The 56802-nt window shown below is 70.5% G+C and carries 50 protein-coding genes and 1 pseudogene (1 of these 51 only partly in view); 29 read left to right on the top strand and 22 right to left on the bottom strand.

The annotated features are described in order from the left end of the window. From ACIQ7D_RS05570 to ACIQ7D_RS05555, 4 genes are all read left to right on the top strand, one after another. Window positions 1-954: the 3' portion of an aspartate kinase gene (locus ACIQ7D_RS05570; RefSeq protein WP_403933917.1), read on the top strand. It extends 318 nt beyond the left edge of the window; only the last 954 of its 1272 coding nucleotides appear in the window; its start codon lies beyond the left edge, outside the window; it ends in the stop codon at window positions 952-954. Window positions 955-1042: 88 nt separating this feature from the next. After that, a complete protein-coding gene (locus ACIQ7D_RS05565; RefSeq protein ID WP_403933915.1) occupies window positions 1043-2113 on the top strand; it encodes an aspartate-semialdehyde dehydrogenase in 1071 nt (356 codons plus the stop codon). A gap of 449 nt (window positions 2114-2562) precedes the next feature. After that, window positions 2563-3138, top strand: a complete 576-nt coding sequence (locus ACIQ7D_RS05560; protein WP_399297154.1) for a SigE family RNA polymerase sigma factor — start codon at window positions 2563-2565, stop codon at window positions 3136-3138. Further along, complete coding sequence (locus tag ACIQ7D_RS05555) at window positions 3135-4487, top strand: hypothetical protein (protein WP_403933914.1); 1353 nt, start codon at window positions 3135-3137, stop codon at window positions 4485-4487. The genes ACIQ7D_RS05560 and ACIQ7D_RS05555 overlap by 4 nt, the downstream gene beginning before the upstream one ends. A gap of 78 nt (window positions 4488-4565) precedes the next feature. On the opposite strand, the gene ACIQ7D_RS05550 is transcribed toward ACIQ7D_RS05555, so the two are convergent. After that, the gene (locus ACIQ7D_RS05550; RefSeq protein WP_403933912.1) at window positions 4566-5315 is read right to left on the bottom strand and encodes an SURF1 family protein; all 750 of its coding nucleotides are present in this window, start codon (window positions 5313-5315) and stop codon (window positions 4566-4568) included. 116 nt (window positions 5316-5431) lie between these two features. Further along, a complete protein-coding gene (locus ACIQ7D_RS05545) occupies window positions 5432-7306 on the bottom strand; it encodes a S9 family peptidase (protein ID WP_403933911.1) in 1875 nt (624 codons plus the stop codon). 268 nt (window positions 7307-7574) lie between these two features. Between ACIQ7D_RS05545 and ACIQ7D_RS05540 the strand changes: the two genes are divergently transcribed. The 4 genes from ACIQ7D_RS05540 to mgtA all read left to right on the top strand — a co-directional run bounded on the left by ACIQ7D_RS05540 (window position 7575) and on the right by mgtA (window position 12066). Beyond that, a complete protein-coding gene (locus ACIQ7D_RS05540; RefSeq protein WP_403933909.1) occupies window positions 7575-8276 on the top strand; it encodes a hemerythrin domain-containing protein in 702 nt (233 codons plus the stop codon). Window positions 8277-8442: 166 nt separating this feature from the next. Next, window positions 8443-8721: a twin-arginine translocase TatA/TatE family subunit gene (locus tag ACIQ7D_RS05535; protein WP_403933907.1), complete on the top strand. Its 279-nt coding sequence runs from the start codon at window positions 8443-8445 to the stop codon at window positions 8719-8721. Between the two features lie 167 nt (window positions 8722-8888). Beyond that, window positions 8889-9248, top strand: coding sequence for an ArsR/SmtB family transcription factor (locus ACIQ7D_RS05530; RefSeq protein ID WP_403933905.1), 360 nt, complete (start codon window positions 8889-8891; stop codon window positions 9246-9248). A gap of 7 nt (window positions 9249-9255) precedes the next feature. After that, window positions 9256-12066 (top strand): magnesium-translocating P-type ATPase, encoded by a 2811-nt coding sequence (gene mgtA / locus ACIQ7D_RS05525; protein WP_403933904.1) that lies wholly within the window; start codon window positions 9256-9258, stop codon window positions 12064-12066. On the opposite strand, the gene ACIQ7D_RS05520 is transcribed toward mgtA, so the two are convergent. Continuing rightward, complete coding sequence (locus ACIQ7D_RS05520; RefSeq protein WP_403933903.1) at window positions 12057-13643, bottom strand: LCP family protein; 1587 nt, start codon at window positions 13641-13643, stop codon at window positions 12057-12059. The genes mgtA and ACIQ7D_RS05520 overlap by 10 nt on opposite strands. Window positions 13644-13819: 176 nt before the next feature. Here ACIQ7D_RS05520 and tatA point away from each other — a divergent pair, with 176 nt between their 5' ends. Then, the gene (tatA, locus tag ACIQ7D_RS05515) at window positions 13820-14131 is read left to right on the top strand and encodes a Sec-independent protein translocase subunit TatA (protein ID WP_403933901.1); all 312 of its coding nucleotides are present in this window, start codon (window positions 13820-13822) and stop codon (window positions 14129-14131) included. Window positions 14132-14156: 25 nt separating this feature from the next. Here the strand turns inward: tatA and ACIQ7D_RS05510 are convergent, their stop codons facing one another. Next, entirely contained in the window at window positions 14157-14387 is a 231-nt protein-coding gene (locus ACIQ7D_RS05510; RefSeq protein WP_385005743.1) for a hypothetical protein, read from the bottom strand. 199 nt (window positions 14388-14586) lie between these two features. Beyond that, window positions 14587-16629: a molecular chaperone HtpG gene (htpG, locus tag ACIQ7D_RS05505; protein ID WP_403933899.1), complete on the bottom strand. Its 2043-nt coding sequence runs from the start codon at window positions 16627-16629 to the stop codon at window positions 14587-14589. Window positions 16630-17015: 386 nt separating this feature from the next. On the opposite strand from htpG, the gene kdpF reads away from it, so the two are divergent. Genes kdpF through ACIQ7D_RS05475 form a run of 6 tightly spaced genes read left to right on the top strand, consistent with a single transcriptional unit; the run spans window position 17016 to window position 22306 of the window. Continuing rightward, entirely contained in the window at window positions 17016-17105 is a 90-nt protein-coding gene (gene kdpF, locus ACIQ7D_RS05500) for a K(+)-transporting ATPase subunit F (protein ID WP_037727062.1), read from the top strand. Between the two features lie 7 nt (window positions 17106-17112). Continuing rightward, window positions 17113-18831: a potassium-transporting ATPase subunit KdpA gene (gene kdpA / locus ACIQ7D_RS05495; protein WP_403933897.1), complete on the top strand. Its 1719-nt coding sequence runs from the start codon at window positions 17113-17115 to the stop codon at window positions 18829-18831. Window positions 18832-18866: 35 nt separating this feature from the next. Then, window positions 18867-21032 (top strand): potassium-transporting ATPase subunit KdpB, encoded by a 2166-nt coding sequence (gene kdpB, locus ACIQ7D_RS05490; protein ID WP_403933896.1) that lies wholly within the window; start codon window positions 18867-18869, stop codon window positions 21030-21032. A gap of 5 nt (window positions 21033-21037) precedes the next feature. Further along, window positions 21038-21718 (top strand): potassium-transporting ATPase subunit C, encoded by a 681-nt coding sequence (locus ACIQ7D_RS05485; protein WP_403933894.1) that lies wholly within the window; start codon window positions 21038-21040, stop codon window positions 21716-21718. A 60-nt stretch (window positions 21719-21778) separates the two neighbouring features. Then, the gene (locus ACIQ7D_RS05480; protein ID WP_403933892.1) at window positions 21779-22018 is read left to right on the top strand and encodes a type II toxin-antitoxin system Phd/YefM family antitoxin; all 240 of its coding nucleotides are present in this window, start codon (window positions 21779-21781) and stop codon (window positions 22016-22018) included. A 27-nt stretch (window positions 22019-22045) separates the two neighbouring features. Next, the gene (locus ACIQ7D_RS05475; RefSeq protein ID WP_403933890.1) at window positions 22046-22306 is read left to right on the top strand and encodes a Txe/YoeB family addiction module toxin; all 261 of its coding nucleotides are present in this window, start codon (window positions 22046-22048) and stop codon (window positions 22304-22306) included. Window positions 22307-22363: 57 nt separating this feature from the next. On the opposite strand, the gene ACIQ7D_RS05470 is transcribed toward ACIQ7D_RS05475, so the two are convergent. Both ACIQ7D_RS05470 and ACIQ7D_RS05465 read right to left on the bottom strand, forming a co-directional pair. Beyond that, window positions 22364-22555, bottom strand: a complete 192-nt coding sequence (locus ACIQ7D_RS05470) for a hypothetical protein (RefSeq protein WP_403933888.1) — start codon at window positions 22553-22555, stop codon at window positions 22364-22366. A gap of 10 nt (window positions 22556-22565) precedes the next feature. Continuing rightward, complete coding sequence (locus ACIQ7D_RS05465; protein ID WP_403933886.1) at window positions 22566-23417, bottom strand: helix-turn-helix domain-containing protein; 852 nt, start codon at window positions 23415-23417, stop codon at window positions 22566-22568. A 213-nt stretch (window positions 23418-23630) separates the two neighbouring features. On the opposite strand from ACIQ7D_RS05465, the gene ACIQ7D_RS05460 reads away from it, so the two are divergent. From ACIQ7D_RS05460 to ACIQ7D_RS05450, 3 genes are all read left to right on the top strand, one after another. Beyond that, window positions 23631-24140: an ATP-binding protein gene (locus ACIQ7D_RS05460; protein WP_403933884.1), complete on the top strand. Its 510-nt coding sequence runs from the start codon at window positions 23631-23633 to the stop codon at window positions 24138-24140. A gap of 77 nt (window positions 24141-24217) precedes the next feature. Beyond that, a complete protein-coding gene (locus ACIQ7D_RS05455) occupies window positions 24218-24463 on the top strand; it encodes an ATP-binding protein (protein ID WP_403933883.1) in 246 nt (81 codons plus the stop codon). After that, window positions 24460-25527 (top strand): ParA family protein, encoded by a 1068-nt coding sequence (locus tag ACIQ7D_RS05450; protein WP_403933881.1) that lies wholly within the window; start codon window positions 24460-24462, stop codon window positions 25525-25527. Before ACIQ7D_RS05455 ends, ACIQ7D_RS05450 begins: the two co-directional genes overlap by 4 nt. Window positions 25528-25579: 52 nt before the next feature. Here ACIQ7D_RS05450 and ACIQ7D_RS05445 read toward each other — a convergent pair whose 3' ends face one another. Next, on the bottom strand, window positions 25580-27040 hold the full coding sequence (locus tag ACIQ7D_RS05445; protein WP_403933879.1) for a hypothetical protein: 1461 nt from the start codon (window positions 27038-27040) through the stop codon (window positions 25580-25582). Between the two features lie 229 nt (window positions 27041-27269). On the opposite strand from ACIQ7D_RS05445, the gene ACIQ7D_RS05440 reads away from it, so the two are divergent. Next, window positions 27270-28016 carry an SDR family NAD(P)-dependent oxidoreductase gene (locus ACIQ7D_RS05440; protein WP_403935002.1) on the top strand — a complete coding sequence of 249 codons (747 nt, stop codon included), beginning with the start codon at window positions 27270-27272 and terminating at the stop codon, window positions 28014-28016. A gap of 125 nt (window positions 28017-28141) precedes the next feature. Further along, window positions 28142-30178 carry an ABC transporter ATP-binding protein gene (locus tag ACIQ7D_RS05435; RefSeq protein WP_403933875.1) on the top strand — a complete coding sequence of 679 codons (2037 nt, stop codon included), beginning with the start codon at window positions 28142-28144 and terminating at the stop codon, window positions 30176-30178. Between the two features lie 131 nt (window positions 30179-30309). Here the strand turns inward: ACIQ7D_RS05435 and ACIQ7D_RS05430 are convergent, their stop codons facing one another. Continuing rightward, window positions 30310-31908 carry a CocE/NonD family hydrolase gene (locus ACIQ7D_RS05430; RefSeq protein ID WP_403933873.1) on the bottom strand — a complete coding sequence of 533 codons (1599 nt, stop codon included), beginning with the start codon at window positions 31906-31908 and terminating at the stop codon, window positions 30310-30312. Window positions 31909-31965: 57 nt separating this feature from the next. Continuing rightward, window positions 31966-33339 carry a CitMHS family transporter gene (locus ACIQ7D_RS05425; protein ID WP_403933871.1) on the bottom strand — a complete coding sequence of 458 codons (1374 nt, stop codon included), beginning with the start codon at window positions 33337-33339 and terminating at the stop codon, window positions 31966-31968. A 464-nt stretch (window positions 33340-33803) separates the two neighbouring features. On the opposite strand from ACIQ7D_RS05425, the gene ACIQ7D_RS05420 reads away from it, so the two are divergent. The 3 genes from ACIQ7D_RS05420 to ACIQ7D_RS05410 all read left to right on the top strand — a co-directional run bounded on the left by ACIQ7D_RS05420 (window position 33804) and on the right by ACIQ7D_RS05410 (window position 37443). Beyond that, window positions 33804-35021, top strand: coding sequence for a CaiB/BaiF CoA transferase family protein (locus ACIQ7D_RS05420; protein WP_403933869.1), 1218 nt, complete (start codon window positions 33804-33806; stop codon window positions 35019-35021). After that, the gene (locus ACIQ7D_RS05415) at window positions 35011-35985 is read left to right on the top strand and encodes an HpcH/HpaI aldolase/citrate lyase family protein (RefSeq protein ID WP_403933867.1); all 975 of its coding nucleotides are present in this window, start codon (window positions 35011-35013) and stop codon (window positions 35983-35985) included. The genes ACIQ7D_RS05420 and ACIQ7D_RS05415 overlap by 11 nt, the downstream gene beginning before the upstream one ends. Window positions 35986-36087: 102 nt before the next feature. Continuing rightward, window positions 36088-37443 carry a methyltransferase domain-containing protein gene (locus ACIQ7D_RS05410; protein ID WP_403933865.1) on the top strand — a complete coding sequence of 452 codons (1356 nt, stop codon included), beginning with the start codon at window positions 36088-36090 and terminating at the stop codon, window positions 37441-37443. A 63-nt stretch (window positions 37444-37506) separates the two neighbouring features. Here ACIQ7D_RS05410 and eno read toward each other — a convergent pair whose 3' ends face one another. Beyond that, window positions 37507-38790 carry a phosphopyruvate hydratase gene (gene eno, locus ACIQ7D_RS05405; RefSeq protein ID WP_403933863.1) on the bottom strand — a complete coding sequence of 428 codons (1284 nt, stop codon included), beginning with the start codon at window positions 38788-38790 and terminating at the stop codon, window positions 37507-37509. Between the two features lie 102 nt (window positions 38791-38892). On the opposite strand from eno, the gene ACIQ7D_RS05400 reads away from it, so the two are divergent. Beyond that, on the top strand, window positions 38893-39717 hold the full coding sequence (locus ACIQ7D_RS05400) for a winged helix-turn-helix transcriptional regulator (RefSeq protein ID WP_403933862.1): 825 nt from the start codon (window positions 38893-38895) through the stop codon (window positions 39715-39717). Between the two features lie 743 nt (window positions 39718-40460). Here the strand turns inward: ACIQ7D_RS05400 and ACIQ7D_RS05395 are convergent. The 8 genes and pseudogenes from ACIQ7D_RS05395 to ACIQ7D_RS05360 form a co-directional block, all read right to left on the bottom strand. Continuing rightward, window positions 40461-41732 (bottom strand): TIGR02679 family protein, encoded by a 1272-nt coding sequence (locus ACIQ7D_RS05395; protein ID WP_403933860.1) that lies wholly within the window; start codon window positions 41730-41732, stop codon window positions 40461-40463. After that, window positions 41729-45976, bottom strand: coding sequence for a TIGR02680 family protein (locus ACIQ7D_RS05390; RefSeq protein WP_403933858.1), 4248 nt, complete (start codon window positions 45974-45976; stop codon window positions 41729-41731). Before ACIQ7D_RS05390 ends, ACIQ7D_RS05395 begins: the two co-directional genes overlap by 4 nt. Next, the gene (locus ACIQ7D_RS05385) at window positions 45973-47301 is read right to left on the bottom strand and encodes a TIGR02678 family protein (protein WP_403933857.1); all 1329 of its coding nucleotides are present in this window, start codon (window positions 47299-47301) and stop codon (window positions 45973-45975) included. The genes ACIQ7D_RS05390 and ACIQ7D_RS05385 overlap by 4 nt, the downstream gene beginning before the upstream one ends. Then, window positions 47298-49001, bottom strand: coding sequence for a TIGR02677 family protein (locus ACIQ7D_RS05380; protein WP_403933855.1), 1704 nt, complete (start codon window positions 48999-49001; stop codon window positions 47298-47300). Before ACIQ7D_RS05380 ends, ACIQ7D_RS05385 begins: the two co-directional genes overlap by 4 nt. 572 nt (window positions 49002-49573) lie before the next feature. Then, window positions 49574-50029 (bottom strand): annotated as a pseudogene (locus ACIQ7D_RS05375) (DEAD/DEAH box helicase); the annotation flags it as partial. Further along, window positions 49951-50643 carry a hypothetical protein gene (locus ACIQ7D_RS05370; protein WP_403935112.1) on the bottom strand — a complete coding sequence of 231 codons (693 nt, stop codon included), beginning with the start codon at window positions 50641-50643 and terminating at the stop codon, window positions 49951-49953. The pseudogene ACIQ7D_RS05375 and the gene ACIQ7D_RS05370, both read right to left, overlap by 79 nt. Continuing rightward, the gene (locus ACIQ7D_RS05365) at window positions 50640-51212 is read right to left on the bottom strand and encodes a caspase domain-containing protein (protein ID WP_403933853.1); all 573 of its coding nucleotides are present in this window, start codon (window positions 51210-51212) and stop codon (window positions 50640-50642) included. The genes ACIQ7D_RS05370 and ACIQ7D_RS05365 overlap by 4 nt, the downstream gene beginning before the upstream one ends. Beyond that, window positions 51209-51448 carry a hypothetical protein gene (locus tag ACIQ7D_RS05360; protein WP_403933851.1) on the bottom strand — a complete coding sequence of 80 codons (240 nt, stop codon included), beginning with the start codon at window positions 51446-51448 and terminating at the stop codon, window positions 51209-51211. Before ACIQ7D_RS05360 ends, ACIQ7D_RS05365 begins: the two co-directional genes overlap by 4 nt. A 387-nt stretch (window positions 51449-51835) precedes the next feature. On the opposite strand from ACIQ7D_RS05360, the gene ACIQ7D_RS05355 reads away from it, so the two are divergent. Together ACIQ7D_RS05355 and ACIQ7D_RS05350 are read left to right on the top strand one after the other, a co-directional pair. Next, window positions 51836-52042, top strand: a complete 207-nt coding sequence (locus tag ACIQ7D_RS05355; RefSeq protein WP_403933850.1) for a hypothetical protein — start codon at window positions 51836-51838, stop codon at window positions 52040-52042. Window positions 52043-52338: 296 nt separating this feature from the next. Further along, window positions 52339-52524 (top strand): hypothetical protein, encoded by a 186-nt coding sequence (locus tag ACIQ7D_RS05350; protein ID WP_403933848.1) that lies wholly within the window; start codon window positions 52339-52341, stop codon window positions 52522-52524. Between the two features lie 389 nt (window positions 52525-52913). Here ACIQ7D_RS05350 and ACIQ7D_RS05345 read toward each other — a convergent pair whose 3' ends face one another. From ACIQ7D_RS05345 to ACIQ7D_RS05335, 3 genes are all read right to left on the bottom strand, one after another. Then, window positions 52914-53192: a hypothetical protein gene (locus tag ACIQ7D_RS05345; RefSeq protein WP_403933847.1), complete on the bottom strand. Its 279-nt coding sequence runs from the start codon at window positions 53190-53192 to the stop codon at window positions 52914-52916. A gap of 44 nt (window positions 53193-53236) precedes the next feature. After that, window positions 53237-53689 carry a hypothetical protein gene (locus ACIQ7D_RS05340; RefSeq protein ID WP_403933845.1) on the bottom strand — a complete coding sequence of 151 codons (453 nt, stop codon included), beginning with the start codon at window positions 53687-53689 and terminating at the stop codon, window positions 53237-53239. Window positions 53690-54214: 525 nt separating this feature from the next. Next, entirely contained in the window at window positions 54215-54691 is a 477-nt protein-coding gene (locus tag ACIQ7D_RS05335) for a DUF4265 domain-containing protein (RefSeq protein ID WP_403933843.1), read from the bottom strand. Between the two features lie 210 nt (window positions 54692-54901). Here ACIQ7D_RS05335 and ACIQ7D_RS05330 point away from each other — a divergent pair, with 210 nt between their 5' ends. From ACIQ7D_RS05330 to ACIQ7D_RS05320, 3 genes are all read left to right on the top strand, one after another. Next, entirely contained in the window at window positions 54902-56035 is a 1134-nt protein-coding gene (locus ACIQ7D_RS05330; protein ID WP_403933842.1) for a barstar family protein, read from the top strand. A 228-nt stretch (window positions 56036-56263) separates the two neighbouring features. Beyond that, window positions 56264-56497, top strand: a complete 234-nt coding sequence (locus tag ACIQ7D_RS05325) for a hypothetical protein (RefSeq protein ID WP_403933840.1) — start codon at window positions 56264-56266, stop codon at window positions 56495-56497. A gap of 28 nt (window positions 56498-56525) precedes the next feature. Beyond that, window positions 56526-56802, top strand: a 277-nt coding sequence (locus ACIQ7D_RS05320) for a transposase (protein ID WP_403933839.1), incomplete at its 3' end; no start/stop codon positions are given.

Genomic DNA, 56802 nt, shown 5'->3' with positions numbered 1-56802 from the left:
GTCCACAACAAAGCGCGCATCATCGATGTCACGCCGGGCCGGATCCGGACCGCCGTCGACGAGGGCAACATCGCCATCGTCGCCGGTTTCCAGGGGGTGTCCCAGGACAAGAAGGACATCACGACCCTGGGGCGGGGCGGCTCGGACACCACGGCCGTCGCGCTCGCCGCGGCGCTGGACGCCGAGGTGTGTGAGATCTACACCGATGTGGACGGTGTCTTCACCGCCGACCCCCGGGTCGTCTCGAAGGCCCGGAAGATCGACTGGATCTCCTTCGAGGACATGCTGGAGCTGGCCAGCTCCGGGTCCAAGGTGCTGCTGCACCGCTGCGTCGAGTACGCGCGCCGATACAACATCCCGATCCATGTCCGCTCCTCCTTCTCGGGGCTTCAGGGCACATGGGTCAGCAACGAACCGCAAGGGGACCGCAAGGTGGAGCAGGCCATCATCTCCGGTGTCGCCCATGACACCTCCGAGGCTAAGATCACGGTCGTGGGCGTCCCCGACAGGCCCGGCGAGGCCGCGACGATCTTCCGCGTCATCGCGGACAACGAGATCAACCTCGACATGGTGGTGCAGAACGTCTCCGCCGCGTCGACCGGTCTGACCGACATCTCGTTCACGCTGCCCAAGACCGAGGGCCGCAAGGCCATCGACGCGCTGGAGAAGACGAAGGAGAAGATCGGCTTCGACTCGCTGCGCTACGACGACCAGATCGGCAAGGTCTCCCTCGTCGGCGCCGGGATGAAGACCAACCCGGGCGTCACCGCCGGGTTCTTCGAAGCCCTCTCCAACGTGGGTGTCAACATCGAGCTGATCTCGACATCCGAGATCCGGATCTCGGTGGTCATGCGGGAGGAGTCGGTCGTCGAGGCCGTTCGCGCCGTGCACACCGCCTTCGGACTCGACAGCGACTCCGACGAGGCTGTCGTCTACGGCGGCACCGGGCGATGACCCGGCCCGGCGGCCGGGTGCCGGGTGCCGTGTCCCGGGCTCACGGCGCCGCGTCCGGGAGCGCCGCCGCGCCGTGGGGCGCCGCGCGATGAACGGGCGGCCGACGCTCGCGGTCGTGGGTGCGACCGGGGCCGTCGGCGCCGTCATGCTCCAGATCCTGACGCAGCACGCCGACATCTGGGGCGACATCCGGCTGCTCGCCTCCCCTCGTACGAACGGCCGCAAGCTGTCCGTACGAGGCGAGGCGACCGAGGTCGTCCCGCTCTCCGAGGAGGCGCTGGACGGCGTCGACGTCGCGGTGTTCCTCGTACCGGACGAGGTGTCCGCACGGTGGGCACCCGTCGCCGCGGCCAAGGGCGCCGTCGTCGTGGACCACTCCGCCGCCTTCCGGATGGACCCGGACGTGCCCCTGGTCGTGCCCGAGGTGAACCCCCACGGCGTACGGACCCGGCCGCGCTCCATCATCGCCGGGCCCGGCTGCGCCACGCTCACGATGATCGTCGCCGTGGGCGCGCTGCACGCCGAGTTCGGCCTGCGCGAGCTGGTCGTCTCCTCGTACCAGGCGGTCAGTGCCACGGGGCGGGGCGGGGTGGACGCCCTGCGCGACCAGCTCTCCCTGGTCGCCGGTAAGGAACTGGGCACGCACCCCGGCGACGTGCGGCGCGCGGTCGGCGACGCCACCGGTCCGTTCCCCGCGCCGCTCGCCCTCAACGTCGTGCCGTGGGCCGGCTCCCCGGACCCCACCGGCGACGGGTGGTCCACGGAGGAGACGGCGATCCGGGACGAGACCCGCAAGATCCTGGACCTGCCCGCGCTGCGGGTCGCGGCGACCTGTGTCCACGTCCCCGTGATCACCGGCCACTCCCTCTCCGTGCACGCGCGCTTCGAGCAGGAGATCACCGTCGACCGGGCGCACGAGATCTTGGCGACCTCCCCCGGCGTGGTGCTCTTCGACAACCCGGGGGTGGGCGATTTCCCCACGCCCGCCGATGTGGTGGGGACGGATCCGACCTGGGTGGGACGCGTACGGCGCTCGCTGGACGACCCCAGGGCGCTGGAACTGTTCGTCTGCGGCGACAATCTGCGCAAGGGCGCCGCACTGAACACCGCGCAGATCGCCGAGGCCGTCGCCGCCGAGCTGGCGAAGCCACGGCGGTAGCCGCCGGGTAGCCGATCGGCGAACGCCTGGTAGTCGGCGCAAATCAGTACGCCGTGACGGTTCAAAAGTTTGTAGGATCTGTGAACGCCCCATGGGCAGGCTGACCGGCTATGCCTTGTGAACTGGGGCGTTGCCATGTCGGACGCTTCTCGTCCCACCCTTCCGCGAGTTTCCGCGCGAGCGTCGCGCGAGAACCGCAACCGCCGGATGGCTGGGAAGCGTCTCTGTGGTCGCCCCCGTGTGGTGCCGCGGAACTGGGGCATAGGGGGAGATCGGGTACGCATGAGGGTATTCAGTGCAGCGTCATATGGGGCGGCGTGCGCGTACAACCCTGACGGGGGGAAGCGTGTCCAACAGGCGTGGCAGCAGAGGTTCTCGACATCACAGCGGTTGTCCCGGTGCGCGGCGCGGCAGTGCGTCCGCTCCGACGGCCCCGTATGCCCGGCGGCATGCCGGTGATCGCCCCCATGCCGGCGGCGCGGCCCGCCCGTATCCCGTCCCAGCGCGAGGGCGCCGAGGAGGCGATGGCGGCGGGAACCACCGTCGACCATCTCACCGAGACCTACCGCGCCCACTACCGGTCGCTGCTCGGTCTCGCCGCTCTGCTGCTGGACGACACGGCCTCCTGCGAGGATGTCGTCCAGGAGGCGTTCATCCGGGTGCACTCCGCGCGCAACCGGGTCCGCGAGCCGGAGAAGACGCTCGCGTATCTGCGGCAGACGGTGGTGAACCTCTCCCGCTCCGCGCTGCGCCGCCGCATCCTCGGACTGAAGCTGCTCTCGAAGCCGATGCCCGACATGGCGAGCGCCGAGGAAGGGGCGTACGACCTGCTGGAGCGGGACGCGCTGATCAAGGCGATGCGCGGATTGCAGCGCAGACAGCGTGAAGTGCTCTCCCTGCGCTACTTCGCCGACATGACCGAGGCGCAGGTCGCCGAGACGCTGGGGATATCCCTGGGCTCGGTGAAGGCGTACGGCTCACGCGGGATCGCGGCGCTGCGGGTCGCCATGGAGGCGTCGGCATGAGCGCGGGGCGCAAGGACGGGCGGGAAGCGCCGGACGTGCCGTCGAACGACCTGACTGGGAACGGAACTGTGAACAACGGGCCGGAGAACGAGCTGAGCGGCCGCGCCGACGGAGAAGCCGCCGAGGTCAACGCGGCGGCGGAACAGGCCGAGGAGCCTGACGAGTCGGAGGTCTCCGAGGCGTCGGAGGTCTCGGAGGCGTCGGAGGGGTCCGACGAGCCCGATGCCGCGCGTAGTGACGCGGGTGGTGCGGGTGACACGGGCGACCTGTCGGCGGATCTGTCCGCGGACAGAGGTACGGACCTGTCCACCGACCTGGGCGGGGCCCTGGACGGTGACGAGTTGGCGCTGCGCCGGCTCATGCACGGTGCCGTGGGTGACCTCAGGCCCTCCGACGGCGCGCTGGACCATCTGCGCAAGGCGGTCCCCACCCGGCGGGCCCGGAAGCGGCAGGCGGTGGTGGGAATGGCCGCCGCCGCGCTGCTCTTCGGGACGGCCGTCCCCGCCTTCGTGCACGTCACGAACACCAGTACGGCCTCGGACGAACACCCCGTCGCCGCCGGGCACGGCGAGAAGTCGCAGGGCGGCGCGGACGCGGGCCCGCCCGACAGCGACCGGAAGAAGAACCCGGACGGCCCCTCGGACAAGGTCTCCGCCGACGAGGACGAGCCCGACAAGAAGGAGAAGCCCGATCCGGACGCGTCGGACGCGGTAGGCGGCGGCAAGGGCGGCACGGCCGAGGACTCCGGCGGCTCCAGCAGCGTCGCCTCCTCGCAGATCTGTACGGCGGGCCAGCTCCGGCAGGCCACCGCCGAGGTGGGCGCCGCCGACGCCACGGGCAAGGTCTACGGCACGTTCCGCCTCGCCAACGTCTCCGCCTCCGGATGTACGGTCAGCGGCCGCGGTTCGATCGGTTTCGGCACCATCGGCGCGGCCGACAGCTCCAGGATCAGCACGTCGACGCACTTCGCGGGCGACGCGGCGACCGGGCTGCCGGACCCCTCGCAGGAGGTGTCGTCGCTGACGCTGCCGCCGAACGGCACGTACCAGGTGAAGTTCGCCTGGGTGCCGTCGGACACCTGTCCCACCTCGGGCGGCCCCTCGCCCGACCCCTCGCCCACGGACGACGGCTCGGCGGGCACGACCGCCGGCTCGACGGCCGGCACCGGTGAGACCGGCCCGGGCGAGGGCAGTACCGGCTCGGAGCCTCAGCTCCTCAACGACGGGACCACCGAGGACGGCAGCGTCTCCGTCTCCTACACCGCGGCGGCGGGCACGACCGTCCAGGCGACGGTCCCCAACGCCTGCGCGGGGACGGTCTACTGGACCGGCCTCCTCAGCGGCTTCTAGACAGGAACCGGAACCGAACCGGAAGCGGGCCCCGCACTCGTACCGCTCCGGCCCTCCGGCCCGGCCGCGTCCGGGCCGTCAGGCCGCGGTGCCCAGCCCCAGCGCCTCGTCCCTGGCGGTCTCCACCTCGCGGCGGGCCAGCCGGAACCACATGAAGACCACGAACCCGGCGAACACGAACCACTCGCCGGTGTACCCGAGGTTCTGGAACGCCTTCAGGTCGAGCCCGGTGTTCTGCGGCGCGGCGGCGGGTACGGGCAGCAGCCCGTCCGACGCCTGGCCCACGGTGACCCAGGCGTCATACACCTCGTACGGTACGACGTTGACCAGCGAGGCCGCGCTGATCATGCCGAGCTGCCCCGGCGGCAGTCCGCCCGAGCGCACCCCGTCGGACCCGACCGCCTCGGACGCCTGGAGCGACCCGGTCACCGTCACCTCGCCCGTCGGCGGCGCGGGCGTCTTCTCGCCACCGGCCAGCCAGCCGCGGACGACGGGCAGCGCCTTGCCGTCGTCGGTGCGGAGCATGGTCAGGATGTACGAACCGGTCCTGCCGTCCAGCTTCCGGTCCGGCACCACGAACTGGTCCGCGTACCGTCCGGTCGCCGTGACATGGCGCCCCGAGGTCTCCTGGTCGACCGGGAGCAGGGAGGCCGCCGCCACGGCGGGCCGCTTCGCGGGATCGGGCTTGGCCTCGGCCGCCCGATGCGTGTCCACCCGGTCCTCGAAGCGCCCGAGCTGCCACATTCCCATGAAGATACAAAAGGGGATCGCCAGTACGACGAAGACGTTGATCCCCCACCATCGCGGAGTCACCAGGAACCGGTACACCCCTCCACGGTACGGAACGCCGCCCCGCCCCCGTGGCCCGGGGCCCGCTTACCCCGGCGCCGCCGCCCGGCCCACCCCGGCGCCGCCGCTCCGGTCCGTCCGCGCGCCCGTCCGGTCTATCCGAGGCCCAGGTGCCTCCTCGCGAAGTCCAGCTCAAGCCGCACCTGCTTGATCCGCTCCTCCACCACCAGCGAACCGTGTCCCGCGTCGTACCGGTACACCTCGTGGACCGCGTCGCGCGCTGCCAGCCGGTCCACGTAGTTCTCCACCTGACGGATCGGGCAGCGCGGATCGTTCACCCCCGCCGAGATGTAGACCGGGGCGCGGACCGCGTCGACGTATGTCAGCGGGGACGACGCCTCGAACCGCTCCGGCACCTCCTCCGGCGTACCGCCCAGCAGGGTGCGGTCCATCGCTTTCAGGGCCTCCATCTCGTCGTGATACGCCGTCACGTAATCCGCGACCGGTACGGCCGCGAGACCCACGGCCCAGACGTCCGGCTGGGTGCCGAGGCCGAGCAGGGTCAGATAGCCGCCCCACGAGCCGCCCGCCAGGACCAGCCGCGCCGGGTCGGCCAGACCCGAGGCGACCGCCCACGCGCGGACCGCCGCGATGTCCTCCAGCTCGATCAGCCCGACCCGGTGCTTGAGCGCGTCCGTCCACTCCCGTCCGTACCCCGTCGAGCCGCGGTAGTTGACCCGGACGACCGCGAAGCCGTGGTCGACCCAGGCAGCGGGGCCCGCGGCGAACGCGTCGCTGTCGTGCCACGTCGGGCCGCCGTGGATCTCGAAGACCGTCGGGAAAGGGCCCTCGCCCGCCGGCCGCTGCACCAGCGCGTGGACCCGGCCGCCCGGGCCCTCGACCCACGCGTCCTCCACCGGCACCGAGACGGGGGCCGTCATACCGGGCGGGTCGAGCACCACCCCGCCCGACGTGGAGCGCACCTGCGGCGGCCTGGCCGCCGACGACCACAGATACTCCACACTGCCGTCCGGGCGCGCCGTCGCCCCCGAGACCGTGCCGGGCGGAGTCTCCACCTGGATCAGCGCGCTCCTGGCGAAGTCGTAACGCCACAGCTCGTCGCGCGCCTCGAAGCTGTGCGCGATGAGCAGCCCCGAGCCGTCCGGATACCACTCGGCGTGGACATCGCCGGGCAGCTCGATCGCGAGATCGGTCTCCTCGCCCGTCAGCGGATCCCAGACGATCGGCTCCCAGCGGCTCCGCCGCTGATGGCCGATGAGCAGCCGGCTGTCCCCGGCCACCGGGGCGAAGCCCAGCACGTCGAGCCCCAGCTCACGCGTACCGCCCTCGGTGTCGTCCAGCTCGGCCACCACCGAGCCGTCCAGCCGCAGCACCCGCACCGCCGAGTGCATCGCGTCCCCGTGCTCGGTGTGCTCGATCGCGAGCAGCGTGCCGTCGTGCGACAGATCCCCGACCCCGGCCGACTCCCGGTGGCGGTAGATCTCCACCGGCTCCTCACCCGGCCGTACGACATGGACCGTCGAGCCGTCCTCGTCGGTCGACCGCCCGACGACCGCCGTGCCGTCCCGCCCCAACGCCAGACCGGCGGGATAGGAGGGGGCGAGCCCCGCCGCCGGCTCGTCCGGCCCCGGCCCGCTCTCCGCCGCCCCGGCGCCGGTCTCCCCCGCGCCGGAGAAGGGCTGACGCATCCAGACCCCGAACTCGTCCCCGTCCGTGTCCGAGAACCACCAGATCCACTCGCCGTCGAGCGAGAGCACGCCGTCCGTCGTCCCGTTCGGCCGGTCCGTCACCTGACGCTGCGCGCCCGTCGCGCGATCCCACGCGTACAGCTCATACGTCCCTGTCGCGTTGGACACGAACAGCGCCCGCTCCGGCGCGTCCTCCGCCCAGTCGGGCAGGGAGACGCGAGGGGCCCGGAAGCGCCGCTCCCACTCCGGCATGGAGTCCCGCGCCGGGTCCTGCCCGGAGTCCCGCGTCGAGTCCGGCTTCGAACCGTTGATCTCAGTCATGACCCCATTCTGCGCCGGGTCGCTGACATCGCGTCGAGATCCCCCTCAGCCTGTGGATAACTTCGCGATGCCGCGCGAGGCGAGGGGGATATGCGCTGAGCGGGACAGGAGGTATGAAGCGGGACAGGAGGTATGAGCGGGATGGGAGGTATGAGGGGATAGGAGGTGTGAGGGGCCTGTGTGACGGGCATCTCTTCAGGGAGAGGTGCTCTCGTCCCGGAGCGCCTCAGCGGGCATGCCCGCGGTGAAGAAGGGGGACGGACGGACGATGGCTGTTTCACCCGCGCTCCGTGCGGAACGCACCCGTATCCACGACGAACTCCTCGCCGAACACACCCTCATGCGCCGGGGCGCGGCGCTGGTCACCGCGTCCTTCTCGGCGCTCGCCGACGGCCGGCCCGTCGACGTACGGACGCTGGTCGGCACGGCCCGGTGGCTGATCGAGTTCGTCCGAGGGCAGCGCGCGAGCGAGTCCGACCTGCTCTGGCCGGTGCTCCGCGAGCTCTTTCCCGGGCCCGTCGCCGAGCTGGAGGCCGTGGCCACCGAGCGCGAGGCGCTCGAAGCCGAGCTGCACACCCTCAGCCGCACGGTCGACGCGATCGCCGCCCGCGAGATGACCGGCGGGCGCGGCGAGGTCCTGGTGGTCGTCGGCGAGGCCGCGATGACGGGGCTGCCTTCCGCGATCCGCGTCCAGTCGATCCTGAACAGGAACCTCGACGAGGAGGAGCCGCTCCTGCTGGAGCTGTTCCCGCGGGTGCCCGACTGCGAGATCCCCCGGGTGCGGACCGCGATCGTCCACGGAGGCCCGCGCACGGGGCCGCATCTCGTGTTCGGCCTGCTGGAGGACCCCGACCGGGTCCCGGGGCACACGGCGCTGCTGGGTAATTTCCCGCCGTCGGTGCGCTGGCTGCGCCGGGTGTTCCTGGCGCGGTACCGCGCCACCAAGCGGGCGCTCGGGGTGCCTCTGTGACCACCTGCACAGGCGGGGCCACTGACGTCCTGACAGTGGTCCGTGCAAGGGTGGCCCTGGCCTTGTTGCGTGTGCGGTCGATGCGGGATACTTCTACAGCGCTGTAGATGTTGCGGCGACACGGCGGCAGGACGGCCGCGGACGTTCCCGGGAGAGAGCAGACCTGATGTTCGGCTTGAGCGAACTGGCCGTGATCCTCATCATCATCGCCGTGGTGGTCGGGGTGAAGAAACTTCCCGAGCTGACCCGGTCCGCGGGCAAGGCCGCCCGCATCCTCAAGAGCGAGACGAAAGCGCTCAAGGAGGAGGGCAAGGCGGACAGCGCCGCCGCGGGCGGCGCACAGCAGGACGAGTCACCGGGCGGCGCCCAGGACGGCTCGCAGGGTGGGCGCCGTATCGTCACCGGCACCATCGTCGAGCCGAACGAACCCCCGAAGCGCCCCTGACGGCCGGCCGCTCCCGTACCGGCCGGGAGCCTCCTGTCGCCTGAGACCCCTCCGTAGGGACAGCCCCTAGACTGAGCCGTTGGGTTCGGGCAGGGGATTCGGACTTCGGACGGGGGCTCGGGCACGGATACGCGGGTGGACGGCCCGCGTGGGACAGGAGAGCGATCGTGACGGCAGGTGGCGACGGCTTCGGGGATCCCTCCGCCGAGGTGCTGGCGGACGCCGCCGCCGCGTTCGGGCTGCTGGCGTCGTCCGCGCGGTTGCACATCGTCTGGGTGCTGGCGCAGGGCGAGAGCGATGTGACGGGGCTCGCGGAGCGGGTCGGCGGCGCGCTGCCCGCCGTGAGCCAGCACCTCACCAAGCTGAAGCTGGCCGGTCTCGTACGGTCGCGCAGGGAGGGCCGGCGGCAGGTCTACTTCGTCGACGACCCCGGTGTCGTGACCGTCGTACGGCTGATGGTCGGCCAGCTCACCGACCGCGCGGCGCTCGCGCCGGGGCCGCGGCGTATCAGCGACGTCGGCGCCTGAGACCGCCATGCCCGAGTCCGTCGTGCCGGGTCCCGCGGCCTGGGGCGTCCCGGCGGACACGGGCACGGAGACGGACACAGGCACGGACACGCGCGCGGGTACGGATACGGACACGGCCGGGCGCCGGGGCCCGCGGGGGCGGGGGGCCCCGCTCACCGCCCTCCAGGTGCTGCGCCGCCTCGACAGCGGGCCGCGCGGACTGACCGACACGGAGGCCGAGGAGCGCCTGTTCCGATACGGCGAGAACGCCGTCCCCGAGTGGAACGCACCCTCCTGGCCAGGACTTTTCGTACGGAGCCTGCGGGATCCGTTCACGGCCGTGCTGCTCTGTCTCGGGCTGGTGTCCGCGACCGTCTCCGCCTGGGGCACCGCGTTGGTGATCCTCTCGCTCGTCGCCGTGAGCTGTCTGCTGCGCTCGTCGGGGGAGCACCGCGCCGACCGCTCCATGGCCGCCCTGCGCGATCTGGTGGCCACGACCGCCACCGTACTGCGGCGTACCGACAGTGGCGGCGAGGGCGATCAGCCGCGGCCCCGGGAGATCCCCGTCGACCAGCTCGTGCCCGGCGATGTGATCCGCCTCGGCCCCGGCGACCTGGTGCCCGCCGACGTACGGCTGCTGCGCGCGAGCGGCCTGACCGTCCATCAGGCGCCCCTGACGGGAGAGTCGGCCCCGGTCGCCAAGTACGCGGTGGACGCGCCCGGCGAAGGGGACGTCGGCGCGGGCGGCCACCTCGGGGTCTTCGGGCAGCCGCACCTCTGCTTCCAGGGCAGCAGCGTGGCCTCCGGGAGCGGCACCGCGGTCGTCGTCGCGACCGGTACCCGCACGCGGTGGGGCGCGGCGCGCAGCCGCCCGGGACGGCGCCCCGCCAGCGCCTTCGACCGCTCGGTGCACGGGATCTCCTGGGTCCTGATCCGGTTCATGCTGCTGACGCCGCCGCTGGTCCTGATGGCCAACGCGGCGCTGCGCGGCCGGGGGCTGGAAACGCTGCCGTTCGCCGTCGCGGTGGCGGTCGGGCTGACGCCGGAGATGCTGCCGGTCATCGTCACCACGGCGCTCGCCCGGGGCGCGTCGCTCCTCGCACGCCACCACAGCGTCATCGTCAAGCGGCTGCCCGCGCTCCACGACCTGGGCGCCGTCGACGTACTGTTCCTGGACAAGACGGGCACCCTCACCCAGGACCGCCCGGTCCTGGACCGGGCGACGGACGCGCACGGCGACCCCGACCCGGAGGTACTGCACTGGGCCGCCGTCAATGCCTGGTGGACGTTGCAACTGGCCGATCTGCCCGCTCCCGACGCGCTCGACGAGGCGATTCTCGATGCCGCGGAAGAGGCGGAAGACGTGGCAGGGACGGCAGGGACGGCAGGGACGGCAGGGACGGCAGGGGCGGAAGGGGGGTACGAGGGCGTCGCGGCCCTGCCGTTCGATCCCGTACGGCGGCTCTCCACCGCGGTCGTACGGCGGCCGGGACGCCTGGGTACCCACACCCTCGTCGTCAAGGGCGCCGTCGCCGATGTCCTCCAGCGGTGCGCGCTCGACGACGGCGAACGCGCGCGGCTCACCGCCCTCGCCGCCCGCGAGGCGGACAGCGGGCTGCGGCTGCTGGCCGTCGCCACCGCCGAGCGGCCGGCCCGGCGCCGCGACTACACCCCGGCCGACGAACGCGGCCTCGACTTCCGGGGGTTCGTCTCCCTCCGCGACGCCCTCGCCCCGACCGCGGCCGACGCGCTGGAGGTCCTCGCGTCCCGTGGCGTCACGGTCCGGATCCTCACCGGCGACCATCCCGGAACGGCGGCGCGCGCCTGCCAGGACCTCGGGGTGCCGCTGGGGCCGCCGGGCGACGGCGGTGTGGTCACCGTGGCGCCGGGCGACGGCGGTGTGGTCACCGCCGACCGTATCGACCGGCTCACCGACGCCGAACTCGCCGAGGTCGCCCGGCGCACCACCGTCTTCGCGCGCTGCACGCCCGAGCACAAGGCCCGTATCGTCGCCGCCGTACGCGCCGACGGCCACACCACCGGCTTCCTCGGCGACGGCGTCAACGACCTGCCCGCGCTGCACGCCGCGGACGTCGGGATCTGCCCGCGCGACGCTGTCGACGTCGTACGCGAGTCCAGCGATGTCGTCCTGGCGAAGAAGGACCTCACCGCGATCGACCACGCGATCAGCGCCGGGCGCCACTCCAGCGGCAACATCGCGACCTATCTGCGGATCACTCTCTCCTCGAACCTCGGCAACGTCATCGCGATGCTCGTCGCGGGTCTGCTGCTGCCCTTCCTGCCGATGCTCCCGGCCCAGGTCCTTGTGCAGAACCTCTGTTTCGACGCGGCGCAGCTCGCCTTCGCGTACGACCGGCCGGGGGCCGGGGCGCTGCGCCGGCCGACGGAGCTGCGGTCGCGCGCGTTCCTCCGGTTCATCACGGGGTTCGGGCTGATCAACGCCACGGCCGACCTGGCGACGTTCGCGGTGCTGGCGCTCGCCCTGCACACCACGGTGGACGGGAGCACCCAGGCGGCCTTCCACTCCGGGTGGTTCACGGAGAACCTGCTCACCCAGGCGCTGGTGATGCTCCTGCTGCGTACGAGCCGTACCGGAGGGGGGCCGGTCCGCTGGGCCGCCGCCGGGCTCGCCGTGACCGGGCTGCTGCTGCCGCTCTCGCCGCTGGGCCCGGTCCTCGGGATGCCGTCGCTGCCCGCGCTGTACTACGTCCTGCTCGCCCTGGTCCTCGCGCTGTACGCGGCCGGCCTCGCGGTGGCTAGGGGACGCCACGAGCGGCGCCACGAACCGGACGGTGTGAGCGTCGCCGCTCAGCCGTAGGAAAGGTTCGAGCAGGGGTCGTCGTCCGCCGAACGGGCGTCGTCGGCCACGGCGGACGGTACGGAGCCGGGCGAGGCGGCCGGCGCGGAGGGGGACCCCGTGGCGTCGCCCGTCCCGCCGGCCGGGGCGTCCGCGTACGACGTGCCGAGCACGACATCGATGCCCGAGGTGGTCGACACCGGCGTGACCTCCGCTCCCGGGAAGAGCCGCGCGACGGTCCTGGCCCGGTTCTCCAGACCGACCCCGTACTCGATCACCGTGGTGGTGTGGTCCTGGCTGCTCGCCGTCGCGGTGCCGGTGACGACGAAGTCGTGGTCCGTGAGGGTACGGGAGGCCCGCGCGGCCAGCCCGGTGACGGTGGTGCCGTTGTAGACGGCGACGCTGATGCCGCCACCGGAGACCTCGCCGGACTCCTCACCGGACGCCCCGCCGGTGGCGCTCGGTGTGGGGGAGGCGGGGGCCTTCCCGGCGCCCGAGTCCTTCGTGCCGCTGGCGTCCTTGCCGTCGACCGTACGGTCCGCCTTGAGCGCCGTCCACAGCTCGGAGGCGTCCGGTTCCACGATCGCGACGCGCGCGCCCTCGTACCGCCAGGGGATGGTGACGAACTTGGTGTTGTGCAGGTCGATGTCCTTGAGCGACATCATGAAGCTGATCAGTTTGTCGGCGGAGCCGAGCCCCGGGTCCACGGTCATGGACCGGGTCGCCGCGTTCGCGAGCGGCAGCAGCTTGGTGGGGGTGAGGCCGTCGCTCTTCACCTTCTTGAGCAGACCGGCGACGAAAGCCTGCTGGCGTTTGATCCGGCCGATGTCGGAGCCGTCGCCTATGCCGTGCCGGATCCGTACGTAGTCCAGCGCCTGCCGGCCGGAGACGGTCTGGGCGCCCTCGGTGAAGATCCGCCGGCCCTGGGTGGCGCGGTTGGGGTTGAGGTCCTTCTGGTAGATGTCCTGGGGCAGGCACACCTGGACCCCGCCGACGACCTCGGTCAGCTTCGCGAAGCCCTTGAAGTCGACGACGACGGTGTGGTCGACGCGCAGGCCGGTGAGGTGCTCGATGGTGTTCTGGGTGCAGGCGGGGTTGCCCTGGGCGCTCTGGCCCACGGAGAAGGCCGCGTTGAACATGGCGTTGACCTGCGTCTTCGTCCACGTACCGTCGGGGAGTCGGCAGGGCGGGATGTCGAGGAGCGTGTCGCGCGGTATGGAGACGGCGACCGCGTGCTGGTGGTCGGCGTAGATGTGCAGCAGGAACGAGGTGTCGGAGCGGCCGATGTCGTCCTTGTCGCCGCCGCCCAGTGAACTGTTGCCGTCCGTCCGCGCGTCCGAGCCGATGACCAGCACGTTCTGGCCCTTGGACGAGCCCGAGGGCCGGTTGTCGGAGAGGCCGCCCGCGCTGAAGGTGTTGATGTTCCCGCTGAGCTTGAGGTAGATCCAGCCGATTCCGGCGGAGGCGAGCACGAGCAGGGACAGGGTGACGACGAACGACGTGCGCAGCCCGCTGCGCTTGCGCCGCCGGGAGCGGGCGGGGGCGGCGCGACGGCTCGTGCGCGCGGATGCCGTGTGCTGCTGGCGGCTGCCTGCCATATGTGCGCCCTCATCCCTCTGGCCGGCCTCTTGGTTGTACAGTTGCGCAATGTAGCAACTTTAGTGAGAGGTGTGGGCCCCGGGTACGGGAGTGACGCGGGGCGCGGCCGATCCGGGATTCGACGAGGGATCCGGGGATTTCGACGGGGATTTCGACGAGAGGAAGGCGGGGCGGCATGTTGCGTAACGGGTTGGAGCCTTGGCACCTGCTGATCGTGGCCATCGTGATCATCGTCCTGTTCGGCTCGAAGAAGCTGCCGGACACCGCACGGGCCGTGGGCAAGTCCCTGCGCATCCTCAAGAGTGAGACGAAGGCGATGAAGGAGGAGGGCGGCGTCGTGGTGGATGCCGCCGCCCCGCCCGCCCCGCCGTCCTCTTCCTCGCAGGCTTCCTCCCCGGCTTCCTCCCCTGCACCCTCCTCGCCGTCTCCTGTGCCCTCGCCGTCTCCCTCGTCGTCCTCTTCTTCTCCTCCCCCCTCGAACCGCTGAGGGTTCGTCCGGTCCCGTCAGGCCTTCAGGGGCTGGCCAGATCGAAGCCGTACCGCAGGGGTTCGCCCTGTACGCGCGGGTCGCGCCGGTAGACGAAGAGCGCGTCCACCTGGGCGCCGCCCGAGGGGCCGTCCAGTTCACAGGGGTACGTCACCTGCACCACGGACGGCCGGTCGGCGACCCGCATCCGTACCCCGTTCGCGGGTCCTCCGTCGAGGACCGCGACTTCCCATTCCGTTCTGCCGTGATCATCCATGGGTAATACTTTAGAGGTTGCGCAATCTTTGAACCATGGTGCACGGGGCGCGCTCCGGAGCGTGCGCAGGGGCGCGTACGTACGCCGGAGGGCGGCCACTGTCACCAGTGACCGCCCTCCAGAGTGTTCCGTATCTCGCGGCCGTAAGCCCGGGAATCCGGAACCCGGGAACGACAACCCGGGAACGGCAACGCGGGAACTACAGGGTGCGCTCCAGCCGGTCCGCCATCAGCTTGACGAAGCGCGAGGGGTCGGCCAGCTCGCCGCCGTCCGCGAGGAGCGCCATCCCGTAGACCAGCTCGGCGGCCTCGGCGAGGCCGGCGTCGTCCGTTCCCGAGCCTGAGCCTGAGCCCGAGCCCGCGTCCGTCGCATCCGCCGTGTCCGCTGCCTCGGCCGTATCCGCCGGCCGGCCGGTGTGGGCCGTACGCATGCTGACGACCAGCGGGTGCGTCGGGTTGAGTTCGAGGATCCGCTTGATGTGGGGCACGTCCTGGCCCATGGCGCGGTACATGTTCTCCAGCGCCGGCGTCACATCGAACGTGTCCCCGACGATGCAGGCGGGCGACACCGTGAGGCGCGAGGAGAGCCGTACCTCCTTCACGTGCTCGCTCAGCTTCCCGGACATCCAGGTCAGCAGCGGGGCGAAGTCCTGCTGCTGCTTCTCGCGCTCGGCCTCGACCTCCTTCTTCTCCTCCTCGGTGTCGAGGTCGACCTCGCCCTTGGCGATCGACCGCAGCGGCTTGCCGTCGAACTCGGGGACCGACTGGACCCACACCTCGTCGACAGGGTCGGTCAGGAGCAGCACCTCGAAGCCCTTGGCGCGCAGGGCCTCCATGTGGGGCGAGTTCTCGATCGCCGTACGGGACTCGCCCGTCATGTAGAAGATGTGCTGCTGCCCCTCCTTCATCCGCTCCACGTACTGCTGGAGGGTGGTCACCCCGCCTTCTTCGTGGGGGGAGTGGGTCGAGGCGAACGACGAGACGCCGAGAATCGCGTCACGGTTCTCGAAGTCGCTCAGCAGGCCTTCCTTGAGGACCCGGCCGAATTCCTTCCAGAACGTCGTGTACGACTCCGGACGGTCGGCCATCATCTCCTTCACCGTCGACAGCACCTTCTTCACCAGGCGCCGGTGCATCAACTGGATCTGCCGGTCCTGCTGAAGAATCTCGCGCGACACGTTCAGTGAAAGGTCCTGGGCGTCGACCACACCCTTGACGAAGCGCAGATAATCGGGCATCAGCGCTTCACAGTTGTCCATGATGAAGACGCGCTTCACATAGAGCTGAACTCCGCGCTTGCTCCCCTGCGTGAACAGGTCCTGCGGTGCGTGGGACGGGAGGAAGAGCAGTGCCTGATATTCGAAGGTGCCTTCCGCCTGCATACGGATGGTTTCGAGCGGGTCGTTCCAGTCGTGGCTGACGTGCTTGTACAGCTCGCTGTACTCCTCGTCGGTCACCTCGCTCCTGGAGCGGGCCCACAGCGCCTTCATCGAGTTGATCGTCTCGGGCTCGGGCGCTGCGCCGGCGTCCTCACCGGCGTCCGCCCCGTCCGCGTCGGCGTCCGCCGGGCCCGTGGCGGGCTTCGCCTCGGCGGCCATCCTGATCGGCCAGGTGATGAAGTCCGAGTACCGCTTGACGATCTCCTTGATCTTCCACGTGGACGTGTAGTCGAAGAGCTGGTCCTCGGTGTCCTCCGGCTTCAGCCGCAGCGTCACCGCCGTACCCCGTGGCGCCTCGTCGACCGTCTCGACCGTGTACGTGCCCTCGCCGGTGGACTGCCAGCGGGTCCCCTTGCTCTCGCCCGCGCGCCGGGTCAGCAGGGTGACCTCGTCGGCCACCATGAAGCTGGAGTAGAAGCCGACACCGAACTGCCCGATGAGTTCTTCGGAGGCCGCCGCGTCCTGCGCCTCCTTGGCTTCCTTCATCTCCTTCAGGAACTTCGCCGTACCGGAATTCGCGATGGTGCCGATGAGGTCCACCACATCCTCGTGCGACATTCCGATGCCGTTGTCACGTACAGTCAGCGTGCGCTGTTCCTTGTCGACCTCAAGGTCGATATGGAGGTCCGACACGTCTTCCTGGAGCTCGCTCCGGAGAACTTCCAGCCGCAATTTGTCCAGCGCGTCGGAGGCGTTGGAGACCAGCTCACGAAGAAATACATCCTTGTTCGAGTAGATCGAATGGATCATCATCTGGAGGAGCTGGCGTGCTTCCACCTGAAACTCGAACGTCTCGGTCGTCATATCCAAGGATTCCTTTCCTCGCTCATATCGGCAGCGGCAGCGCGCGGAGCCGCCCTCCATCGTATCCAGCCGGCGCCCGCGTCAACCGGCGATCCCCGCAGGGCGTAAGAGAGCCGTCAAGCCCGCCGCAGGGGCCGTATGGACACCGTCAACGGAAGACGGAAGCCCCGAACGAGGGGGTTTCCTCAGGACGTCCGGTTTTCTCCGGGCGAGGCCGGCCGGTCCTCCCGGACGCCCGTTCCCCTCGTACCTCGTCCGCACCTCACTCGTACCTCATCCGTACCGAACCTCATTCAGGAGCTCACGATGGCCGATCTGGCCTTCGTCGTCACCACGGTCGCGGTCTTCGCGCTGGTGGCCCTCGTCGCCAAGGGGGTGACGAAGCTGTGACCGCCGAGAACATCGTCGGCCTGGTCGTGGCCGTCGCCCTGCTGGGATATCTCGTCCTCGCCCTGCTGTTCCCGGAGAGGTTCTGAGCCCGTCATGAGTGCTGTCCTCGCCGGCGCGCTCCAGGTGCTCGCGCTGATCGTGGCGCTGGGGCTGGCGTACCGTCCGCTCGGCGACCACATGGCCCGCGTGTACTGCCCGGCCGCTTCCTGCGACTCCGGCTCCGGATCCGGCTCCGGCCCCGACTCCGGCTCCGTCCGCCATCTGCGGGTCGAGAAGTGGATCTACCGGGCCATCGGCGCCAACCCCGCCACCGAGATGCGCTGGCCCGCCTACCTGCGCGGGGTGCTCGCCTTCTCCGTGGTGAGCGTCCTCTTCCTCTATCTGCTCCAGCGCCTCCAGGGCGGACTCCCCGGCTCGCTCGGCTTCTCCTCGATCGACCCGGACCAGGCGTTCAACACCGCCGCGTCGTTCGTCTCCAACACCAACTGGCAGTCGTACTACGGCGAGCAGTCCATGGGCCCGGTCGTCCAGACCGGCGGGCTCGCCGTGCAGAACTTCCTCTCGGCCGCCGTCGGCATGGCCGTCGCGGTGGCGCTCGTACGGGGCTTCACCCGCGCCCGTACCGGAGAACTGGGCAACTTCTGGGCCGACCTGGTGCGCGGCACCGTACGGATCCTGCTGCCGATCTCCGTCGTCGGCGCCGTCGTCCTCGTCGCCTGCGGCGCCATCCAGAACTTCGCCGGCATCCATGAGGTCGGGCAGTTCCTGGGCGGGCCGCAGCAGTGGAACGGCGGTGCGGTCGCCTCCCAGGAGGTGATCAAGGAGCTGGGGACCAACGGCGGCGGTTACTTCAACGCCAACTCCGCCCACCCCTTCGAGAACCCCAACGGGGTCTCCAACCTCTTCGAGATCTTCCTCATCCTGCTCATCCCGTTCGCGATGACGCGTACGTTCGGCAGGATGGCCGGCTCGGTCGCACAGGGGTACGCGATCCTCGCCGCGATGGTGACGATCTGGCTCGGCTTCACCGCGCTGATGATGTGGACCGAGTTCCACCACGGCGCTCCGGCGTTCGACATCGCGGGCGGTGCGATGGAGGGCAAGGAGACCCGGTTCGGGGTCGGCGGCTCGTCGATCTGGGCGGTCGCCACCACGCTCACCTCGACGGGCGCGGTCAACTCCTTCCTCTCCTCGTTCACCGGGTTCGGCGGCGGGATCGCGCTGCTGGGCATGCAGCTCGGTGAGATCGCGCCCGGCGGGGTCGGATCCGGGCTGTACGGGATCCTGATCATGGCCGTCATCGCGGTGTTCCTCGCCGGTCTGATGGTCGGACGTACGCCCGAGTACCTGGGCAAGAAGATCGGCACCCGCGAGATCAAGTTCGCCGCGTGCTACATCCTCGTCACCCCGGCCCTGGTGCTCTGCTTCACGGCCGTCGCCCTGGCGCTGCCCACTCCGGTGCATTCGCTGACCAACTCGGGGCCGCACGGCTTCTCCGAGATCCTGTACGCGTACACCTCGGCCGCCAACAACAACGGCTCCGCCTTCGCCGGGCTCAACGCCGACACCCAGTGGTTCAACACGAGCCTCGGGATCGTGATGCTGCTCGGCCGTTTCGTCCCGATGGTGTTCGTACTCGCCCTGGCGGGATCGCTGGCCGAGCAGCGGCCCGTCCCCTCGACGGCGGGCACCCTGCGGACCGACAAACCCCTGTTCACCGGCCTGCTCGTCGGCGCGATCCTGATCGTCACCGGGCTGACCTACTTCCCCGCGCTGGCGCTGGGGCCGCTGGCCGAGGGGCTGGCGTCATGACCGCTCGTTCGCGCAGGAAGAAGCAAGAAGACGCGATGTCCACCCCCACTCCCAACCCCACCCCCACTCCCCATCAGGCCCGCGCGCCGCACAGCGACCTCTCCGGTGGATCCGCCGGTTCCGCCGGCACGGCCGGAACCGCCGGACGGGTCGGCGTGGGGTTCTTCGACCCCCAGCAGTTGATCAGGTCCCTCCCGGACGCGCTCAGAAAGCTCGACCCCCGGGTGATGATCGCGTCCCCGGTGATGTTCGTGGTCGAGGTGGGCTCGGTCCTCACCACCGTGCTGGCGATTCTGGACCCGGGCGACTGGTTCGGCTGGGCGATCACGGCGTGGCTCTGGCTGACCGTCGTCTTCGCCAATCTGGCGGAGGCCGTGGCCGAGGGCCGAGGCAAGGCGCAGGCCGACACGTTGCGCAGGGCCAAGACGGATACGGTCGCGCGCCGGCTCACCGGCCGGGGCCCCGGCGCGGGCGAGGAGCGTGTCCCGGGTACGGAGCTGCGCGTCGGTGACCTGGTGGTCTGCGAGGCGGGCGACATCATCCCCGGCGACGGTGATGTGACCGAGGGCGTCGCCTCCGTGGACGAGTCCGCGATCACCGGCGAGTCAGCCCCCGTCATCCGCGAGTCGGGCGGCGACCGCTCCGCCGTCACGGGCGGTACGAAGGTGCTCTCCGACCGGATCGTCGTCAAGATCACGACCCGGCCCGGCGAGACGTTCATCGACCGGATGATCGCCCTGGTCGAGGGCGCGGCCCGGCAGAAGACGCCCAACGAGATCGCGTTGAACATCCTGCTCGCGTCCCTCACGATCGTCTTCCTGCTGGCGGTGGTCACCCTCCAGCCGTTCGCGAGGTACGCCCACGCCGAGCAGTCGATGATCGTCCTGGCTGCGCTGCTGGTCTGTCTGATCCCGACCACCATCGGCGCCCTGCTCTCCGCGATCGGCATCGCCGGGATGGACCGCCTCGTCCAGCGCAACGTCCTGGCCATGTCGGGGCGCGCCGTCGAGGCCGCGGGCGACGTGTCGACGCTGCTGCTCGACAAGACCGGCACGATCACGCTCGGCAACCGCCAGGCCGCCGAACTGGTCCCCGTACGCGGTACGGACCCGGCCGAACTGGCTGACGCGGCCCAGCTCTCCTCCCTGGCCGACGAGACGCCCGAGGGCCGCTCCGTCGTCGTACTGGCCAAGGAGCGTTACGGGCTGCGCGAACGCCACCAGGGCGAACTGGCCGGCGCCGAGTGGATCGCCTTCACGGCGCAGACCCGGATGTCGGGCGTCGACATCACGGAGGACGGCGCCGCGCGCAAGGTACGCAAGGGCGCGACGGGTTCGGTGACCGCCTGGGTCACCGAACACGGCGGCCAGGTGTCGGCGGACACCCGCGAACTGACCGACGCGATCTCCCAGGCGGGCGGTACGCCGCTGCTGGTGGCCGTCGAGGACGGCGCGGGCGCGCGCGTCCTGGGCGTCATCCACCTCAAGGACGTCGTCAAGGACGGCATGCGGGAGCGGTTCGACGAGCTGCGCCGTATGGGCATCAGGACCGTCATGATCACCGGCGACAACCCACTGACCGCGAAGGCGATCGCGGACGAGGCCGGCGTGGACGACTTCCTCGCCGAGGCCACGCCCGAGGACAAGATGGCCCTGATCAGACGGGAACAGGCGGGCGGCAAGCTCGTCGCGATGACCGGCGACGGCACGAACGACGCGCCCGCGCTCGCCCAGGCGGACGTCGGCGTGGCCATGAACACCGGCACCTCGGCCGCCAAGGAGGCCGGGAACATGGTGGACCTGGACTCCAACCCGACCAAACTGATCGAGATCGTGGAGATCGGCAAACAGCTCCTGATCACGCGGGGCGCGCTGACGACGTTCTCCATCGCCAACGACGTCGCGAAGTACTTCGCGATCATCCCGGCGATGTTCGCGGTCGTCCATCCGGGCCTGGACAAGCTCAACATCATGCGGCTGGCGTCGCCCGAGTCCGCGATCCTCTCGGCGGTCGTCTTCAACGCGCTGATCATCATCGCGCTCGTACCGCTCGCCCTGCGAGGCGTACGGTACCGGCCGACCAGCGCGGACCGGATGCTCCGGCGCAACCTCGGGATCTACGGCCTCGGCGGCCTCGTCGCGCCCTTCGTCGGCATCAAGATCATCGATCTGCTCCTCTCCCTCGTCCCCGGAATCGGCTGACCGTCATGAACACCTCCGTACGCACCACCGCGCGCCTGCTGTGGGCCGGGCTGCGCGCCCTGCTCGTCCTGACCGTGGTCTGCGGCGTCCTCTACCCGCTGGCCGTCACCGGCGTGGCCCAGGGCCTCTTCGCCCACCGGGCCAACGGCTCGGAGATCACCTCCGGCGGCAAGGTGGCCGGCTCGGAACTGATCGGCCAGAGCTACCTCCTGCCGAGGAAGAACCCCTCCGACACCACCGAACCGGCCCGCCCGGACCTGCGCTGGTTCCAGCCGCGCCCGTCCAGGGGCCTGGGCACGAACACCGTCAACACCCAGTACCGACTGCTGCTCTCGGGCGCGACGAACCGCTCCGGCGACAACAAGGAACTGATCGACTGGGTCAGGTCGGCCAAGGCCCAGGTCATCAAGGACAACTCCACCCCGGGCCACCCGGTCCCCGCCTCCGCCGTCCCCCCGGACGCGGTCACCTCCTCGGGCTCGGGCCTCGACCCCGACATCTCCCCGGCGTACGCCCGCCTCCAGACCCACCGAGTCGCGGAACGCAACCACCTGCCGGCCGACCGGGTACGCGCGCTGGTGGACGCCCACACGACGGGGCGGACGCTGGGCTTCATCGGGGAGCCACGCGTCAACGTCCTGCGCCTCAACGTGGCGCTGAGGGCGTTGACCGGGGCGGGCGGGTGACGCGCTCGTCGCACCCTCGAAGCGGACGTACATTTCTTGTACGCAAGAGAGGGGGCGGTTGTGAAGAGCATGACGTACTCGGAGTCCCGCGCGCGATATGCCGAGGTACTCAACTCCGTCAATGACGACCATGAGGAGGTCGTCATCACCCGCGCTGGACATGACGCTGTCGTCATAGTCTCCCTGGAGGACTACGAGTCCCTGAAGGAGACCGTGTACCTGCTGCGGAGTCCTTCCAACGCTCGACGCGTGCTCGCGTCCATCGACGAGCTGGAGAACGGCAGCGGCCGCGGTACGTGAGTTGACGCCGGAAGTCCAGCACGGCGCGTGGAGATCACCGTCTCCTCCCGGGTGTGGGAGGACTATCTGTGGTGGCAGCTTCAGGACCGGAAGATCCTGAAGCGCGTCAATGCGCTCATCGCGGACATCGCCCGGAACGGCAATGAGGGGATCGGGAAGCCGGAACCGCTCAAGCACGGGTTCCAGGGCTACTGGTCGCGCCGCATCAACGATGAGCACCGCCTGATCTGCAAGGCGACCGAGGACGCGGTTCTGATCGCGCAGTGCCGCTACCACTACGAGAGCTGACGCCGCTGTTCGCCCCGGCGTGGGGCGCGAGGGGGTACTCCCGCGCCCCGCGCCCCGCTAGAGCAGGTGGTCGGCCTTGCCGGCTTTGATGTCGCGGATGAGGGTGGTGAGGGCTTCGCGGGTGTCGGTGAGGTAGGTGTCTTCCTGGCCGAAGACCGCTATGTAGGCGCTGCCGTTCGCGTCGGTGCCGATACGGAAGCAGTTGTTGCCTTCCCCGCAGAATGGTTCTTCCCAGATGATCTCGGTCATGGTGTTCCCCTCATAGCTCGCGGGCGAGGCTGTGGATGAAATCGCGTGAGGCGCTTGGCGACAAGCATTCCTTGTCCATCCACTCCAAGTGGGCTCGGTACTTGGCGAGGTGCGGCTCCGTGTGCAGGAAATCCGGACCGTGGGCCGAATCCACCTGCGCGGTGTCGAGTTGAGGCACGGCTCCCTCCGCGTAGAGCAGGGCGTGTCCCGCGCCCGGGAAGCTGCCGCGTTCGAAGGGCACTATGCGGAGGATGATGTTGTCCTTCTCGGATGCCCCGATCAGCGCGTTGAGCTGATTACGTGCTGCTTCGCGACCGCCGAAGCGCATGCGCAGTGCCGCCTCGTGTACGTAACCCACGAAGCCCGGAGGCTGTTCCCGGCCCAGTACTTGTTGCCGTTCCATGCGGTGGGCCACGCGAAGTTCGACTTCGAGGCGAGAAAGCGCCGGGAGAACCGCCGCGAAGATGCTGCGGGCGTAGTCCTCGGTCTGGAGCAGGCCGGGCACGTGGGCAGTCTGCGTCGTCTGAATGCCGACCGCGTGCCACTCCAGTTCCGCGATGTCCAGCAGTCCCGGCGACAGCCGGCCCCGGTACTGGTCCCACCAGTTCCGCCCCGAGGGCGTGGTGAGTTCGAGCAGTGCGGACACGTACTCCTCGTCCGTGCACTCGCAGTGTGTCGCGAGCGTACGGAGCCGGTCCGTGCTGATGTGGCGGACGCCCGACTCGATGTGGGAGATCTTTCCGCGGTCGACACCGAGCAGCCCGGCGGCGTACTCGATCGACATGCCCGCGCCGGTGCGCAGCTTGCGGACCTCTGCGCCAAGTCTCCTCTGGCGCTGCGTTGGTGCTGTCCGTGCGGCCATGGAGGTCCTTCCTTTCGGCCGGTGCTCAGTGTGCCGGGCGTCACTCTATAGGTCTATTGGGGGCTCAAGTTTCACCTATAGGTGGAACTTGGGGCCCTTGATGCCCTACCTTCAGTGATGCGGCGCTCACGTACAGCAAAGCAGAAGCGCATGGCGCGAGCCTGCCCGCCTCCTCCTGTCACCACAACCAGCGCATCAGCGAGCGGAGTTGTCATGCCTGAGAGCGAAACCACAGCCGTCACCACGCCCGGCGTACCGGAGTGCCCGCCGCCGCTGCCCGGCCTCGGGGAGCCGTCGCCCGGGAGCCTCGCGTACGGCCTCACCCTCCCCGCCGGCCTGGCCGGCCCGGCGGTCGCGCGGGAGATCGCCGAACTCGTCCTCGACGTGCACGAGATGGAACGCCTGATCGATCCGGCGCTCGTGGTCGTACGCGAACTGGTGGCGTACGCGTGCACGTTCTCGGGGGACGGCGCGGACGTCCACCTCGCCCTGCGGCAGCGGGAGGACACCCTGCGCGTCACCGTGTACGACACCCACGCGGCCCACCCGCAGCCCCGCCTCGCCGCCCTCTGCGGCGAGCGGCGCCGCTCCGCCCTTTCACGCACCCCCGGCGTGGTGGCCGCCCACCGGGGCGCCTGGGGCTTCCGCGCCGCCCAGTGCCCGGGGGCGGGTACGTGGACGTGGGCGACCCTGGTGGACACGCCCCGGAGCTGGGCCGCCTGACGGACAGGCGGCCTCACCACCGCCGTGCCGAAGCGCGTACGGCGGCCCCTCGTCCCCCGGCTGAAAGAATGGGCACCGTGAGCGACGACGGTCCGGCCGACATCGAGGGGAATGGTCGGCAGGTACGGGACGACAACTTCGACCGGGTCACGGACTACCGCAATCCGTCGCTCGCAGCGGCGCTGAAGGGACTCGGTAACGTCAACCGCTTCGGGCGGGGTATCGGCCGGGTCCGGGCAGCCCTGGAACGTAACGGCAATCCGCCCGCCGAGTTCCAGGTCGACGACTCGTCCTGGGCCGTAACCCTCCGGAGAGCCCCATGACCGCGACATCGATCGCGCTGTTCAACAACAAGGGCGGCGTCGGTAAGACCACCCTTACCTATCACCTGGCACACATGATCAGCCGTCTGGGGCTGAGCGTTCTCGCGGTGGACCTGGACCCTCAGGCCAACCTCACCTCGATGTGCCTGGACGAGAGCGAGATCGAGGACCTGTGGGCCAACCCCTCCGAACTCATCGAGCAAGGCGTGGCCGACAGGTTGTTGCCCAGTACGGGACGCGTACGGGACGATCGCACCGTCGCCGACGCCGTACGGCCCATCCTTGAGGGAACAGGGGACGTCGCGTTGGTCGAGCCGGTTTCGCTCAAGCCGGGGCTGTGGCTGTTGCCCGGGAGTCTCGATCTGAGCCGCTTCGAGGACAAGCTGTCGAGCGAGTGGTTCAAGTCGTTCGCCGGGGACGTCGCGGCGATCCGTACCACCACCGCGTTCCACCGCATGATCGAGCACGCGGCGGAATCCGTCGACGCCGACATCGTGCTCATCGATGTCGGCCCCAACCTCGGCGCCATCAACCGGGCGGCGCTGATCGCCGCCGACGGTGTGCTGATGCCGCTGGCCGCCGATCTGTTCTCGCTCAAGGGGCTCAGCAACCTGGGGCCGGCCCTCCGGGAATGGCGACGCGACTGGCGGCAGGTCGTGCTGCCTCAGGTGCCGTCCGGGATCTCGGCGCCGCCCGCCCGGATGACACCGCTGGGGTATGTGATCATGCAGCCGGAAATGCGCCTCGACCGGCCGGTCAAGGCGTACGGCCGCTGGCTGGAGCGCATCCCGTGGGTCTACTCAGCCGCTGTGCTGGGCGATGAGCTGCCGGCACCGGATGATGACCAGTACCGCATCGCGACGCTGCGCAACTATCGCAGTCTGATGCCGCTGGCCCACGACGCCCGCAAGCCGATGTTCGAACTCAAAGCGGCGGACGGCGCGCTCGGCAGTACGCAGAAGTACGTGCAGACCTGCTACCGGGAGTTCCGGGAGCTCGCGGAGAACGTCATCAGGCTCGCGACGGAGCGGAAAGCGGCCGAGGCCGAAGGGACGGCCGACTGAGTTTCCGCCGGTCCGGCTCGGCCGAGTGGCGCCGCATTCGTGCACAGCCCCCTCAGGCCCTGGATCGCCGACGCCGGTACAAGCTCACCAGGGCGACGACTGCCACGGCCCCGCCCGCGACCGTCGCCCACAGGGCGGGGTTCCGGTAGGCGGGGGCGGGGGAGGCGTCGAGGGGGATGGTGGCGGTGTCGTTGCCGGGGGTGCGGTCGTAAGGGTTGTACGTGCGGATGGTGCCTCGCGCGCCCGGGACCTGCCGGTCGATGCGGATGTGGAAGTCGATCGCGGTCGTGCCCTCTTCGTGCCGCGCGTCGTAGAAGCTGTCGTTACCGATGTCGCAGACGAATGCCCCGCCCGGTTTCTCCGGCCGTGCGCACGCCCAGGAGCTGCCCGAGCCCTCGAAGACGTACGGGATGGAGGTGATGGTGGTTCCCTCCGGCGGGACGACCTCGAAGCCGCCCAGCGTCTCGGAACCGCTCAGCCGGCCGGGCCCGTGGTCGCGCAGCCCGAGCCGTACCTTCACCGTGTCGCCCACCCGGCCCCGTACGGTCGCCGGCACCGGTTCGTAGTCGGCCTGCACGGTGGTTCCGACGTGGACCTCGCTGCTGCCGCTCGTGAGGCCGCGGGCGGTCGTCCTGATCAGCGTCATCGGGGCGTCCGTGCCGCGCACCGTCAGGCCGTCGGGCTTCTGTGGGTCGGACGACCAGTCGTAGGACAGCGTGCCCGCCAGCTTGCCGGGGGCGGCCGTATAACGGATCGGGGCGCTCACGCGGTACGCGGTCCGCGCCGCGGCCTGGGTGGGGAACGTGCACCATGCCGAGGTGGAGGCGGTGTCGAAAAGGCAGTTGGCGGGGCGCGATGTCAGCAGCAGACCGTCCCGCGCGGTGAGGTGCAGAGCGACGCCGTGGTCCGTGTTGAACCGGCTGCGGTTGGCGAACCTGGGGGTCAGCGGTACGGGCGTGCCCGGTTCCACTCCCTCGACCGCCTTCTCCTGCTCCGGCGCGTGCAGGGTGGGGCCGCCTATGGTCATACGGGTCGTGCCGGTGACGGGGGCCGCGTTGTCGGCGGTGGCGGTGTACGTCACCGTCCCGCTGTCGCCCGGCCGCACGCCGTCCACGCCGCGCAGGGTGAAGGGCGCGTTGGCCTCCCCGTCGCCGTTCTGCACATCGCCGTACAGGCAGGTGAACACGGGGCCTGTGCCGGTGCAGTTCCCGTAACCGCCCTTCTCCGCCCGCGCGACGCCCGACAGCCCCGACGCGTCCACGACGACCGTGACGTTGCGGGCCGGGCTTCCGCCGCCGCTGCGCGCGACGGCGACGGGCACGACGAAGTCGCTGTTCTCGGCCCCGGTGCCCTCGTCGGCGTGGTACATGCGGAAGTCCGCGGGGGCTTCGAGCCGGAGCGCGACCTCGCGGGGGCTGTCGGCCGCGGCGGGCACCGGGGCCGTGGCGAGGACGGCGAGGAGGCCCGCCATGACGGCGGCCGGGCGTGGGGTGATCCGTATCCGTCGGTGCATGCGGGCACTATGCCAGCGACCGCCGGTACGTGAGGCCGGACGCAGGGTCTGAGCCACGCCTTCGCGGTGCGGGCGGGCTCCCTGACCGGTTCGTACGGCCTGGGCCGGTGATTACCGATGGATTCGACGGCGGGCCCGCTCCTATGCTCGGCCGATGACCACACGGGAGAGCACACACGGAGACAGCGCGCACGGGCCTCGCGGGGGCCTGCTGGCGGGCAAGGTCGCGATGATCACGGGGGCGTCCAGCGGCATAGGCGCGGCAGCCGCGAAGCTTTTCGCGCGGGAGGGCGCCGCGGTCGTGCTGACGGCGCGCCGCGCCGACCGGCTCCAGGCCCTCGCGGAGGAGATCACCGCCGAGGGCGGCCGCGCCCTGGCCGTCCCCGGCGACGTCAGCGACTCCGGCGATGTCCGGCGTACGGTCGACGCGGCCGTGGAACGGTTCGGCGGCCTCGACTGCGCCTTCAACAACGCCGGTTACGCCACCATCGAATCCTCTCTGCACGAGACGGACGACGAGGTGTACGAGCGCACGATGGACATCAACGTGCGGGGTGTGTGGAACTGCATGAAGTACCAACTGCCCGTGATGCTGAACTCCGGACGGGGCGGGTCCATCGTCAACACCAGTAGTACGGCAGGCCGTTACGCCACCGGTGCCTCCGTGCCGTACGTCGCCGCCAAGCACGCCGTCCTCGGCATCACGCGCGCAGCCGCCTCCGAGTACGGAGAGCAGGGCATCCGCGTCAACGCGCTCGTCGTCGGCACCACGCGCAGCGAGATGATCGACGAGGTGGTGCGCCAGGTCCCCGGGCTGGCACAGGCGTTCATCGCCCCGCAGATCCAGAAGCGCATGGCCGCACCGGTGGAGATCGCGGAGGCGGCGGCCTGGCTGTGCAGCGACCGGTCCTCGTTCGTCACGGGTGTCGCGATGCCGGTCGACGGAGGGATCTCGGCGCAGGCGAAGGCGGGCTGACCTGGGGCGGACGAAAACCGGGGGGTCACTGTCAGTGCTCGTTGGCAGACTGTCCGCACAGGCGCTTTCCGTGGTCGGTTCATCGCGGAAAGCGCCGGCGGCCGCCCACGACCAATGGAGCACTCATGACGATGCGGAAACCCCGGACCGATGAGTCCGAGCAGGCGGCGGCCGGGGCCGAGCAGGAGGCGACACCGACGTCCGAGTCGGAGCGCACGCTGTTCGGCGGACCTCTCCGGTACGACATGGGGTGGAACAAACACGACGACGCTTTCCTCCAGTTGAGCTTACGGTCCATGGTCACCCGGCTGCCGCGGCTGGTCGGTACGACGATCCGGCTGGCGCTGGAGGCCGACAGGGGCGCCCTGCGGCTGGTCACCTGCGCGGAGATCGGTCGCGGGGTCAGCCAGGCGGTCGGGCTGATCGCGGTGAACCGGGTGCTGACCCATCTCCTCGGCGAGGGCACCACGGCCGAGCGGCTCACGCAGGCGGCCCCGGCGCTCGCGGTCGCGGGCGGTACGGCGCTGGCCGGCGCGGTGCTGCGGGCCCTGTCCACGGCGGGTACGGGGCAGTTGGAGCCCAAGGTCGAGCGGGTCGCCACCGAGCGGTATCTCTCGCACACCGCCAGGGTCGAGCTGGAGGCCGTCGAGGACGACGAGTTCCACAAGCTCCTCGACAGCGCCCAGTACGGCGCCGGGTCCGCCCGCCGCATGGTGCAGTACTGCCAGAACGTCATGAACGCCCTGATGTCGCTGATCGCCGCCGCCGGGGTCCTCGCCGTACTGCACCCGGTGCTGCTGCCGCTGCTCGTCGCGATGACGCTGCCCAGTGCGTGGGCGGCGCTGACGGTGGCCCGGCACCGGTATGTGTCGTTCCAGGCGTGGGTGCAGCATTCCCGGGCCGGGAGCCTCATCAGCCGACTGCTGATCTCCACCGAGGCGGCCCCGGAGATCAGGGTGCACAATGTCGGGCCGTTTCTGCTCCACCACTTCCGGGCGATGTCGCAGTCGCAGGAGGCGGAGCAGCGCAGGCTCGCCAGAATCTCCGCCCGTACGGGGCTGATCGCCGCCGGGTGGACGGGGCTGGCCGCGACCGCCGCCTACGCCACGCTCGGCGGACTGCTGTGGACGGGGGCGATGGCTCTCTCCGTCGGCGGCACCGCCGTGCTCGCCATCCGCACCGGATCGTCCAGCCTGGAGAATCTGGTGCTCCAGGTGAACTACCTGCACGAGGAGAGCCTGTTCGTCGAGGATCTGCACCGGCTCTGCGAGGAGGCGGAGGGACGGGCCATCCCGGTCGGCGGGCGCCCACTGCCCGAGGAGCCGGCCGCGATCACCTTCGAGGACGTCGTCTTCACCTACCTGGGCAAGGACAACAAGAGGGCCCTCGACGGGGCGAGCCTGACCATCCCGACCGGCCGGATCGTCGCGCTGGTGGGGGAGAACGGCAGCGGCAAGAGCACCCTGATCAAGCTCCTGTGCGGGCTCTACCAGCCGGACTCGGGCCGCATCCGGTGGGACGGCGTGGACGCGGCCGAGGCCGACCGGCAGGAACTGGTCTCGCGCGTCGCGGTCGTGGGCCAGGACTTCCACCGCTGGCCCTTCACCGCCGAGGTGAATGTCAGCATCGGGCGCCCCGAGGTGCCGACGAGCCGGGAGCGGCTGGAGGAGGCGGTGCGGTACGCGGGCGCGGAGCGGCTGATCGAGGAGCTGCCGCGCGGCTGGCGGACCCTGCTGGCCCGTGGGTACAAGGGCGGGCACCAGCTCTCCGGCGGTCAGTGGCAGCGCCTCGGCCTGGCCCGCGCGCACTACCGGGCGGGCCGCATCCTCGTCGTCGACGAGCCGACCTCGGCCCTCGACGCCAAAGCGGAACAGCAGCTCTTCGAACAGATCCGTCGCCTCGCCGACTCCGGTCAGACCGTCATCCTCATCACCCACCGGCTCGGTTCGGTACGGGCCGCGGACCTGATCCATGTCCTCGATCAGGGCCGCGTCGTGGAGAGCGGCACCTTCGCGGAGCTGCTGTCCGAGGAGACCGCAGGGCCCAAGGTGTTCCGCGACCTCTACCGGATCCAGGCCGCCCAGTACGCGGTCGACAGTCCCCACGTCCCCGGCCAGAACCACCATGCGTCGTCGGGCGACGCCGTGCGGAGCGAACCGTGACGCCCCTTTGCCGCCGCCCGGTTGAGCAGCGGCCCCGGCGGCCCAGGCGGCCCCGGTGGCCGCAGTCGCTTCGGTGGCCCCGGTGGCCCCGGTGGCCCCGGTCGGCCCGATGGCACGCTGTTTCGCGGAGATCAGGGTGTGGCCGCCCGAGCTTTCCGTACGGTGAGGCGCAGCGCCGAGCCGCCCGCGCCGACCCGCAGATGCACGCGGCCTGCCGGGGCGTCGGAGTCGATCTCCGGGTGGTCGTCGCTGGAGACGCGCAGCACCAGCCGGTGGCCCGCCGAGAGCCGGTAGTGCGTGGGCCAGATGTGGACGTCCAGGTCGTAGTACGTCCCCGGGGTGACACGAGAGAGCCTCGTATGGCCGTGCCGGTGGCTCGCCTTGAGCCATCCCGCGGTGATCCTCGTGGCGGACCCGTCCGGGGCCTGGTCGAAGAGCACCGCCGCGATGTTGCCGTCGGCGGCGGTGAAGGAGGCGCGGACGCCGACCGTGGCGTCGCCCGCGAGGACATGATCGCGGCGCAGCACCGGTGTGGAGAAACGGAGTTGCTGATGCTCCTCCGGAGCGGTGGTCCCCGTGTTGACGTCGAAGGAGGAGACCGCGCCGGGGCCCGGCGCCGACCACAGCGAGCCGCCGGGGCGCAGCCGGAGCGTCAGCTCGCCGGCGTCGGGCGGCGGCCACTGGGCGAACCGCTGCCAGCCGCCGCCCGCCCCGGGGCCCGGTATCTCGTACGAGGTGACGCGCGCGGCGGGCAGCGGAGCGCGCCGGTCCCGCGCGAGCCAGTGGTCCCACCAGGCGAGGTAGCCGCCGGGGCCGATGCCGGCGTACTGGCCCTCGGGGTAGCCGTGCTCCCACGGCCCCGACACCAGCCAGACGTGCTCGGGCTGGGCGAGGTGGTTCTTCACCATGCCGTCCCGGTACCGGTCGTACCAGCCGTTGATCTCCAGGGTGGGCACGGTGAGCGCGTTCCAGCGGGACATCACGCTGCGGCCACGCCAGAAGTCGTCGTACAGCGGGTGGGCGGCGTAGGTCCGGAGGGTGCCGGGCGCTGTCGCCTGCTGCCAGTCGCGAATACGGGCCGAGTAGATGCCGCCGCGGTAGATGGTGTTCTCGTACCAGTCGCTGATGCCGTTCATCGGGATGACGGCCTTGAGATGCGGCGGGCGGTTCACCGCGGCGAGCAGGGTGGTGTGTCCGCCGTAGCTGACGCCCATCTGCCCGATGCGGCCGGTGGACGCGGGGTGCCGGGCGAGCCATTCGATGACGTCGTAGTTGTCCCGCTGCTCCTGCGGCCCGAACGGATCGGCCGTGCCGGGCGACGCCCCCGACCCGCGGACCTGGCAGACCAGCGCGTTGTACCCGCGGCGGACGAAGAAGGACGCGCCGTCCCCGAACGCCTCCAGGTTCGCGGCGTAGGCGGTGTACTCGTACACGATGCCCGGGAAGGTGCCGGGCACCGGGCGGCCCGAGGCGTCTGCGGGGCGGTAGAGCTGGCCGGCCAGGTATCCGCCGTCGCGCAGCGGCACGCGTACGTCCTCGCGCACCACGCCGTGGACGGCGGGGCGGCTGTACGAGAAGAAGGGGTCGGCCGGGACGGACCAGGTAGGCGCGGCGGAGGCGGCCGGGGCGAAGGAAGCGGTGAGTGCCGTGGCCGTACCGAGGGCACAGACGGTCCGGCGGCGTACGGGCCGAGGGATCTCCGGGCCGTACGGCGGCGTGGACGGGTGCATGCGTGGGGTCTCCTTCCGTGGAGGGCGGACGGGGCCGAGCGGCGGACCTGGCCCGTTTCAGAGCGAGATGGCCCCGGTGAGCAGGGCGACGACGGTCATCACGAGGGTGGTGCCGAAGGCCCAGCGGAAGATGAAACGCTGGTGCTCACCGAGCTGCACACCGCTCATGCCGACGAGAATGAAGGTGGAGGCGGTGAGCGGGCTGAGCGGGAAGCCGGTCGTCATCTGGCCGAGAATGGCGGCCCGGGCGATCTCGGTCTGGTCGGTGCCGAACCCGGCGGCGGTGTGCGACAGCACGGGCAGGACACCGAAGTAGTAGGCGTCCGGGGTGAAGGCCAGGCTCAGCGGCATCCCGGTGATGGCGACCAGGGGTGGCAGATGGCCGCCGAGGGAGTCGGGGACGACGGACACGAGCGCCTCGGCCATCTCGGAGATCATCTTCGTCCCCGTCAGCACTCCGGTGAAGACACCGGCGGCGAAGATCATCGTGGTCACGAGCACCACGCTCTTGGCGTGTTTCTCCAGCAGCGCCTGCTGCCCCTCCCACGTGGGGCGGTTGACGAAGAGGGCCAGGGCGAAGGCGAGCGCGAACAGCACCGGCAGGGGCATGACCTCCATGACCAGAGCGACCAGCAGCACCAGCGTCAGCAGGGCGTTGAAGGCGGTGAGCCAGGCCGGCGCCGCCGCCCGCGAAGTCTCCGCGTACGGCCCGGCGCCCTCCTGCACAGCAGCGGCCTGTACAGCGGCCTGTCCGGCGCCCTGCCCCGACTTCTTCTCCGCGATCTCCTCCGCCTTCTGCTCACCCGGCGTCGTCAGCGCACCGAGCCGGCGGCGCTCGCGGCGGCCGATCCAGTACGACGCGGCCAGGACCCAGGCGATCCCGCACACCATGGCGGGCAGGACCGGCGTGAACACCTCGGAACTGTCCAGCTTCAGCGCAGTCATGGCCCGGACCGTCGGACCGCCCCAGGGGAGCATGTTCATCACGCCCGCGCCGAGACAGACCGTGCCGGACAGCACCAGCGGGTTCATCCCCAGACGCTTGTAGACCGGCAGCAGCGCGGAGACGGTGATGAGGAAGGTGGAGGCGCCGTCACCGTCCAGGGCCACGCACATCGTGAGGACGGCCGTACCGACGGCGACCCGGGCCGGATCGTTGCGCGCGGCGCGCAGGATCTGGCGTATCAGCGGGTCGAAAAGACCGGCGTCGACCATCAGGGAGAAGTAGAGGACCGCGAAGGCGATCATGATGCCGGTCGGTGCCACCGTGGTGAGACCGGTGAGGACCATGTCGCCCATGTCGCCGGCGAATCCGCCGACGAGCGCGGCCAGCACCGGGAGCAGAACCAGGGCCACCAGGACGGAGACGCGCTTCGTCATGGTGAGCAGCAGGAACAGGCCGATCGTGGAAAACCCCAGAGCTGCCAGCACGGGTGACGCTCGCTTTCTCGTATACGGCGCACGGCGGGGAACCGCCGGGCGTCCGGTGAGTGGCGCCCCGCGTTGCGGATGAGTTTCGGATCGGCGACGGATCGGCGTCCAGCATCAAACCGAGATCTGTCCATGCGATCTGCGCATCAATGGGCGGGCGGGAGGTGTGCCCGCACTCGCTCGCCATGGAGCGCGCCCTGCGTCAACCGGCGGCGTATGCCGCGGTGCTGCCGTAGGGCCGCCCCCTGGCTGATGCCGCCAACTCATGCGGAAAGTGCATGGATTGATGGATGTTTCTTGCTGGACAGGCATTTCCTCACATCGGCAGGCTGAAGGTGCCGCTGCCGCTGCCGCTGCCGTGGTACGGAGCGACGTACGGCGGGCGGCGGGCGGCGGGCGGCGGCGCGACGTACGGCTGCGCTTGGAGTCGCGACGAACGACGGAATCGGCGAGGGAGCACGGTGGTGTCGAGCACAGATCCGGAAACCGGCGGTCGCGGGCAGCTGCGCGGGCTGAGAGTGGTCGAGTTCGCGCATGTGGTGGCCGGTCCGCTGGCGGGCTCCATGCTCGCCGACCAGGGTGCCGACGTGGTGCATGTGGAGCCGCCGGGCACCGGCGACGCGGCGCGCGGAATGGGGCCGCGGAAGGACGGCCACCCGCTGTGGTTCAAGGTCGCCGGGCGCAACAAGCGTTCGGTCACCCTCGATCTGCACCACGAGGCCGGCCGGGAGCTCGCCCACCGGCTCGTGGCCTGGGCGGACGTCGTCATCGTCACCCTGCGGAGCGGACGGCTGCGCGCGTGGGGCCTCGACTGGGAGGCCGTGCACCGGATCAACCCGAAGGCCGTACTGCTCCAGATTTCCGGTTTCGGCGCGACCTCCTCGCGGGCCGACGCGCCCGGCTTCGGCAAGGTCGGCGAGGCGCGCAGCGGGGTGGTGCATCTGACCGGCTTCCCGGACGGCCCGCCCGTGCACACCGGTTTCTCGCACGGTGACGCGGTGACCGGGCTGATGGGCGCGTACGCCGTCCTCGCCGCCCTGCACCGCCGCGACAACGACCCCGACTTCGACGGCGAGTGGATCGACCTCGCCCTCTTCGAGCCGCTTTTCCGGCTGGTCGAGTGGCAGGTCATCGTCCACGATCAGTTGGGTTCCGTGCCGGAGCGCTCCGGCAACCAACTGGCGGTCGCCCCCGCGGCGGTGATCAACACCTACGAGTCCCGTGATGGTGAATGGATCACGGTCACCTCCGCGACCCCGCGTTCTGTACGCAACATCGCCCGGCTGCTCGGGCTGGACGAGGACGAGTTCGCCACGGTGGAGCAGCAGCACGCCGGGCGCGAACGGCTCGACGACGGCCTGCGGGCCTGGGTGGCGGAGCGCACCGCCGGCGAGTGCCTGGACGCCTTCGCCCGTACGGAGGTGGTGGCCTCCCCGGTGTTCAGCGCGGCGGACATCGCCGCCGACCCGGTGTACGCCGAGCGCGAGGACATCGTCACCGTCGAGGACGCGGATCTCGGCGCCGTACGGATGCAGGCGGTGATCCCCCATTTCCGGCAGCGGCCGGGACACGTCTGGCGGACCGGGCCCGCGCTCGGGCAGGACAACCACCTCGTCTACCGCGAGTGGCTCGGTCTGGGCGAGGATGAACTCGCGGCGCTGGAGAACAACGATGTCGTCTGAGCCCCACGCGTCCGGTCCCCGCGCACCGCTGCCCGCGCCGGCCCGGCCCCCGCTGCGCTCCCTCCTCTTCGTGCCGGGCACCAGGACGGACTGGCTGCCGAAGGCACGGGCGGCGGGAGCCGACGCCGTGATCCTCGACCTGGAGGACGCGGTGCCGTACGACGGCAAGGCGTCCGCCCTTGACCAGGTGGCCGGGGCCGTCGCGTGCGCCGCCGAAGACCCCGGCGGGCCGAGGCTCTTCGTCCGTGTCAACCCGCTCGACGGCTGGGCGGCGGCCGAGGAACTGCGCGCGGTCGCCCGCCCCGGGCTCAGCGGGATCGTGCTGCCCAAGGTGGACGGTGTCCAGGACGTGCGGTACGCGGACCGGCTGCTCGGCTGGTGCGAGCGGGAGCGGGGCCTGCCGCCGGGCGCCATCGCCCTCGTACCCCTCCTGGAAACGGCCCGCGGGCTGCGCGACGCCCACGACTGCGCGTCGGCCGCGGCCCGCGTCGCTTACCCGGGCGCCATCACCGGCGCGGGCGGCGACGTCGAGCGCGCCGTGGGCTACCGGTGGAGCCCGCAGGGGACCGAGACCCACGCGCTGCGCTCCCGCGTCCTGCTGGACGTACGGGCGGCGGGCGCCCCCCATCCGGTCGCCGGACTGTGGACACGCATCGGCGACCTCGAAGGGCTGCGCTCCTTCGCCGAACAGAACCGTTCCCTCGGCTACACGGGGATGATGGCGATCCACCCCTCCCACGTCCCCGTGATCAACGACGTGTTCTCACGGCGCCCCGACGAACTCGCCCGCGCGGCCCGCCTGATCACCGCGGTGGAGGAGGCCCAGGCGCGCGGCGTGGGCGCGGCGACGTTCGAGGGGACGATGGTGGACGAGGCCATGGCGGCGACGGCCCGGCTGCTGCTGGAACGCCACTCCGCACCGGATCCCGTGGAATCCGCACCGGATCCCGTGAAAGGCGACTGATTTCGCGTGTGCAAGCTGTGATGGGGTCATTGACTGGTACGTGCCGCGTGTCCACTCTTGTCGAGGTTGTATCTGCGGATCGGGCCGACTGGGGTGAGGGCTGTGGCCGTACTGATGGTGCAGCACGGGCGAGAGGGTGGACCGTACGCGATCGGCGAGGTGCTGGCGGCCGCCGGGCTACGGGTACGGCTGTGCCGGGTGAGGGCGGGGGACCCGCTGCCGGAGAGCCTGGCCGGGGTCGAGGCGCTGGTCATCGCCGGCGGCCCGGCAGCGGCGCACCGCGCGGACGAACCTGACGAATCCGCCGAAGCAGACGAATCCGCCATGCGCGGCGACAGCGAATCCGCCGTGCACCACGCCGAACTGGCCCTGCTGCGCGCCGCGCTGGCCGCCGAGGTCCCGGTGCTCGGGGTCGGCCCGGGGGCGCGGCTGCTGGCGCTGGCGGCGGGTGGCGCGGCCGGTACGGCGCCCGGCACGCGAGCGGAGTGCGGCGTCGTACGTACGAACCCGGCGGCGGCCGGGGACCCGCTCTTCGCGGGCGCCCCCGAACGGCTACGGGCACCGCACCAGCACGCCGAGGCGTTGGAACTGCCCGCCGGGGCCGTGCCGCTGGCCTCCTGCGAGCGGTGCCCGGCGCAGGCGTTCCGGGTGGGCGGGGCCGCGTGGGGGCTGCCGGTTCACCTGGAGGAGCCGGAAGCAGAAGAGGGCCAGGAGGCCCAGAAGACCCAAGAGGCTCACGGGGCTGCCAAGACAGATGCGGCAGTACGCGCCGCCGCGGCGGCGCCCGGCGTCCTGACGGTGCCCGATGTGGTTCCGTACGGCGACCGGCTGCTCGGGCGGTTCGCGAGGCTGGTGGCCGCGCGGGCCGCGCTCACCGCGACCCGTACGTTCTTCACGCCGAAGGCCGATACCTGGGAGGCACGTTTCGCCGCCGACGGCCCGCGGTACGCGCAGGCCGTCGCCCGCCTCGGCCTGCGTCCCGGTCAGACGGCGCTCGACCTGGGCTGCGGCACCGGACGCGCCCTGCCCGCCCTGCGCGCCGGGGTGGGGGAGAAGGGTGCGGTCCTCGGTGTGGACGTCACCGCTGCCATGCTCCTCGCGGCGGCCCGCGAAGGGCGCGGCGGCCCGGCCGGCCTGCTGCTCGCGGACTGCTGCCGGCTGCCGTTGCCACCGGGCACGGTCGACGGAATCTTCACCGCCGGCCTGCTCGACCATCTCCCCGACCCGGCCGTCGCCCTGCGCGAATGGGCCCGCGTCACCGCCCCGGGCGGCGCCCTCCTTCTCTTCCACCCCTCCGGCCGCGTCGAACGCGCCGCCCGTCACGGCCGCCCGCTGAGCTCCGACGATCCGCTGGGCGAACCGAACCTGCGGCCCCTGCTGGACGGCAGCGGTTGGCAACTGGACTGCTACGAGGACGCCCACGCGTACTTCCTGGCCCGCGCGCTCCGCGTCGGCTGAAGCGCCAGGGTGGCCTCCCGCGGTTCGGCGGCGTACGCCCCGGTCCGTGACTTTGAGGCCGCCTCAGCGGCGCAGTCCGAGAGCTTCCCGCCCCGCGTAGCGTGCCTGGCCGCCCAGTTCCTCCTCGATGCGGATGAGCTGGTTGTACTTGGCGGTGCGGTCCGAGCGGGAGAGCGAGCCCGTCTTGATCTGCCCGCAGCCGGTGGCCACGGCTAGGTCGGCGATCGTGGTGTCCTCGGTCTCGCCGGAGCGGTGGGACATGACCACGGTGTAGCCGGCCCGGTGGGCGGTGGCGATGGTGGCGAGGGTTTCGGTGAGGGTGCCGATCTGGTTGACCTTCACCAGGATCGAGTTGGCGACGCCGTCGCGGATTCCCTGGCGCAGCAGCGTCTCGTTGGTGCAGAAGACATCGTCACCGGTGAGCTGGCAGCGGTCCCCGAGCCGGGCCGTGAGAAGCCGCCATCCGTCCTGGTCGTCCTCGGCCATCGGATCCTCGATGGACGCGACGGGGTAGCGGTCGACGAGCGAGGCCAGGTAGTCGGCGTGCTCGGCCGGGTCGCGACGCACACCCTCGCCGGTGTAGTCGTAGACGCCGTCGCGGAAGAACTCGGAGGTGGCCGGGTCCATGACGACGGTGATGTCGGTGCCCGGCTTGTATCCGGTGCGCTCGACGGCTCGTACGACGAAGTCCAGCGCCTCCTCGGCGGTCCGCAGCTCCGGTGCGAACCCGCCCTCGTCGCCCACCCCGGTGCTGTGGCCCGCGGCGACGAGGTCGCGGCGCAGGGTGTGGAAGACCTCCGACCCGGTCCGTACGGCCTCGGCGAAGGTGGCCGCTCCGATCGGCGCGATCATGAATTCCTGGAAGTCCAGCGGATTGTCCGCGTGCGCACCGCCGTTGATGATGTTCATCATCGGCACCGGCAGCAGCCGCGCGTCCACCCCGCCGACGTAGCGGTAGAGCGGCAGTCGGTGGGCGCGCGCGGCGGCCTTGGCGGTCGCGAGGGACACGCCCAGGATCGCGTTCGCGCCGAGTCTCGCCTTGTCCGGGGTGCCGTCCAGCGCGATCAGCGCGGCGTCCACTCCGGCCTGGTCCTCCGCTTCGAGGCCCACGACGGTGTCCGCGATGGAGTCGTTGACGGCGTCGACCGCCCGCCGGACCCCCTTCCCGTGGAAGCGGGCCGGGTCACCGTCGCGCAGCTCCACGGCCTCGCGGGCGCCGGTGGAGGCCCCGGACGGCACGGCCGCCCGGCCGGTCGAGCCGTCCGCCAGCTCGACGTCGACCTCGACGGTGGGGTTGCCGCGGCTGTCGATGATCTCGCGCGCCGTGATGCGGGAGATGGTGGTCATGATGCTGCTCCTCACGTTCGGTCCCTGGGCAGAGGGGTAGGACAGCCAGTAAGTTCCAGATTGAAACAAAGTGAGTTCCGAAAAGGAACGTACTATGGCGGCATGAGGATGCACAACGCCGACGAGCACTGCGGGATCGCCCAGGCCGCCGTCATCACCGGCGACTGGTGGAACGTCCTGGTCCTGCGTGAGATCGCCCGCGGCCACGTACGCTTCGACGCCCTCGCCGCCGAACTCGGCCTCTCCCGCAAGGTCCTCACCGAACGCCTCGGCCGGCTCGTCGCCTCCGGGGTGCTGCGCCGGAGCCTCTACCAACGCCGGCCGGTCCGTTACGAGTACCTGCTCACCGACTCCGGACTCGCCCTGCTGCCCCTGCTCGTCGCCATGCAGGAGTGGGGCGACCGCTGGGTGCTCGGTGACGGCACCACCACCGCGACGGCGGCGCGGGACGGCGCCGAGCACGCCCGCGTCCACGCCCTCACCGGGACGCGGCTGCCCACCGCTCTCGAACTGCCCGCCGCCGACGGCGTCGACCACCCCGTCGTCGCGCCGGCCGCCACGGCGACCGTACTGTTCACATACCCTGGCGCCACCGGAGGCACGTGGGAACACCGGCTGTTCCGCGACGCCTGGCCCCAATTCCGGCGCGCGGGCGTGGCGGTGCACGGCATCAGCGGCCAACTCCCGTACGAACAGAAGGCCTTCGCCGACGCCGAGGCGATCCCGTACCCGCTCCTCTCCGACACCGGGCATCGCCTGACCGCGGCCCTGCGCCTGCCCACCTTCCGCGCCGCGGGCCGACTGCACCTCAAACGACTCGTCCTGGTCATCGACCCCGAACGCACGGTGCGGCACACGCTCTTCCCCGTTGACGACAACCTCCCGCGAGCGGTCGAGGACGCCCTGCGGCTGGCCACGACGACGTGACGCAGGGGCTCCGGCGCATCGTGACGGCCCGGAGGCACGACGGACGAGCGGGGGGCGGAATGGGCGCGTCGCGGGCGGCCACGTGGGGGCTGTTGGCCGCCTTCGTGGTGCACGGCCTGGAGGAACTGGCCACGATGCCCGGCTGGGCCGGCGCCCAGGTGGACCGATGGCGCGAGCGCCGCCCTCTTCCCGGCGGGCATCATCGGGGTGCACGCGGCGGCGTACGGAATCAGACGCCTGCTCCCCCCAACCCCCTGGGAGCAGTCCCCGCGCACCGCCCATGACCCTCTCGAACTGCTCGGCCGTCAGCAGTTCCGGCGCCGGGGATCTTGTCAGCCTGCGACCAGGTCCTCCCCGGACTCTCCCCGAGCGACCGCCCATCCGGACCGTCCGGCACGGATGCCGGAACGGCACAGATGCCAGAAGATGCCGACTGCGGGTGCGGAAGCAGGCGGCGACGCCGCGGTGGACGCTGTCAGGTCTCGACGGCGCCGCGTACGTCGGACGGCAGCCCCCAGATGCCGCCTGCCCACCCCCGTACGCGAACAGGGTCGGTCTCCCCTCAGGGAAACCGACCCTGACCTGGTCTTTTTGGCTGTCGGGGTGGCGGGATTTGAACCCACGACCTCTTCGTCCCGAAATGAGGGTCGGTTACTGATCTTGCCGGCGCCGATGCTGTTTTCCCTGTTCAGAGGAACCGGCAGCGCGAGCGGGACCGAGCCAGGTCGTGCACTCCGTCTCCCCTACAGAGAGGCCGATAGATCGTCTACCAGCAGGTCAAGCGTCGCCTCCTCGTGGAGCGCCACCCCGAGCGCTGCCATGGCAGGGGCGAGACCCGCGTCCCAGACCGCGCTGACGGGCTGACCGGCCAGCGGCAGCTGAGGGATTCCCTCGGCCTGACTGCGAGTGGCCAGGTGCTCGTAATCTTCGGCACCCATGCGCCAGGGCCGGGCTCCGAAACGGCGGATGATCCGGTTCGCCAGAGCGATGCCCGGCCAGTCGAAGTCGCCGTGGTAGGCGAAGCGGCAGCCGGTGGAGGCGAGGGTGTCGAGAAGGGTGAGGACCACCGTCGCGGCGCTGCCGGAGGTGCAGACCAAGGGGTGCGAACAGTCTGCCTCCGCTGCGGCCTCCACCACACGTGGGTTCTCACAGATGTGGACGACGGTCCCGGCGGGCAGGTGAAGCCGTACGTCGAGCAGGTCCCGGGATGTCAGGTGGGTCTCCGCTTGGTGATCGGCCCGCTCCCGCAATGACCTTGCGCGCCAGTCCTCGCCGAGGGGCCGGAGGCCGTACGTCAGCACGGTGCTGGAGACCTCGTCCGGTGTGACCGAGACCAGCCGCCACAGTGCCCGTCGGCCGGCCGCGTCGCCGGGAAGGTCCGTGCCGTGGGCCAGGGCGATGCCGCGCTGGACGAGGCGGGCGAGCCAGGTGCCGTCGTCCAGGCCGTGCGCCGAACCCGTCGCCGACGCGGCCAGCTCGCCGCGGCCCCGTACGTCGGTACGTTTCAGGTCGAGCAGCACGCCGAGTACCTGAACCGCCTGTTGAAGCGTCCGTACGGCTGCTTCCGGTGTCACGCCCTTCGGGACGCCGGTGCGGCGCAGCACATCCGACCACTGGCCCACCCACTCCAGCCCGGCCAGCGGCGATGCGTCGAGGGATGAGGCGAGCGAGGCCCAGACACGCTGCCGCTCTGCCGCGTTCTCCTCGCGGGCCGCACGTCGGTTGACGAGCGGCGGGCCGAGTTCCTCCATGACCTCCCTGAGCCCGAGCCCCGCAGCCGAGGCCCGCAGGCGTTCGTCGAGCGCGTCGAGCCTCACGGTCACAGCCGTACCCGTGAGGGGCTTGCCCAGCAGGAGCGACAGGTCGGTCCGTTCCTGGGAACTCACCGTTGTCAGTCGGAGGGACCCGGTGGACTGCACCCCGTTGCTCTCCAGTCGTTTGCGTGCCGCGCCCCAGAGCCGGACGAGACCTGGACCTGCCAGCCAGTCGTGCGTGGCGGGCGGTAGGGCGCTCATACCGGCGCCAGCCGCCGGTGGCGACCGTTCCAGGTGTAGTGCAACGTGGCCACTCCGCGTACATGAGGGTCGCGCAGGCACTCGTAGATGTGCAGGGAGGGCACCTCGGCCCAATTGCCCATCAGGCGCTCGCTGGTGAGAACGAAGTCGAGGTCCAGATCGACCAGAATGCGGCCCAGGCGCCCGTGCGTGGGTTCGTCGACCTTGGCGAAGGCGTCGTCCAGGAGGATCAGCCGGGGCGCGTGCGGGGCCGAGCCGGCGAGGCTGGTGAAGTGGGCGGAAGCGGCGGCGAAAAGCACGAGGTACGAGAGCACGCGCTGCTCTCCCTGGCTCAGGCCGGTGCGGCCGGTCAGCTTCCTTCTGCGACCGGGTGCGGCATCCTCGACCACAAAGGTGTGGAAGGTGAACCAGGAGCGGTAGTCCAGCGCGGTGCGGAGGTGGGCGCTGTACCCGGCCGACGGATCGGTGCGGCGGGCATCCTCGATGCGGCGTTGCAGTACGTCGCGGAGTTGCTCGGTCTGCTCGCGCGTCCGGAGGCTCGACGAGCTGCGCAGCAGTTCGACGGCCACCCGCACGTCGGCATCGGCGTCATCGTTGAGTTTCCAGAGGAGTTCCACGCCGAGGCCGTGCGAGGTCCGTACGGTCTTCAGCGTGTCGTTGAGTGCCGCGACCAGGTTGGCCGCCGTGATGACCTGCGCGGAGAGGTGGTCGCCGAGCTCGCCGGTCAGGAAGCGCTGGAACACGTCGCTCTCGCGCTCGGTGAGCCTTCCTCGCGCCTCCGCGGCCTCCACGGCGATCCGCTCGCCCACGACCGCGACGTCGTGCGAACCGTGGTCGTCGAGCAGGCGGCACACCTTGATGCCGTCGTTTTCGTCGAGCTGTGCGTCGTAGCCGCCCGCCAGTTGATCGCGCAGAGTGGTGTGCCGTTTGAGGAGAAGGCTGTCGGACACCTCTTCCCGGTTATGACCGAGACTCCGATCCACCCCTTCCGCCAGTGCCCGCAGTGCGCGCAGGCGGTCGCGTGCGTTGGAACCCGGGTCGTCCGGTACCTGATCGGGGAGGGACGAACGATCCAGGCCCGCTCCGATGACGACCTCCGGACGGCTGAGAGCACCGCGCAGAGCGCGGCCGGTCTCGATCACGGCTGCTTCCTGGTCCGCCAGTTCCTCGCGTAGGCGTTCCTCCTTCTCCTCCGCCCGCACACGTTGGTCGCGCAGTCCGTTGTGGTCGCGCGCTCTCGCCGGGATGGCCCCCACGGCGTTTGCGATACGGTCCTTGGCCGCCTGTTCGTCGGAGAGGATCTTCTCCTCGGACGCTCCGACGGCGGCCTCCCGGGTCCGCAGATCCTGCAGCGCGGTGAGTAGTTGCCGGTGGCGAAGCCGGTAGCCCTCTTCCGCCTCCGTCCGATTCTCGCGGGCTTGCGCGTACCGCCGGTCGTCCGCCTGACTTCCGCCGAGCCGGGCGACCGTACCGTTGACCGCCCTGCGCAGGTGCCCGACGCCGGTGAGCAGCGAGGCCAGCGCGGTGTGCACGCGGTCCAGTGCGACGGTGTCGGTGGGCAGGTCATGGGCGGTCGCGGTGGCGTCCGCCTCGGAGCGCGTCGAAACGGCCAGAGCACGCGCCGCCTCCGCCTGGCGCGCCGCCTCGGCCGCCTTGGCGGAGAGCGCTTGCGCCGTCCTCTCCTCCGACGCGTGCGTGTTCCAGGAGTCGGAGAGCCGCTGCGCCCGGGGGAAGTCGTGTTCCGCTTGCGTGAGGGCCCGTCGCCGGGAATCGGCTGCGGCGAGCTCGGTACGGGCTTCGGTCAACTGTCGTTCCGTCTGCCCGAGCCGGTCTTCCAGCTCGGCCAGTGCCCGTCGCCGGGTCTCGGCCCGCACCGCTGCGCCCACGTACTCGGCGGTGCTCTTGTGGTGCTGCCCTCGGAGGGCGCCCAGCCGCCAGCTACCGTCGAAGTGGACCGCACTCGCGGCCGTCGTCCCCGCGGCCGGTGCGAGCACGATGGCTGACAGCAGGTGCTCCACCTGCTCGGATGCGATGCCGCTCTCCGGCTGCGCGACCGGGCGCAGGGCCGAGGCGAGGGTCTGCGCCACCGGCAGCGGGTCGTGGGCCGGAGCCGCATCGAGAAGGGCGTCCCCGGAGAGCGGGTCGAGAAGGGCGCCGCCCGTACTGACCCATGCGTCGAGAATGCCACTCGCCTCCAGTGCCGCCTCCAGACCGGCCCGGTTGGCGGAGGTCAGGTGCTCGGCGAAGTCCACCAACCGGTAGAAGGGTGTGCCGCCGGCCGGGTCTCTTGCCGCGCTGCGGTGGTACGGGGCCGGAGGCTCCGGGTCCGTACGGCGTTCCCAGGCCCGCCTCTCCTCCGTCAGGCGGTCTATCTCGTCGCCGAGTCGGCCGCCGTCGACCGCCAGAGTGTCGCGGTGCCGGGTGAGGGCGTCCGCGTACGGCTCCAGTGCCAGGTGTGCCGTCTGCCGCGCGTGGGTGTCGATGCCGGCCGGGAGCGTGCGGGAGGAGAACGCCGCGTCGGAGTCGGCCGAGCAGGCCACTTCCGAGAGGACGGCATCCAGCGGCGGGCACTCGGGCCCCGCTGCGGTCCGCGTCTCGCGCACCCACCCGGCGACCTCGTCGGCGTACCCCCGGCTCTCCTCAACGACCTTCTGACGGAGGGCTTCGAGACGGTCAGCGGCCTCCTCCGCCTCGCCCTCCAGCCGTTCCCGCGCCTCGTCGGCCCGCACCGCACTGCCACGCGCCTCGTCGGCCCGCGAGGAGAGGCGGGCCACCTCCCGCACCATCCGCTGTCGGTTCCGTACGACGGTCTCGGCGGCTCCCAGCTGCCCCTGCCAGGACCGCAGCCCGGCCTCCGTCGTCGCCGTGTCCACGCGCACCACCGGTCGGTGCCGGACGGTCTGCTGTTCCCCGTCCGGGTCGGTCAGCTCCGTCTGTGTCGACGAGGAACGGACGGTGCGCGGCAGAGCGACCGCCTCGCCGAGATGTGCGGCGGGAAGTACCGCCCGCTCCGCCTGGACCAGTAGCTCCCGGTGCTCCGTGGCCAGTTCGGTGAGTCGGGTGCCCAACTCCTCGCCGCCCTCGTCCAGCCGTTCGGCCGCGCTCTCCTCCGCCTCGTGCGCGCCGCGCAACGCGGCGAAGGCGGTCATGGCCGTGGTGTGCAGGGCCTCCACCGTGCTGCGGCGCTCCGACAGCTCGCGCAGGCTGCGGTAGGCGTGGCTGTCGTGCAGGGCGGCGAGTTCCGTCCGGGCGGACTCCTCTTCCTCGCGGAGTGTCCTCAGCCCCTCCTCCGATTCCTTCTCGCGCTCCTTCAGGACGCTCGTGTGCTGCGCGGCGTCCCCTGCGTTCCGGCGGCGCTCGGAGAGAGTGTCCAGTTCCCGGCTCACGTCCCGCGCCGAGGAGCGAAGGACCCCGGCGAGGTAGCGGCGGTAGTCGGAGAGGAAGGTGCGCAAGGCCGCGTCGGTACGTTCCAGGCGCCCCAGTTCGGCCCGCACGGTGTCTAGATCGTGAAGGTTGCGCGCTACCTTCTCGACCACGTCCTCTTCGAGACCGGGCAGGGTCTCACTCAGCAGGACGGCCAGACCGCCGTGCTCGATGCGGTCCCCGACCGTGGGCCGCCGTAGCCGGTGCAGGAGCTGGGTGAGGTTGCGGTAGCGCGTCGCGTCCGTGATCCCGAAGAGGTCCCGGGCCACGCGGGCACGGTGTTCGACCGCTCGGTCCGTCGTGTTGCCGGAGCCGACGATCTCCTTGAGCCGGTCGACGGCAAGGGGTTTGCCCGCCTCGACCAGGTGCAGGTCCTCGCCGACGCGCAGCGGGGTGACGAAGAAGGTCGGCACCGCCTTCTGCGCCGACTTCGAGGCACGGATCGCGGCGCCGAGTGTCAGATAGCGGTGGTCGCCGGCCTCGTCCGTCCCTCGGAACTCCACCCACAGATAGCCGAGGCGGTTGGTCTGCTCGAAGCCGTCCAGCATCAGCCAGGCGAGCGTCGTCCGCCCGGTGCCGGTGGCATCGAGGGCCCGGGAGTCGCCGTCCAGGAGGTACGGGAGCAGCATCTCCAGAGCCTTGGACTTGCCGGCACCGTTCTTGCCGCGCAGCAGCAGCCGCCCGTCACCGAAGGCGAACTCCTGCTCGTCGTATTGCCAGACGTTCTGGATACCCGCCCGGTGCAGCCGGAAGCGGGTGCTCGCCGTCGGCGCGTGACCTGAACGCGGAAGCGGAACGAGACCACGGGCATCGGCGGTCATAGCGGCAACTCCTGCTGTGTGTCGGTGGGTTCGTGCCGCCCGGCGATCGCCCGCACGGTGACCCGGGTGGCGTAACGGGCCGCTGAGGCGAGCAGGACCCAGCCCTCGCCGTCGCTGGGCCGGGCCGCCCGGACGTCGGTGACCTGGCGTCCCTCCGGCAGCTCGCCGGCGTACTGCTCCGGCAGCCCAGCTCCCTCGGATCGCAGCGGGCCGGCAGGGGCGATCAAGCGCATGCGGAAGAGCAGGTCCAGCACGGCTTCACGCAGGGCATCGCGGTCTTCGAGGTAACCGCGCTGCCAGTTGCTGCGCTGCCCGTACTCGGCGACCAGCTCGGCCAGAAGCTCATCCACCGCACCGTCCGGAACGGCGACCCCGACGACGAGAACACCGCCGGTCGCGGGGTGTCCGGGCTCCGCCGGGCGGAGCCGCTCCACCAGTCGTTCCACCAGCAGCAACGCGGCCTGGGCGACGGTCCCCGTCCCGGGCAGGTGGATGTCGGTCAGCTCCTCCTCGGGGTCGACCAGGGCCGCTCCCTCGGCGCGGATCTCCGTCTCCAGGCCGAGGAGTTCGAGGAACGCCTGGGCCTCCCGGCGCTGGCGGGTGCGGAGCCAGTCGCGTTCGGCGTCGGTCAGTTCGTCGAGGTGGACGACAGGGGTCTCGACAAGCATCCGGCGCACGTAGGTGCGCGGCCCTCCGAACCCTGGGTCCGCCGCCCGCCGGACCAGGTCGGAGCCGTCCCGCGACTGGGCGAGCGGTCCGGCCACGATGACGCGGGCGAGCTCCCGGTCGACCGTGATCAGCGCCTCCCCGTCGGCCTCCTGGGTGATGACGCCCACGTGGCCGTGGGTCTCGATCAGGACACCCCACTCGACGAGCTGCCGCAGAGCCGCGACCAACGTCCGCTTCCCGGCCGCCCGTCCGGTCTCCTCCAGCTCGACGTCCGCGTCGGCCGCCGCGGCCCGGATGTCGGCGACGAGCTGAGACAACAGCAACTGCTCCGGCGCGGTGACCAGCACGGACAGGGCCAGAGCCAGACAGGCGTAGGTGCGCGGGGTGAAGGGCGTGCCGGTGGACCGTACGAGCCGGTGCCCCGACCGGGCTCCGAGCCCGGCCTTGAACAGCCGGGCATAGGAGCTGTCGACCAGGAGGCGGTAGCCGAGCACTTGCTGGAACCGGCCGCCCAGCCAGTCGGCGTGCCTGCGGACCAGCGGAAAGAGGTCGGCGTGCGGGCCGTCCGATGTGACCAGCGGATGGGCGAGCAACAGCCTTGCCGCGATCCGGCGTTCGGTGGCCAGAGCCACATCGTGGGCGGAGGGAAGCGTCATGACACGCTCACCTCCGCATCCCCGACGGGCGTGCTGTGCGACCGAGGGGGAGGAGTCTCGCTGCCGGTCGGCTCCGCTCCTTCCGCCGAGAGGGCCGTCCTGTGGACCACCAGCTCCAGGTCGTCCAGCAGCAGATCCCCGTCGGCCGAGCGGAGAAGCGTGCGCGCTCCCGTCGTACGGTGCACCGTGAGCCGGATGCCCAGATCGGCGTCCTCGCTCCACGCGGCGTCCAGCCCGAAGCCCCGCTCCTCCCGCTCGTCCGCCCCGGCGCGCCGCCTGAGCTGCGCGTTCCCGAGCGCCGTGGCCAGCAGCTCCAGGAGCAGGCTGAGCGCCGCCGAAGTGAGCCGTACGCCGTCGAAACGGGCGGACGCGCTGCACAGCTCGTCCGCCGCGGCGCTTCTGTCAGCGGCCCGCTGACGCGCCGCCTCCCGCAGCCGTTCCTTCTGCGCGGAATGGTCCTCCACCGATGCCGTCCGGCCTCGCTGGGCGCGGCTGCCCCTCTCGCGCAGCGCGACCGGTACCTCGACCACCGGGCCGGTCCACCAACTGGTGTAGGCGGGCACCACCTCGTCCGCGGCGGGCGGTATGCCCAGGTGGCGCGCGCCGTACAGCCCGAAGGCGGCGACGGCGATGTCGTGCGCGTCCTGGGGCGCGGCCTCGTCGAACCACCGGGCCAGCTGCAACAGGTTCCGGCGCCGCGACATCTCGCCGGTGGCCGAGCGCAGCATCCGCTTGGCGTTGGCCAGCAGCGACTGAAGGGCCCGCAGGGTGGCGTCGCGCAGCTGGTCGACCTGGCTGCCCTGCCCGTCGGTGTCCCTGAACCAGCCCCGCAGCCCCTCCCAGTCCGCGAGCTCGCGACCCCGGCTGCGCTGTACGCGGGTCTCCGTACGGCTCTCGCTCTGCGCCGGCAGCCCGGCGAGCCCCTGCGCGTGAGCGTCCAGTTGCTCCAGCAGGCCCGGGAGGTGGGGCCAGAGCACGTCCAGGGCTGCCGAGATGCGGGGGGCGCGGAAGGACACGTCCTCCGTGATCGCCTCGACGTAGTCCAGGAGGAGTTCCTTGAAGCCCTGGTACTCGCCGCTGTCCAAGTCGTACCGGGCAAGCACCTGGCCGAGATAGGCGTAGAAGTCCCGGACGGAGTCCGCGAACCCGGCGAACTGTACGAACAGCGTGCTGATCCGCTCCAGCCCGTCCTGCGGGGCGATGCCGCCCGGCTCGGCGACCAGCTCGGCCAGCTCCCGCAGCCCCCGCTCGACCAGGGCCAGCAGTTCGTTGCTCACTTCACGGGCGGCGTCGGCCTCGGTCAGCACCCCGTCGGCGTCCCGCTGGACGCGCTCGCCCAGCCGCGACAGCTGGTAGCGGGCCCGCGAACGCTGGTACTCCGTGATGCTGGATGCCTTCACGGTGTGGCTGCCGCGCAGCAGGTTCCCCCACTTCACCAGCTGTTCCAGCCGCGCCGTGAGGGGGTCGGCGTCGAGTCCGGCGGCGGGCCCGCCGCCCTCGCGCAGCTTCGCCATCACGTCCGGGACGGCCAGGTCAGCCAGGAGCGTGCCGCAGAAGACCCGCATGATCGCGAGGTACTCCAGCCGCTCCGGCGCGCTGAGGTACGCGTACGCGTCCAGGCGACGGCGCGTCTCGTCGGCGTCGGGTGCCGAGGGCGCGTCGCCGGGTTCCGGCGGTGTGCCGGGTGTGGGTTCCTCCATGTCTGCGAGGTTACGTGGAGGGTCCGACAGGCGGTGCGGGGTGGCCGGAACTGGCCTCCGGGCAACCGGCGCGTCGGCCTCGGGCACGCTGGAGCCGGGGCGTACGGAGCGGGTCGGCTTCGCAGGGGGCAGAAAGCCATCCCCGCTGCTCGTCGGTGTCGTACAGCCGCCAGGCCGGCCAACGCGGCCGCTTCGGCTTCGCCGTCACCACCGCACAGCAGGTACCGGCGATGCAGCATGAGTCGGAGGTGGCGTGCCGCGTCGCCGTCCTCTTCCACTCCTCGATCGAGAAGCACGGCTTGGGGAACTGCTCCGCCGACGCCACGCACCGCGGCGTCCGCGGGATGCCCGTGAACGGTCTCGCCCAGCGTGACGGTGGCCTCCTTCGCGCAGGAGAGGGCCAGGTACAGGCGTTTGAGCAGTACGTCCCCGTCTCCGCCACCCTGGGGCAGTCCGTCCCGCTCCGCGGCCTCCAGCAGCGCGGCGCCCACACCTCCTCGCTTTCGCCAGAGCTTCTTGTCCCCCACGACGATGAGGTGACCGCGTGCCCGGGTGATGGCTACGTTCCACAGGTTCAGCTGTTCACCGACCCATGCGACGGAGCCCGGATGCATGCCTTCCCCGACGACGAGGGAGAACACCATGACGTCGCGTTCGCCGCCCTGGAAGGTGTGCACCGTACCGATGCGCAGACGCTCCTCGTCGTACGGTCGTAGCCGCTTGCGAAGGGCTCCGGCCTGCGCCGTGAAGGGTGTGACGACGCCGACGGTGGCCTCGGGCGGGAGCTGTTCCCGCAGAGAGCGGACGCTGGCGAGCACTTTGCGGATCTCGTCCTCGTTGGCCCAGGAGCCACCGAACGGAGGGTGGGCGGCCCGCCCGGTCACATCCGTCCAGATGACGGCGGGGCGGTTCGCCAGAGCGGGACGGCCACGGGTGTCGGTGAGAACGGTCAGCCCACCGTCGTAGAAGAACTCGTTGGAGATCCCGGCGATGTGCGGATGACAGCGGAAGTGCTCGTCGAGAAGCAGCGTGCCGCCCGCGGACTGTTCGGCCGCGTGGAAGGCGGAGTGACGCCGGTAGGCGAGATGGTGCTTCTCCAGCCAGATGGACCGTAGCCCGTTCCCGCGCCGGATGAGAGCCTCGCGGCTGAATCCACCAGCGGAGCCGCTTCCTTGGGGAGCGCGACGCAGCCGTTGTCGTCGACGTCGCCGGAGATGAACCTCTCCGCGCCGTCCAGGCACACGTACGACGTGCCCTGACGGCTCACGTCCATCAGAGGTGTCTCGGCACTCTCGGCCAGGACGCACTCGCGATAGTAGTCCAGCAGGCTGGTCCAGGTGGGTTGTGCGTGAGCGGATTTCGCGGCATGTGGCGGTGCAGCTTCTCCGGCGGCTGCCCGGGGCCGAGAACTCAGAGGATCGAGGATGGGGGCCCGGCCGAAGGGGCTGTCCGCGAGGACGATGCGGTCGTCGACGCCGAGCGCGGAATGCACCGGCACTTGACGCCCGCCGTCCTGGGCACGCATACGCCGGTTGACATAGTGGAACAGGTCGCTGACCGTCACCGCGCTGCCGCCGTCCTTGCTGACCTTCCCCGTGCGCAGCGCCTCAACGACCTCGCCGGTGAACGCCGACGGCTTCACATCATCGCCGCCGCCCGCGTACGAGCCTCCCCGGCCCGCGAGGACGACAGGACGTACACGCCCCTGCTCGTCAGCGGTGGCCGCTCGCCGGACTTGGCCACGGAGCCGCCAGCTTGCCGGTCCGATGTACGCAGACCCACGGCGAACCCGCCACTGCGGCAGCAGTCGATCATCACGATCTTCTGCGGCGCGACGCACTCCTCCAGCGCGTCGTTGAGGAACCCGCCGCTGACTCCGGTCGCGGCCACCCGGTCGTAGTCGGTGTCCTTGGCGACGAAGTGGAACTCGGCGCCGTCACGCACGGTGCGCACACCGTGCCCGGAGACGTATACGAGCGCGAGTTCGTCCTCGTCGCGCTCCTGGAGGAACTCGCCGATGACTGCCCGCATGTCGTCGGCGGTGAGATCGGATTCGGTCTGGACTGAGACGAAGTTGCCGATGTTGCGGTGCTTCAGAACCTGGGCGAGTCCCCATACGTCGGCCTGTACGGAAGCCGGCGGCGAGAAGTGGCCGTCGTCGTAGTGCTCGTTGCCGATCAGGAGAGCCCGGCGCTTGTGGAAGCGGGTCACGCCGCGCCGTCATCCGGTTCGGGACCGTCGCCCGCGACCCGGTCCTGAAACTCCCGGACCAAGCGCTCCTGTGCGGCGTCCGGACGACCGGTGATCTCGATGGAGTCGTCCCCGACGGTGACCACGACCTTGCGGTGCCGCTCCTTGGCGCACCACTCCTTGATCAGAGTGATCAGGATCTGGGACGCCGGGCGGGCGGGCGGCGGCGGCGGTGGCGGCCCAGAGAGCCAGCTCACCCACGCCGGCGCCCTTACGGCCCGGTTCGGTGGGTCCGTCGGCGTCGTGGAAGCCGACGACGAAATCGTCCGCTCTGTGCAGGGTGTCGCGCAGATCCCGGGCGAGGCGTTCCTGCCGGAGTGTGTCGCCGCCCGTGGGCACGGCGAGTGTCCACGGCGATCCCCCGTCGCGCATGTGCTGCTCCTTGCGTTCCCGTATGTGTTTGCTGGGTCTGTCCAGCGACTTTGGCATGCGGGCCTTCGTCAGGGACAACCGAGGCTGACTGGGAGGGACGGCATCCGGCCACCTCCGAGCGTCGGAGGAGAGGTGTTCGAACCGCTGCCCGGCCCACCCCGAGTCGGCGCGGACCGTGAAGAGCCCGCTCCTTCGCCGGGAACACCTCTCGTATGGGTCAGCCCCTCTGGCGCCTGCTCGCGGTTGTCACCATCGCGGCGGAGATCTCGCTTCCCCCTGCCCTGTTCATCCCGCGGACGACGCCGTACGCCATCGCGGCTGGCATCGCGATGCCCGCGGCGTTCACGTGCCCCAAGCCCCGACAACTGATCACCTTCTCCGGCCTTACGGTCAGCAGTTACTCCGCCTTCGTTGCTTGACCGTTTCCCTCCAGGGCCTGCGTACAAGCCTGGGATGGGGAAGCCGGTCCCAGAGCTGGTCAGAACGGGGCTCTCGTCATGAGGCCGGCGAGGAGCCGGGCGGCGGGCGGGACGGGGCAGTCGTGCCGCATTCAACCGGATCTGAGCAGAGCCGTGCGAGCTGGTCGTTCGCCAGGTCGACGGCATCCCGGAGACTTTCGCCAGAATTCGGATACAGCTCTTGCTCGACGCGGCGGAGACGATCTTCGATCGCGCTCACCGGCCCGGCACGCCGGGGCGCTCCTCCTCACCAGCGCATGGGCCACGAGGACGGATCGGTCAGCGCCCGCTACAAGCACGTCACCGACTCGATGCGGGCGACGCTGATGGAACAGCTCACCGAGGTCCGGGAGGAGTCGCTGGACGCCCGGCTGCTGTTGCACCCGCATTCCCCGGTTCCGGCACTGAATCGCCCGTTGCAGGAGCGTGCCGCGACGAGGTGATCCGTCGTTCAAGATCACACCCCACTGACATCCCAAGCGCTCCAGGAACGCAGTCAGGGCCGGTCTCCCCGAAGGGGAACCGGCCCTGACCTGGTGTTCAGCTGTCGGGGTGGCGGGATTTGAACCCACGACCTCTTCGTCCCGAATGAGGGTCGGCCAAGATCCCCACCAGGCCGGATGGGTATCTATGCTGGTCAGGGACTCGGGATGGGCTGGTCTCGGGTGGGCTCCGTGAGCTTCCGGTAGAAGATCATCTCCCAGATCTCTCCCAACCTCAGACGTTCTCGTCGTGCGGCGTCGTTCCTGGGCGTCATTGCGTGAGCAAGTTTCCGTGCGGCCGTGGCGTTACGGCTCCTTGCTGTTCTGCTCAGGCACTGTCGGCCGGTACGTCAGGTGTCTCTTGGCGTGAGGTATTGCCGGGCACCGGCCCAGATTGCTTCGAAGTCGTGGAGAGTCAGTGGCTCCTCAACGTGCCCCTCCCAGTCGGTGACGGGCAACTCGGCAGTGAACCCGTACCGGGCGTCGTCGTCCTCGGCCGTCGCGGCCGCGATGGGGCGCAGAGCAGGCCCTTCGAGTTCGACCTGCCGGCGGACCCATCCATCGTCGCCGACCTCGAAGTAGAACCACGTGTCTTCTTCGTCCCAGTAGCTGCGGAACCATCGCGTCACCGGGACATTCTGACCCACCAATCTTGTCCCTGATACCTCCATGGTCAGCCGAACCAGACCACGAGCCGCACGTTCTCCGGGCCGTGCAGTTCACTGAGCGTTCGCATCACTTCCCAGACCGGTCCCCAGTGGGTGGTGTCCCCGGCGACCGCGCGACGGCTGCGTACGCCGGACTCATCGGCCTCGTCCCAGTCGGCTGCGCTCAGCTCAGCCCAGGTGATCCAGGTGGTGCCATGGACGCCTTCGGGCCCGCCGTAGGCGGCGAAGTCGGCGCGTACCCCGGCGGAGGCGTCCCCCGGCAGCCCGCGCTCTTCGGCCAGCGGCCGGTACCCGAAGCTGTTGCGCACCCCGAAGAGGCAGGCGAGGGCGTCGTAGGCGTTGCCGGTGTTGAGGAGGAACAGGTCGATGACAGTCGTCCAGACGGCGTCCTCGTCGTCCTCGCCCCAGACTTTGGCCCACGGCCTGCACTCGATCATTCCGCTCACGTCGGTGGACATGCTCGGATTCTGGTGGGCAGGGGTGGCGCCTCTCGTCTGTGTTTCACAACGGGCGCTTCCCGCACGGGAGATCTTCGGGGTTGAGGGGCCTTGGGCCACGCTACGGTCTGTCCAATCCGCTGAAGATCGCACCCATTGCGTGAGTCCTGACAGCGCGCGGACGAGATCCTCCTCGGTCTGGAGGAGTCGGTGCTCAGGGCGGACCCGACCGCTCTCGATGTCTGCGTGATCGAGCTCTGCTTCGCCGGTGTCCCAGACGGTGATGGTGGCTAGTCGGGCGCTGGTGCTGAGGGTCACCCAGGCGCTTGCCTTGCTGCGGCCGTCGGCCGGAGAGGTGCCGAGCTCACAACCGATGGCCGCTGTTCGAAGGCCGGCTGCCTGGTTGGTGCACCAAGCTGCAAGCGCATGAGGGAAGTCGGTCATGGTCACTCCATCGGAAAGGTCCGCACCGAAGTTGTAGCCAGGGCGAAGGAAGCGAGGCTGCCGGGGCGAATGTCTTCGTCATCGGAGGAGATCCCGCAAAGGTCAGGCACTCCACCACTCGTCGGTCCCACAGCCAACCTCGAAGTGCCACCATCCTTCCTCTTGCCCTTGGTTCAGGAGCGACTTGATCCCGGCGAAGTCGGCTCCAGCGGGTGCGGTGAAAGCCACCATGGGGAAGTTCTCGCTGAACACCTCGCCTCCGAGCCCGAACGCCGAAAGGCGCTGGTGCACCGCCTGGGGGCTGCGTCCCAAGGGGCCAGTGGGGACGGGCACGACGCGAATCGTGCAGTTGCCGGCGGTGCTGACGCGTCCAACGGCCCAATGGAGGCCGTTGGTGTCGGTCTGATATCGAACCACGTCACCTTCTGCGATCCCGTCCTGAAGGAAAGGGGTGTTCTGCACGACGGCCGTGTCGGCGTCGAGTGTCATCGCCCACCGGCCCTCTGTGTCCTGCGGGAACCATCCCTCGCGAGGGACGAACCGGAACCAGACCTTGATCTTCTCGCCCGTGCTCTCCATGACGGGCATCATGCGCGGCCCGGAAACGCCACCTGGCACCGGGGCAGACCTGGGCGATCAACGCATGCCTGTCGTCGGCCAAGGACCACGGGTCGAAATTGGTTGAAGCCGCCTTCAATCGGCGCCGTATCGTGGGCAAGCAGGAGCGTTCGGGTGTTCGGGGGTTGAGCGCAGGTCGAAGATCATGCCGTCTGGGAGCAGAGCTTCCCGGTGAAGTACCTGCTGGTCCACCAGGACGAGGACGACCAGGATGAGTTCTGGGGACGGTGCGCGGGTGTCGAGGGCATGTTCGTGGACAAGGTGCCGCCACGGCGCGAGGTCCTGACGCTGCGGGGATGTGATCCCGAAGGGCTGCTCCGCGATGCGCTGATGCCGAGCGGGGCGTCGACCGCCTTGCTGGGTGACGTATGCGTCGAGGTCTGGGACGACGAGCAGCCGTTGCAGTGGTGGTCATTGCTCGACTGTGTCGTCATCACGCATCAGCCGAACCGGGGCGATCCGGCCTTGGTGGACATCGTGGTCGGAGCGGGCGTCGAGGAAGAGCACGCCTGGACGCACACCCTGCCGACGCCCCCGCGGTTCAAGCTGTTCGCAGGGCCGACGAGGACGCTCGGTTCGGCCGGCCATTGCCTGGCTGTGGACGGGCTGTTCGTGACGCGAGGTGCCCCGGTGCCCACGCCGATGAGACTCGTCGGCTGCGAGCCTGCGGAACCCCTGCTTGCTGTCCTGCGCCGGGCGCGTAAGTGGGACCGGGACTGGGTGGGGCTGTGGGCCCTGGACTGCACCGGCCGTGTGATGTACCGCCACAGCGTGTACCTGCGCATCGAGACCGCCCGGCCGTCCGTACTGGGCGGCAGCCTGCTCGACGTCAAGCTCACCGACGGCGGCGAGGACAGGCCGCCGCTACTGGCCCGCCCGATCTGGGAGACCTGGTACAAGGGCGCCCCGGAAATCTGTAATCAATGGGCTCCGCTCTCCGCCGAGGGCAGGTCCGAGTGGCTCGACCTAACCGCCACCGGCATGAGCGAGCAGGGCCCGGACCGTTCGGGCGGGGTCCACCACCTCGACGGTACGTACGTCACGGACGTGCCTGGCCTGCACTGCGCCATGGCCGAGGCGCTGGCGGGACCCGGCGGCTATTACGGACGGGAGTGGAACGCCTTCAAGGACTGCCTGCACGGCGGCTTCGGCGTGACGGCACCCTTCACTTTGATCTGGCACGACGCCGATGTCGCTCGCCAGGCGCTGGCGGACGACATCTGGGACACCGAGAAGGGACTCAGCTACTTCGAGGAGATCGTGCGGCTCCTCGAATCCTTCGGCGTCACGGTCGTTCTCCAGTGACAAGGACCGACGCCCCGTGCCTACTCCGGCCCTCGTGCAGTGGGGGACAAGGCACTCAGCTCTGTTGTTAGGCCAAGGGAATCGTCCACTGGCAGAGAACCACTCCGAGAGGCTCATTGCTCGCCAAGTCCGCACCGCCTCGAGGCAAACTGCTGAACCGAGGAGAGACCGCTGGCAAGATGGCCACTTGGGTGGACGGCGCGACAGCCGGGGAGCAAGGAGCAGCTGGTGGGGACGACGATTAACGGCCGGTTTCTGTTGCTCCCTCAGGAGGCCCGCCCGGGGGGTCTGTCGGAGGTCCGCAAGGCCGTGGACATCAAGAGCGTTGGTGGTGACCACGTTGCTGTGAAGCTGCTCAAACAGCGCGAGGACGACGCGATAACCCGGATCTTCCTAGAGCGAGAGACCTCGGCGCTCAAGGCACTGAACCACCCCCACATTGAACCGTTCCGGGTTCGATAGGGACTCGATTCCGTGAAAGGATCGAGTCATGGCACGCCCTTCCTCCTATCCCGTTGAGCTGCGTAAACGAGCGGTCCGTATGGTCGCCGAGGTCCGCGGTGACTACCCGAACGAGTCAGCCGCCGTGAGGGCGGTCGCCCGGAAACTCGGGATCGGTTCGGCTGAGACCCTGCGGAACTGGGTGAAGCGGGACGAGATCGACTCCGGTAAGCGTCCGGGGACGACCACGGAGGAGTCCGCGCAGATCAAGGCATTGAAGAAGGAGATCGCCGAGCTGAAGCGGGCGAACGACATCCTGAAGGCTG

The organism is Streptomyces sp. NPDC096310, from assembly GCF_044763125.1.
GTDB lineage: Bacteria > Actinomycetota > Actinomycetes > Streptomycetales > Streptomycetaceae > Streptomyces.
Note: the sequence above shows the minus strand (reverse complement) of the source record. Positions and strands in the feature narration are given on the sequence as shown.

Coding starts and splice junctions, on each gene's coding strand:
- ACIQ7D_RS05565 (WP_403933915.1), top strand. CDS start 1,043: ATGAACGGGCGGCCGACGCTCGCGGTCGTGGGTGCGACCGGGGCCGTC.
- ACIQ7D_RS05560 (WP_399297154.1), top strand. CDS start 2,563: ATGCCGGTGATCGCCCCCATGCCGGCGGCGCGGCCCGCCCGTATCCCG.
- ACIQ7D_RS05555 (WP_403933914.1), top strand. CDS start 3,135: ATGAGCGCGGGGCGCAAGGACGGGCGGGAAGCGCCGGACGTGCCGTCG.
- ACIQ7D_RS05545 (WP_403933911.1), bottom strand. CDS start 7,306: ATGACTGAGATCAACGGTTCGAAGCCGGACTCGACGCGGGACTCCGGG.
- ACIQ7D_RS05540 (WP_403933909.1), top strand. CDS start 7,575: ATGGCTGTTTCACCCGCGCTCCGTGCGGAACGCACCCGTATCCACGAC.
- ACIQ7D_RS05535 (WP_403933907.1), top strand. CDS start 8,443: ATGTTCGGCTTGAGCGAACTGGCCGTGATCCTCATCATCATCGCCGTG.
- mgtA (WP_403933904.1), top strand. CDS start 9,256: ATGCCCGAGTCCGTCGTGCCGGGTCCCGCGGCCTGGGGCGTCCCGGCG.
- ACIQ7D_RS05520 (WP_403933903.1), bottom strand. CDS start 13,643: ATGGCAGGCAGCCGCCAGCAGCACACGGCATCCGCGCGCACGAGCCGT.
- tatA (WP_403933901.1), top strand. CDS start 13,820: ATGTTGCGTAACGGGTTGGAGCCTTGGCACCTGCTGATCGTGGCCATC.
- ACIQ7D_RS05510 (WP_385005743.1), bottom strand. CDS start 14,387: ATGGATGATCACGGCAGAACGGAATGGGAAGTCGCGGTCCTCGACGGA.
- htpG (WP_403933899.1), bottom strand. CDS start 16,629: ATGACGACCGAGACGTTCGAGTTTCAGGTGGAAGCACGCCAGCTCCTC.
- kdpA (WP_403933897.1), top strand. CDS start 17,113: ATGAGTGCTGTCCTCGCCGGCGCGCTCCAGGTGCTCGCGCTGATCGTG.
- kdpB (WP_403933896.1), top strand. CDS start 18,867: ATGTCCACCCCCACTCCCAACCCCACCCCCACTCCCCATCAGGCCCGC.
- ACIQ7D_RS05485 (WP_403933894.1), top strand. CDS start 21,038: ATGAACACCTCCGTACGCACCACCGCGCGCCTGCTGTGGGCCGGGCTG.
- ACIQ7D_RS05470 (WP_403933888.1), bottom strand. CDS start 22,555: ATGACCGAGATCATCTGGGAAGAACCATTCTGCGGGGAAGGCAACAAC.
- ACIQ7D_RS05465 (WP_403933886.1), bottom strand. CDS start 23,417: ATGGCCGCACGGACAGCACCAACGCAGCGCCAGAGGAGACTTGGCGCA.
- ACIQ7D_RS05460 (WP_403933884.1), top strand. CDS start 23,631: ATGCCTGAGAGCGAAACCACAGCCGTCACCACGCCCGGCGTACCGGAG.
- ACIQ7D_RS05450 (WP_403933881.1), top strand. CDS start 24,460: ATGACCGCGACATCGATCGCGCTGTTCAACAACAAGGGCGGCGTCGGT.
- ACIQ7D_RS05445 (WP_403933879.1), bottom strand. CDS start 27,040: ATGCACCGACGGATACGGATCACCCCACGCCCGGCCGCCGTCATGGCG.
- ACIQ7D_RS05440 (WP_403935002.1), top strand. CDS start 27,270: ATGATCACGGGGGCGTCCAGCGGCATAGGCGCGGCAGCCGCGAAGCTT.
- ACIQ7D_RS05435 (WP_403933875.1), top strand. CDS start 28,142: ATGACGATGCGGAAACCCCGGACCGATGAGTCCGAGCAGGCGGCGGCC.
- ACIQ7D_RS05430 (WP_403933873.1), bottom strand. CDS start 31,908: ATGCACCCGTCCACGCCGCCGTACGGCCCGGAGATCCCTCGGCCCGTA.
- ACIQ7D_RS05415 (WP_403933867.1), top strand. CDS start 35,011: ATGTCGTCTGAGCCCCACGCGTCCGGTCCCCGCGCACCGCTGCCCGCG.
- eno (WP_403933863.1), bottom strand. CDS start 38,790: ATGACCACCATCTCCCGCATCACGGCGCGCGAGATCATCGACAGCCGC.
- ACIQ7D_RS05400 (WP_403933862.1), top strand. CDS start 38,893: ATGAGGATGCACAACGCCGACGAGCACTGCGGGATCGCCCAGGCCGCC.
- ACIQ7D_RS05395 (WP_403933860.1), bottom strand. CDS start 41,732: ATGAGCGCCCTACCGCCCGCCACGCACGACTGGCTGGCAGGTCCAGGT.
- ACIQ7D_RS05390 (WP_403933858.1), bottom strand. CDS start 45,976: ATGACCGCCGATGCCCGTGGTCTCGTTCCGCTTCCGCGTTCAGGTCAC.
- ACIQ7D_RS05385 (WP_403933857.1), bottom strand. CDS start 47,301: ATGACGCTTCCCTCCGCCCACGATGTGGCTCTGGCCACCGAACGCCGG.
- ACIQ7D_RS05380 (WP_403933855.1), bottom strand. CDS start 49,001: ATGGAGGAACCCACACCCGGCACACCGCCGGAACCCGGCGACGCGCCC.
- ACIQ7D_RS05355 (WP_403933850.1), top strand. CDS start 51,836: ATGGGTCAGCCCCTCTGGCGCCTGCTCGCGGTTGTCACCATCGCGGCG.
- ACIQ7D_RS05350 (WP_403933848.1), top strand. CDS start 52,339: ATGGGCCACGAGGACGGATCGGTCAGCGCCCGCTACAAGCACGTCACC.
- ACIQ7D_RS05340 (WP_403933845.1), bottom strand. CDS start 53,689: ATGTCCACCGACGTGAGCGGAATGATCGAGTGCAGGCCGTGGGCCAAA.
- ACIQ7D_RS05335 (WP_403933843.1), bottom strand. CDS start 54,691: ATGGAGAGCACGGGCGAGAAGATCAAGGTCTGGTTCCGGTTCGTCCCT.